The sequence below is a fragment of the Allobosea sp. GW821-FHT10B12 genome (assembly GCF_059415545.1).
Window position 1 is genome coordinate 1 of record NZ_JBWKNL010000014.1, and the last position, 55,830, is coordinate 55,830.

General features: G+C 65.7%; 54 protein-coding genes, 1 tRNA gene and 1 pseudogene (1 of these 56 only partly in view). 50 read left to right on the forward strand and 6 right to left on the reverse strand.

The genetic code is table 11. The features are described 5' to 3' along the window. Window positions 1–108, forward strand: a pseudogene (locus tag AC07O0_RS28225) (amino acid ABC transporter ATP-binding protein); the annotation flags it as partial. Window positions 109–227: 119 nt separating this feature from the next. Beyond that, on the forward strand, window positions 228–494 hold the full coding sequence (locus AC07O0_RS28230; RefSeq protein WP_494627853.1) for a heavy-metal-associated domain-containing protein: 267 nt from the start codon (window positions 228–230) through the stop codon (window positions 492–494). On the opposite strand, the gene AC07O0_RS28235 is transcribed toward AC07O0_RS28230, so the two are convergent. Beyond that, complete coding sequence (locus AC07O0_RS28235; RefSeq protein WP_494628059.1) at window positions 491–679, reverse strand: hypothetical protein; 189 nt, start codon at window positions 677–679, stop codon at window positions 491–493. The two genes, AC07O0_RS28230 and AC07O0_RS28235, sit on opposite strands and share 4 nt — an antisense overlap. On the opposite strand from AC07O0_RS28235, the gene AC07O0_RS28240 reads away from it, so the two are divergent. From AC07O0_RS28240 to AC07O0_RS28280, 9 genes are all read left to right on the forward strand, one after another. Continuing rightward, window positions 626–3,001 (forward strand): heavy metal translocating P-type ATPase, encoded by a 2,376-nt coding sequence (locus tag AC07O0_RS28240; RefSeq protein ID WP_494627855.1) that lies wholly within the window; start codon window positions 626–628, stop codon window positions 2,999–3,001. The genes AC07O0_RS28235 and AC07O0_RS28240 overlap by 54 nt on opposite strands. A gap of 36 nt (window positions 3,002–3,037) precedes the next feature. Next, the gene (locus AC07O0_RS28245; RefSeq protein WP_494627857.1) at window positions 3,038–3,529 is read left to right on the forward strand and encodes a DUF411 domain-containing protein; all 492 of its coding nucleotides are present in this window, start codon (window positions 3,038–3,040) and stop codon (window positions 3,527–3,529) included. 181 nt (window positions 3,530–3,710) lie between these two features. Then, window positions 3,711–4,532 carry a metallophosphoesterase family protein gene (locus AC07O0_RS28250; RefSeq protein WP_494627859.1) on the forward strand — a complete coding sequence of 274 codons (822 nt, stop codon included), beginning with the start codon at window positions 3,711–3,713 and terminating at the stop codon, window positions 4,530–4,532. Between the two features lie 73 nt (window positions 4,533–4,605). Continuing rightward, entirely contained in the window at window positions 4,606–5,793 is a 1,188-nt protein-coding gene (locus tag AC07O0_RS28255) for an ABC transporter ATP-binding protein (protein ID WP_494627861.1), read from the forward strand. A 2-nt stretch (window positions 5,794–5,795) separates the two neighbouring features. Beyond that, window positions 5,796–6,719, forward strand: coding sequence for a carbohydrate ABC transporter permease (locus AC07O0_RS28260; protein WP_494627863.1), 924 nt, complete (start codon window positions 5,796–5,798; stop codon window positions 6,717–6,719). A 110-nt stretch (window positions 6,720–6,829) separates the two neighbouring features. Beyond that, on the forward strand, window positions 6,830–7,594 hold the full coding sequence (locus AC07O0_RS28265; RefSeq protein WP_494628049.1) for a carbohydrate ABC transporter permease: 765 nt from the start codon (window positions 6,830–6,832) through the stop codon (window positions 7,592–7,594). 58 nt (window positions 7,595–7,652) lie between these two features. Then, the gene (locus tag AC07O0_RS28270) at window positions 7,653–8,924 is read left to right on the forward strand and encodes an ABC transporter substrate-binding protein (protein WP_494627865.1); all 1,272 of its coding nucleotides are present in this window, start codon (window positions 7,653–7,655) and stop codon (window positions 8,922–8,924) included. Between the two features lie 82 nt (window positions 8,925–9,006). After that, window positions 9,007–9,846 (forward strand): phosphodiesterase, encoded by an 840-nt coding sequence (locus AC07O0_RS28275; RefSeq protein WP_494627867.1) that lies wholly within the window; start codon window positions 9,007–9,009, stop codon window positions 9,844–9,846. Next, window positions 9,839–10,630 carry an inositol monophosphatase family protein gene (locus tag AC07O0_RS28280; RefSeq protein ID WP_494627869.1) on the forward strand — a complete coding sequence of 264 codons (792 nt, stop codon included), beginning with the start codon at window positions 9,839–9,841 and terminating at the stop codon, window positions 10,628–10,630. The genes AC07O0_RS28275 and AC07O0_RS28280 overlap by 8 nt, the downstream gene beginning before the upstream one ends. Window positions 10,631–10,636: 6 nt before the next feature. Here AC07O0_RS28280 and AC07O0_RS28285 read toward each other — a convergent pair whose 3' ends face one another. Continuing rightward, window positions 10,637–11,578 carry a sugar-binding transcriptional regulator gene (locus tag AC07O0_RS28285; RefSeq protein WP_494627871.1) on the reverse strand — a complete coding sequence of 314 codons (942 nt, stop codon included), beginning with the start codon at window positions 11,576–11,578 and terminating at the stop codon, window positions 10,637–10,639. Window positions 11,579–11,738: 160 nt separating this feature from the next. Between AC07O0_RS28285 and AC07O0_RS28290 the strand changes: the two genes are divergently transcribed. From AC07O0_RS28290 to AC07O0_RS28340, 11 genes are all read left to right on the forward strand, one after another. Continuing rightward, window positions 11,739–12,779: a zinc-dependent alcohol dehydrogenase gene (locus AC07O0_RS28290; protein WP_494627873.1), complete on the forward strand. Its 1,041-nt coding sequence runs from the start codon at window positions 11,739–11,741 to the stop codon at window positions 12,777–12,779. Window positions 12,780–12,873: 94 nt separating this feature from the next. Further along, on the forward strand, window positions 12,874–13,548 hold the full coding sequence (locus AC07O0_RS28295) for an HAD family hydrolase (protein WP_494627875.1): 675 nt from the start codon (window positions 12,874–12,876) through the stop codon (window positions 13,546–13,548). Between the two features lie 4 nt (window positions 13,549–13,552). After that, on the forward strand, window positions 13,553–14,500 hold the full coding sequence (locus AC07O0_RS28300; RefSeq protein ID WP_494627877.1) for a sugar-binding transcriptional regulator: 948 nt from the start codon (window positions 13,553–13,555) through the stop codon (window positions 14,498–14,500). Window positions 14,501–14,661: 161 nt separating this feature from the next. Next, a complete protein-coding gene (locus tag AC07O0_RS28305) occupies window positions 14,662–15,975 on the forward strand; it encodes an extracellular solute-binding protein (RefSeq protein ID WP_494627879.1) in 1,314 nt (437 codons plus the stop codon). Continuing rightward, window positions 15,959–16,963, forward strand: a complete 1,005-nt coding sequence (locus AC07O0_RS28310; protein WP_494627881.1) for an ABC transporter permease subunit — start codon at window positions 15,959–15,961, stop codon at window positions 16,961–16,963. Before AC07O0_RS28305 ends, AC07O0_RS28310 begins: the two co-directional genes overlap by 17 nt. A 9-nt stretch (window positions 16,964–16,972) precedes the next feature. Next, a complete protein-coding gene (locus tag AC07O0_RS28315; protein ID WP_494627883.1) occupies window positions 16,973–17,863 on the forward strand; it encodes an ABC transporter permease subunit in 891 nt (296 codons plus the stop codon). A gap of 32 nt (window positions 17,864–17,895) precedes the next feature. Further along, entirely contained in the window at window positions 17,896–18,636 is a 741-nt protein-coding gene (locus AC07O0_RS28320; protein WP_494627885.1) for a glycerophosphodiester phosphodiesterase family protein, read from the forward strand. Window positions 18,637–18,641: 5 nt separating this feature from the next. Further along, a complete protein-coding gene (locus AC07O0_RS28325; protein WP_494627887.1) occupies window positions 18,642–20,132 on the forward strand; it encodes a mannitol dehydrogenase family protein in 1,491 nt (496 codons plus the stop codon). A 133-nt stretch (window positions 20,133–20,265) separates the two neighbouring features. After that, entirely contained in the window at window positions 20,266–20,667 is a 402-nt protein-coding gene (locus AC07O0_RS28330) for a hypothetical protein (RefSeq protein WP_494627889.1), read from the forward strand. A gap of 171 nt (window positions 20,668–20,838) precedes the next feature. After that, window positions 20,839–21,318: a hypothetical protein gene (locus AC07O0_RS28335; protein ID WP_494627891.1), complete on the forward strand. Its 480-nt coding sequence runs from the start codon at window positions 20,839–20,841 to the stop codon at window positions 21,316–21,318. 68 nt (window positions 21,319–21,386) lie between these two features. Further along, the gene (locus AC07O0_RS28340; RefSeq protein ID WP_494627893.1) at window positions 21,387–21,968 is read left to right on the forward strand and encodes a hypothetical protein; all 582 of its coding nucleotides are present in this window, start codon (window positions 21,387–21,389) and stop codon (window positions 21,966–21,968) included. Window positions 21,969–22,092: 124 nt separating this feature from the next. Here AC07O0_RS28340 and AC07O0_RS28345 read toward each other — a convergent pair whose 3' ends face one another. After that, window positions 22,093–22,971: a SphA family protein gene (locus AC07O0_RS28345; protein ID WP_494627895.1), complete on the reverse strand. Its 879-nt coding sequence runs from the start codon at window positions 22,969–22,971 to the stop codon at window positions 22,093–22,095. Between the two features lie 311 nt (window positions 22,972–23,282). Here AC07O0_RS28345 and AC07O0_RS28350 point away from each other — a divergent pair, with 311 nt between their 5' ends. The 22 genes from AC07O0_RS28350 (at window position 23,283) to AC07O0_RS28455 (ending at window position 46,621) form a co-directional block, all read left to right on the forward strand. Then, the gene (locus AC07O0_RS28350) at window positions 23,283–23,528 is read left to right on the forward strand and encodes a hypothetical protein (RefSeq protein WP_494627897.1); all 246 of its coding nucleotides are present in this window, start codon (window positions 23,283–23,285) and stop codon (window positions 23,526–23,528) included. Window positions 23,529–23,649: 121 nt separating this feature from the next. Further along, on the forward strand, window positions 23,650–24,459 hold the full coding sequence (locus AC07O0_RS28355) for a hypothetical protein (RefSeq protein WP_494627899.1): 810 nt from the start codon (window positions 23,650–23,652) through the stop codon (window positions 24,457–24,459). Window positions 24,460–24,597: 138 nt separating this feature from the next. Beyond that, the gene (locus AC07O0_RS28360; RefSeq protein WP_494627901.1) at window positions 24,598–26,217 is read left to right on the forward strand and encodes an arylsulfatase; all 1,620 of its coding nucleotides are present in this window, start codon (window positions 24,598–24,600) and stop codon (window positions 26,215–26,217) included. A 74-nt stretch (window positions 26,218–26,291) separates the two neighbouring features. Continuing rightward, window positions 26,292–26,639, forward strand: coding sequence for an HdeA/HdeB family chaperone (locus AC07O0_RS28365; RefSeq protein ID WP_494628051.1), 348 nt, complete (start codon window positions 26,292–26,294; stop codon window positions 26,637–26,639). Further along, a complete protein-coding gene (locus AC07O0_RS28370; RefSeq protein WP_494627903.1) occupies window positions 26,636–29,200 on the forward strand; it encodes a spermidine synthase in 2,565 nt (854 codons plus the stop codon). Before AC07O0_RS28365 ends, AC07O0_RS28370 begins: the two co-directional genes overlap by 4 nt. Then, complete coding sequence (locus tag AC07O0_RS28375; protein ID WP_494627905.1) at window positions 29,197–29,373, forward strand: hypothetical protein; 177 nt, start codon at window positions 29,197–29,199, stop codon at window positions 29,371–29,373. The genes AC07O0_RS28370 and AC07O0_RS28375 overlap by 4 nt, the downstream gene beginning before the upstream one ends. Window positions 29,374–29,411: 38 nt before the next feature. After that, window positions 29,412–30,416, forward strand: a complete 1,005-nt coding sequence (locus AC07O0_RS28380) for an HAD family hydrolase (protein ID WP_494627907.1) — start codon at window positions 29,412–29,414, stop codon at window positions 30,414–30,416. 31 nt (window positions 30,417–30,447) lie between these two features. Beyond that, window positions 30,448–31,410, forward strand: coding sequence for a formylglycine-generating enzyme family protein (locus tag AC07O0_RS28385; protein ID WP_494627909.1), 963 nt, complete (start codon window positions 30,448–30,450; stop codon window positions 31,408–31,410). A gap of 35 nt (window positions 31,411–31,445) precedes the next feature. Beyond that, window positions 31,446–33,080: an arylsulfatase gene (locus tag AC07O0_RS28390; RefSeq protein WP_494627911.1), complete on the forward strand. Its 1,635-nt coding sequence runs from the start codon at window positions 31,446–31,448 to the stop codon at window positions 33,078–33,080. 90 nt (window positions 33,081–33,170) lie between these two features. After that, a complete protein-coding gene (locus AC07O0_RS28395; protein WP_494627913.1) occupies window positions 33,171–34,154 on the forward strand; it encodes an AAA family ATPase in 984 nt (327 codons plus the stop codon). Between the two features lie 12 nt (window positions 34,155–34,166). After that, window positions 34,167–35,165: a DUF58 domain-containing protein gene (locus AC07O0_RS28400; RefSeq protein WP_494627915.1), complete on the forward strand. Its 999-nt coding sequence runs from the start codon at window positions 34,167–34,169 to the stop codon at window positions 35,163–35,165. Between the two features lie 26 nt (window positions 35,166–35,191). Then, the gene (locus AC07O0_RS28405; RefSeq protein ID WP_494627917.1) at window positions 35,192–35,647 is read left to right on the forward strand and encodes a DUF4381 domain-containing protein; all 456 of its coding nucleotides are present in this window, start codon (window positions 35,192–35,194) and stop codon (window positions 35,645–35,647) included. Between the two features lie 2 nt (window positions 35,648–35,649). Beyond that, entirely contained in the window at window positions 35,650–36,666 is a 1,017-nt protein-coding gene (locus AC07O0_RS28410; protein WP_494627919.1) for a VWA domain-containing protein, read from the forward strand. Beyond that, window positions 36,666–37,574 carry a VWA domain-containing protein gene (locus AC07O0_RS28415; protein WP_494627921.1) on the forward strand — a complete coding sequence of 303 codons (909 nt, stop codon included), beginning with the start codon at window positions 36,666–36,668 and terminating at the stop codon, window positions 37,572–37,574. Before AC07O0_RS28410 ends, AC07O0_RS28415 begins: the two co-directional genes overlap by 1 nt. Further along, window positions 37,571–38,203 (forward strand): tetratricopeptide repeat protein, encoded by a 633-nt coding sequence (locus tag AC07O0_RS28420; protein WP_494627923.1) that lies wholly within the window; start codon window positions 37,571–37,573, stop codon window positions 38,201–38,203. The genes AC07O0_RS28415 and AC07O0_RS28420 overlap by 4 nt, the downstream gene beginning before the upstream one ends. After that, window positions 38,200–39,450 carry a hypothetical protein gene (locus tag AC07O0_RS28425; protein WP_494627925.1) on the forward strand — a complete coding sequence of 417 codons (1,251 nt, stop codon included), beginning with the start codon at window positions 38,200–38,202 and terminating at the stop codon, window positions 39,448–39,450. The genes AC07O0_RS28420 and AC07O0_RS28425 overlap by 4 nt, the downstream gene beginning before the upstream one ends. A 260-nt stretch (window positions 39,451–39,710) precedes the next feature. Next, complete coding sequence (locus AC07O0_RS28430) at window positions 39,711–40,418, forward strand: L,D-transpeptidase (RefSeq protein ID WP_494627927.1); 708 nt, start codon at window positions 39,711–39,713, stop codon at window positions 40,416–40,418. A 458-nt stretch (window positions 40,419–40,876) separates the two neighbouring features. Beyond that, window positions 40,877–42,280, forward strand: coding sequence for a DUF1254 domain-containing protein (locus AC07O0_RS28435; RefSeq protein ID WP_494627929.1), 1,404 nt, complete (start codon window positions 40,877–40,879; stop codon window positions 42,278–42,280). Between the two features lie 41 nt (window positions 42,281–42,321). Next, window positions 42,322–43,839, forward strand: a complete 1,518-nt coding sequence (locus AC07O0_RS28440) for a DUF1254 domain-containing protein (RefSeq protein WP_494627931.1) — start codon at window positions 42,322–42,324, stop codon at window positions 43,837–43,839. A gap of 60 nt (window positions 43,840–43,899) precedes the next feature. Then, window positions 43,900–45,360 (forward strand): DUF1254 domain-containing protein, encoded by a 1,461-nt coding sequence (locus tag AC07O0_RS28445; protein ID WP_494627933.1) that lies wholly within the window; start codon window positions 43,900–43,902, stop codon window positions 45,358–45,360. A 62-nt stretch (window positions 45,361–45,422) separates the two neighbouring features. Then, the gene (locus AC07O0_RS28450; RefSeq protein WP_494627935.1) at window positions 45,423–45,683 is read left to right on the forward strand and encodes a DUF3302 domain-containing protein; all 261 of its coding nucleotides are present in this window, start codon (window positions 45,423–45,425) and stop codon (window positions 45,681–45,683) included. Then, the gene (locus AC07O0_RS28455) at window positions 45,680–46,621 is read left to right on the forward strand and encodes an HlyD family secretion protein (protein WP_494627937.1); all 942 of its coding nucleotides are present in this window, start codon (window positions 45,680–45,682) and stop codon (window positions 46,619–46,621) included. Before AC07O0_RS28450 ends, AC07O0_RS28455 begins: the two co-directional genes overlap by 4 nt. Window positions 46,622–46,976: 355 nt before the next feature. Here the strand turns inward: AC07O0_RS28455 and ald are convergent, their stop codons facing one another. After that, window positions 46,977–48,092: an alanine dehydrogenase gene (gene ald, locus AC07O0_RS28460; protein WP_494627938.1), complete on the reverse strand. Its 1,116-nt coding sequence runs from the start codon at window positions 48,090–48,092 to the stop codon at window positions 46,977–46,979. A 161-nt stretch (window positions 48,093–48,253) separates the two neighbouring features. Here ald and AC07O0_RS28465 point away from each other — a divergent pair, with 161 nt between their 5' ends. The 5 genes from AC07O0_RS28465 to AC07O0_RS28485 all read left to right on the forward strand — a co-directional run bounded on the left by AC07O0_RS28465 (window position 48,254) and on the right by AC07O0_RS28485 (window position 53,698). Continuing rightward, window positions 48,254–48,751 (forward strand): Lrp/AsnC family transcriptional regulator, encoded by a 498-nt coding sequence (locus tag AC07O0_RS28465; protein WP_494627940.1) that lies wholly within the window; start codon window positions 48,254–48,256, stop codon window positions 48,749–48,751. Window positions 48,752–49,267: 516 nt separating this feature from the next. Continuing rightward, a complete protein-coding gene (locus AC07O0_RS28470; protein ID WP_494627942.1) occupies window positions 49,268–49,633 on the forward strand; it encodes a DUF1127 domain-containing protein in 366 nt (121 codons plus the stop codon). A gap of 92 nt (window positions 49,634–49,725) precedes the next feature. Further along, window positions 49,726–50,568: a class I SAM-dependent methyltransferase gene (locus tag AC07O0_RS28475; RefSeq protein ID WP_494627944.1), complete on the forward strand. Its 843-nt coding sequence runs from the start codon at window positions 49,726–49,728 to the stop codon at window positions 50,566–50,568. Window positions 50,569–50,916: 348 nt separating this feature from the next. Further along, window positions 50,917–51,927 (forward strand): ABC transporter substrate-binding protein, encoded by a 1,011-nt coding sequence (locus AC07O0_RS28480; RefSeq protein ID WP_494628053.1) that lies wholly within the window; start codon window positions 50,917–50,919, stop codon window positions 51,925–51,927. A gap of 34 nt (window positions 51,928–51,961) precedes the next feature. Beyond that, window positions 51,962–53,698 carry a cache domain-containing protein gene (locus AC07O0_RS28485; RefSeq protein WP_494627946.1) on the forward strand — a complete coding sequence of 579 codons (1,737 nt, stop codon included), beginning with the start codon at window positions 51,962–51,964 and terminating at the stop codon, window positions 53,696–53,698. 38 nt (window positions 53,699–53,736) lie between these two features. Here the strand turns inward: AC07O0_RS28485 and AC07O0_RS28490 are convergent, their stop codons facing one another. Together AC07O0_RS28490 and AC07O0_RS28495 are read right to left on the reverse strand one after the other, a co-directional pair. After that, window positions 53,737–54,420 (reverse strand): Crp/Fnr family transcriptional regulator, encoded by a 684-nt coding sequence (locus AC07O0_RS28490; protein ID WP_494627948.1) that lies wholly within the window; start codon window positions 54,418–54,420, stop codon window positions 53,737–53,739. A 715-nt stretch (window positions 54,421–55,135) separates the two neighbouring features. Then, a tRNA-Gly gene (locus AC07O0_RS28495) sits at window positions 55,136–55,210 on the reverse strand. A gap of 185 nt (window positions 55,211–55,395) precedes the next feature. Here AC07O0_RS28495 and AC07O0_RS28500 point away from each other — a divergent pair. Continuing rightward, on the forward strand, window positions 55,396–55,830 hold the 5' portion of the coding sequence (locus AC07O0_RS28500; protein ID WP_494627950.1) for a TIGR02117 family protein. The gene runs 276 nt beyond the window's last position; only the first 435 of its 711 coding nucleotides appear in the window; it begins with the start codon at window positions 55,396–55,398; the stop codon falls past the right edge of the window.

The window sequence follows — 55,830 nt, forward strand, 5'->3', positions numbered from 1 at the left end:
ATCTTCATGGACGCCGGCCAGATCGTCGAGATGAACGAGCCCAACGAGTTCTTCAAGAACCCCCAGCACGAGCGCACAAAGCTCTTCCTCTCCCAGATCCTGCACTGATCCGGGGGGCATCGCAGGAGCAGATTCAGCAAGGTCTAAGCCGATCGAAAAGGCGCTTGACCTTGCCATGGTGGGAAGGTGCAGGCTGCAGCAATCGTCACTTGAAGGACATTGCAGCCATGTGCTCCTGCCAGCAGCATTCGACCACGGCCTCGGCCACGACGCAGGCCCCTAGCGGGGCGATCAGCTTTCGCGTCGAGGACATGACCTGCGGCCACTGCGCAGGCACGATCAAGCGGGCGATCGAAGGCCGATTTCCAGGCACCTTCGTGACGGCGGATCCGGGCTCGAAGCTGGTCAGCGTGCGCGGCAGCGCCGATTTTGCGGCGATCAGCTCGGCCGTGACCGCTGCCGGCTATACGCCCGGCGCAGAGCTCGTCGGCTAGTTCCAGTAGTCGGAGCAGGTCTCGCGCGGGCCGTTGCCACTTTCTCGCAGCATGCTCCAGGCGGCGGGCGTGAACGCGCCGGCCGCTATCGCGTTGGCAAATGAGCGGGCGAGATAGCGAGGCCGCATTCCATGACAGAGAATCATCGTCATGCCGGTCATCAGCACCATGGCCATACGCAGCATCATGGCCACCCGGATGCGTCGAGGCCCGTGGTGAAAGACCCCGTTTGCGGCATGGTGGTCGATCCCGCGACTGCGAAACATCGGGCCTCCCATGCGGGACAGGCCTATGTCTTCTGCTCCGCCGGCTGCCACGACAAGTTCGTGGCGAATCCAGCGGCCTATGTCGCGGACGATCCTGCGCGATCCGTTTCGAAGCCCGTCCCCGAGGGCGCGATCTACACCTGCCCGATGCATCCTGAAATCCGCCAGCCGGGGCCGGGCAATTGCCCGATCTGCGGCATGGCGCTGGAGCCCGAGATCGCGAGCGCAGAGCAGGGCCCGAGCGCCGAGCTGATCGACATGACCCACCGGTTCTGGGGCGGGCTCGCCCTCGCCGTGCCGGTCTTCCTGCTCGAGATGGGCGGGCATCTCGTCGACCTGCATATGTGGATCGGCCAGCAGGCCTCGAACTGGGTTCAGCTGGTGCTGGCAACGCCTGTCGTGCTCTGGGCCGGCTGGCCGTTCTTCCAGCGAGCCTGGGCCTCCCTCGTCAATCGCAGCCTGAACATGTTCACGCTGATCGCGATGGGCACGGGCGTCGCCTGGCTCTACAGCGTGATCGCGACAGCCGTGCCCGGCCTGTTCCCGCCGGTGTTCCGCGCCGGCGACGGTTCGGTCGCGGTCTATTTCGAGGCGGCCGCAGTGATCACCGTGCTGGTCCTGCTCGGGCAGGTGCTCGAACTCAGGGCGCGCGAGCAGACCGGCGGCGCGATCCGCGCCTTGCTCGATCTGGTGCCGAAGACGGCCCGGCGGGTGCTGGACGACGGCACCGACGAGGATATCGGTCTCGACGCCGTCCATGTCGGCGATCGCCTGCGCGTCCGGCTCGGCGAGACCGTGCCGGTCGATGGCGAGCTGATCGAAGGGCGCAGTTCGATCGACGAGTCGATGGTCACCGGCGAATCGATGCCCGTGACCAAGGAGGTTGGCGCGGCGGTGATCGGCGGCACGCTCAACCGCACCGGCGGCTTCATCATGCGCGCCGGCAAAGTCGGCAGCGACACCATGCTCGCCCGCATTGTCGGCATGGTCGCCGAGGCGCAACGCTCGCGGGCGCCGATCCAGCGCCTGGCCGACCAGGTCTCCGGCTGGTTCGTTCCGCTGGTGATCGTCATCGCCATCGCTGCCTTCGCCGCCTGGATGGCGTTGGGGCCGGAGCCGCGCTTCGCCCACGGGCTCGTCGCCGCGGTCGCCGTGCTGATCATCGCCTGCCCCTGCGCGCTCGGCCTGGCGACGCCGATGTCGATCATGGTCGGCGTCGGGCGCGGCGCCCATCTCGGCGTGCTGATCAAGAACGCCGAAGCGCTGGAGCGCTTCGAGAAGATCGATACGATCGTCGTCGACAAGACCGGCACGTTGACCGAGGGCAAGCCGAAGCTGACTGCCCTCAAGCCGGTCGACGGCTTCGACGAGGACGAACTGCTGCGGCTCGCAGCCTCATTGGAACGGGCCAGCGAGCATCCCCTTGCCGCCGCGATCGTCGACGGGGCGAAGGAGCGCGGCCTCACCTTGAGCGAGGCGCAGCATTTCGACAGCCCTGTCGGCAAGGGCGTGACCGGCACTGTGGACGGCCGGCGGCTGGTGATCGGCAGTCATCGGATCATGGCCGAAGCCGGTGTCGACCTCGCCGCCCTGGCGAGCGAGGCTGAGGCGCTCAGGGCCGAGGGCGGCACGGTGATCTTCGTCGCCGTCGACGACCGCGTCGCCGGGCTGCTGGCGATCGCCGACCCGGTCAAGCCGACCACGCCGGCGGCGATCGAGGCGCTCAAGGCCGCCGGCATTCGCGTGGTGATGCTGACCGGCGACAACCGGACCACGGCGCAGGCGGTGGCGCGCCAGCTCGGCATCGACGAGGTCGAGGCCGAGGTCCTGCCCGAAGACAAGAGCGCCGTGGTGAACAGGCTGCGCGCGCAAGGCAGGGTGGTCGCTATGGCCGGCGACGGCGTCAACGACGCACCGGCGCTCGCGGCGGCCGATGTCGGCATCGCCATGGGAACGGGCGCTGATGTCGCGATCGAGAGCGCTGGCGTAACCCTGCTCAAGGGCGACCTGCAGGGCATCGTGCGAGCGCTCCAGCTCAGCCGGGCGACGATGCGCAACATCCGGCAGAACCTGTTCTTCGCCTTCATCTACAACGCCGCCGGGGTGCCGGTGGCGGCGGGTGTGCTCTATCCGCTGTTGGGGCTGCTTTTGTCGCCGATCATCGCGGCGGCGGCGATGGCGCTGTCATCGGTCAGCGTGATCGGCAATGCGCTCCGCCTGCGCCGCGTCTCGCTCGATTGAGGCCTGCGGCAACAAATTCAGAACAAGGAGATCGTCATGACGAACCAACTCATTCCATCCCGCCGCGGGCTGCTGATCGGCTCGGCACAGGCGGCGGCCGCGTTCGGACAATGGAGTCCGTTGATGGCTGCGGAGCCGCTGCCCAAGATGATCGTGACGCGGGATCCGAACTGCGGCTGCTGCGGCAACTGGGTCACGCATGTGAAGGCCGCCGGCTTCCCGGTCGAGGTGGTCGAGGTTCCGGATGTCGCGCCGCTCAAGCTGAAGCTCGGCGTCCCCGACGCGCTGGCCTCCTGCCATACTGCCGAGATCAGCGGTTATGTGCTGGAGGGCCATGTCCCGGCCGAGGCGATCAAGCGCCTGCTCGCCGAGCGGCCGAAGGTGACGGGCCTCGCTGTCGCCGGTATGCCCATCGGCTCGCCCGGCATGGAAGTGCCGGGGCAGGCGTCCGACAGCTATGACGTGGTGGTTTTCTCCGCGGGCAGGCAGAACGTCTTCGCGCGCTATCGCGGACTGCAACAAATTTGACCAGCAGCGGAGCTGGCCTGTCACCGTCGGGTCAGGCGGCTCTGCTAACGGCGTCTCGCACTCCGAAAATACATTTGTGTCATAAAACATTCATTTGTATGGTCCACGGCAAAACCGCCGCCCCGCACTGGACGGAGGCGGCCCGCATCCCCTGCGCGGGAGGCGTGCTCGGAGGGACCAAATGCGCCGGATCGTGCAAATCTCGGACACTCATCTCAGTCCGGCCAAGCAGCATTTCGCCTGCAATTGGCAGCCGCTCACGGCCTGGCTGACGACGCAGAAGCCCGATCTCGTCATCCACACCGGCGACGTCACCGTCGATGGCGCCGATGTCGATGAGGATTTCGGTTATTGCAGCGGCCTTCTGACGGCGCTCGGCGTGCCGGTGCTGAGTATTCCCGGCAACCATGACGTCGGCGAAGCCTACCATCCGCATCAGCCGGTCAACGCACCGCGCCTGGCGCGCTGGCGCGAGCATCTTGGGGCGGATTTCTGGAGCCATGACGTCGAGGGCTGGCGGCTGATCGGCCTCAACTCGATGCTGTTCGGCAGCGACGAGGCCGACGAGGCCCGCCAGCTTAGCTGGCTGGAACAGCAGATCGCCAGTGCAGAGGGGCGCCGCCTCGGCTGGTTCCTGCATCGGCCGCTGTTCATCGAGGCACCCGACGAGGGTGACAAGGGCTATTGGAGCGTGCCGCCGAAGCCGCGGGCGCATCTGCTCGATCTCGTCCGCAAGCATGAGGTCGCCTTCGTTGCCAGTGGTCATCTGCACCGCGCTCACGACTTCGAGGTCGACGGCACGCGCTACATCTGGGGCCCGTCATCCGGCTTCGTGGTCGGTCCCGAGCTGCAGCCCGGCATGGCCGGCACGACGACGCTCGGCGCCGTGACCTATGATTTCAACGGCAGGGACTACACCGCCGCGATCCACGAGATCACCGCGCTCAAGACGCTCTGGATCGACGACGTGATCCACGAGGTCTACCCGCCGCGCGCCGCTTGAGGCGGCGCTGGCCGCTCTCCGACGACGTCAAACGCAAGAAGCCCTCAGGGCCCCGCACAGAAAGGCGAGCGACGTGGCAACGGTCACCCTGTCCTCCATCGCCAAGTCCTTTGGTCCGACCCGCGTGCTCGGTGGCGTCGACCTCGACATCGCCGATGGCGAATTCCTCACCCTGGTCGGCCCGTCCGGCTGCGGCAAGTCGACCCTGATCCGCATCATCGCTGGCCTGGAGCATCAGGATGGCGGCGCCGTCGCGATCGGCGGCCAGCCCGTCGATCACCTGCGCCCGCATGAGCGGCGCGTGGCGATGGTGTTCCAGTCCTACGCGCTCTATCCGCATATGAGCGTGCGCCAGAACATCGCGCTGCCGCTGACCATGTCCCGCCTGAAGCTCTGGCAGCGCCTGCCCCTGTTGCGGGCGCTCTCCGGTCAGCGCCGCGCGGTGATGCGCGGCATCGAGACCGATGTCGCGGCAGCCGCTGCGCAGCTCCAGCTCGATCATCTCCTTGATCGCAAGCCGGCTCAATTGTCGGGTGGCCAGCGCCAGCGTGTCGCGCTCGGGCGCGCCATGGTCCGCCATCCCGACGTCTTCCTGATGGACGAGCCGCTCTCCAATCTCGACGCCAAATTGCGCGTGCATATGCGCACCGAGCTCGCCGAGCTGCACAAGCGATTGGGGGCGACCTTCATCTATGTCACGCACGACCAGGTCGAGGCGATGACAATGTCCGATCGCGTCGCGATGATGGATTCCGGCACGATCCTGCAGCTCGGCACGCCCTCCCAGCTCTATGAGAAACCGGCCTCGCTCAAGGTCGCGCAGTTCATCGGCAGCCCGGCGATCAACCTGCTGCCGGCCAGCGTCGGCGCGGGCGGGCGACTCGAGCTCTTCGACCGCCCGATGTCGCTGGCTGTGCAGCAGGTCCAGGGGCAGGCGGTGACGCTCGGCGTGCGCTCGGAAGCGTTGTCGCTCGTGCAGGGCGAGATGGCTGGAGCGGGACGCGCCTGGTTCTCGGCCCGGTTGCGGCGCAAGGAGAATCTCGGCTCCGAATACATCCTGCATTTCGATCTCGCTGGCCGCGACCTGCCGGGTGTGACGATGCGCACCAGCCCGGCCCAGGCCGTCGGCGTCAGCGAGGCCGCCGAGGTCACGCTCGGCTTCGACGAGGCCGTCTGCCATCTCTTCGCCGCCGATGGCGAGCGCATCGAGCCGCGCGGTGCGGGCATTGCGACCGCCTCCATCGTGCCGCTGAGGGCCTGAGCATGACGCTCGCGCTCGACATGCCCGTGCAACTCGTTGCCAGCCGGCGCCGCCGGCTCTGGATCGAGCGCGTCACCGGCCTTGGCTTCGCCATGCCGGCGCTGATCCTGCTGCTGCTGACGATCCTGGCGCCGCTCGCCGTGCTCGTCGTGCTCAGCCTGACCAATTACGAGTTCGGCGGCGTCGACCTCGACTTCGTCGGGCTCGCCAATTTCCAGAAGGCGCTGGCCGACCCGATCATCCGCCGCTCGCTGCTGAACACGCTGATCTATGTCGCGATCATGGTGCCCGGCGGCGTCTTCGGGGCGCTGCTGATCGCCATCCTGATCCATCGGCGGACGCGCTCGCGCTCGCTCTACGAGGTCATCTATTTCCTTCCGGTGACCTCGACGCTGATCGCGATGGCGACGGTCTGGCAGTTCCTGCTGCATCCCTCGCTCGGGCCGATCAACGGCCTGCTGAAATGGCTCGGCTTTGCGCCCATCGCCTTCCTCAGCGAGCCCTCGACGGCGCTGGCGACGCTCGCCGTGATCGGCATCTGGCAGATCCTCGGCTTCAACATGATCCTGTTCCTGGCCGGGCTGACCGCGATCCCGCGCGATCTCTACGAAGCCGCCGACATCGACGGTTGCTCGGGCGGGATCGACCGCTTCCTGACCATCACCTGGCCGCTGCTCGGGCCGACGACGATGTTCGTGGTGATCACGACGATGATCACCGCCTTCAAGATCTTCGACACGGTGGCGGTGATGACGCGCGGCGGGCCGGTCGGCTCGACCGAGGTGCTGCTCTACAACATCTATCTCGAAGGCTTTCAGTATTTCCACACCGGCTATGCCGCGGCGCTGACCTTCATCTTCCTCGCCTTCATCCTCGTCTTCTCGGCCGTGCAGACCTTCGCCCTCGACAAGAAGGTGCACTACTGATGTCGGCCTCCGCACCCTCCGTCGCGACTGTCTCTCCCGCGCATTCGGCCGCGCGCCGCTTCCTCTCGCTCGTCCTGATCCATGGCGTCCTGATCGCCGGTGCGCTGTTCATGCTGGCGCCCTTCATCTGGATGCTGGTCACCTCGATCAAGCCGCCGGCGGAGATCTTCAGCGCCGAGATCGCGCTCTGGCCGAAGCAGTTCTACGGCGTCGAGAACTATCGCTTCGCCATGGAAAAGGCGCCGCTGCTGCGCTTCGCGCTCAACGGCGTCATCCTCTGCGTCGGCATCCTCGTGGTGCAGCTCTTGGTCGCGATCCCTTGCGCCTATGCGCTGGCGAAGCTCGATTTTCCCGGCCGCAACCTGCTCTTCGTGCTGGTGCTGCTCGGGCTGTGCATCCCGGTGCAGGTGCCGGCGATGCCGCTCTATATCGGCCTCGCCCAGCTCGGCCTGCTCAACACCTATTTTGCGATGATGGTGCCGTTCTTCCTCTCGGTCTTCGCCATCTTCCTGTTCCGCCAGTTCTTCCGCAGCTTCCCCGACGACATCATCAACGCTGCCCGGCTCGACGGGATGAGCGAGTTCGAGATCGTCTGGCGCATCGTCACCCCGAGCGCCTGGCCGGCGATCGCCGCCTTCGCGGTGTTCTCGACCGTGGCGCACTGGAACGACCTGTACTGGCCGCTGATCGTCATCTCCGACGCCAAGCTCGCGCCGCCGCCGCTCGGGATGATGTTCTTCGCCGATGCCGAGACCGGCTCGAACTACGGCGCGCTGACCGCCGCGGCGACGATCCTGACCGCGCCGCTTGTCCTCGCCTTCCTGATCGCGCGGCGCAGATTCATCGACGGCATCACAATGACCGGCGTCAAATAAGCCGACCTCGCGAAACGCCTAAGCCTGACAAAACCCTGTTCTCTCAAGGAGATCACCGATGAAAGCTTTCGGTAGAACCCTGGCCGCCGCGGTATTCGCGCTGGCCGCTTCCACGGCGGCGCGCGCCCAGGAGGTCACGCTCGACGTGCTCTACGCCTTCCCGGCCTTCGCCAAGTTCCACGAGCCCATCGCCGCGGAGTTCATGAAGAAGAACCCGAACATCAAGATCAATTTCCGGGCCCCGGCGGCGAGCTATGACGAGGGGCATCAGGCGATGCTGCGCTCCTCGGTCACCAACCAGCTGCCGGACGTCTATTATTCCGGCTTCCATCTGCTGACCGAGCTGGTCGAGACGCTCGACAAGCGCAAGCAGGTGGTCGATCTCGGCGAACTGCTCAAGGCCGAGCCGGAAGCCTGGCGCAAGGCCAACTACTCGGACGCGCTGCTCTCGCTCGGCCAGGCCAATGGCAAGCAGGCGGGCCTCGCCTTCAACGCCTCGACGCCGCTGATGTATTTCAACGCCGAGCTGGTGAAGAAGGCCGGCGGCGATCCCGACAAGATGCCTGACAACTGGGCCGACACGATCGCGCTCGCCAAGAAGATCCGGACCGCCGATGTCGCCGGCCTCGCCTACAACATTCATGACTGGCCGGATGACTGGCTCTGGCGCGGCATCGTCCAGCAGGGCGGCCATACCCTGCTCGACGCCAGCGGCAAGAAGGTCGCCTTCGGCGGCGATGTCGGCCTGAAGGCGCTGGAGACGCTGCGCAGCCTCGTCACCGAAGACGGCATGCCGCTGATCGACTGGGATCAGTCGCGCCAGCAGTTCATCGCCGGCAAGATCGGCATCTTCTTCGACACGCCGGCCCGCCTGCGCCAGGTCACCGACCTCGTCGGCGAGCGCTTCACCATGAAGACCGCGCTCTTCCCGGTCGACGACAAGGCCAAAGGCACGCTGCCGACCGGCGGCAATGCGGCGATCATCACCGCCAAGGACCCGGCCAAGCAGAAGGCTGCCTGGGAGTTCGTGAAGTTCGTGACCGGTCCCGAGGCGCAGAAGATCGTCGTCGAGACCTCCGGCTACATGCCGACCAATCTGCGCGCCGGCGAGGACGCCTTCCTCGGCCCGTTCTACAAGGACAATGCCAATTTCCGCACCATCAACGGCCAGGTGAACCGCGCTTCGCCCTGGCAGGGCTATCCGGGCGGCAACTCGGTCCGCATCTGGCGCCAGCAGCGCGAGGTCATCGCCGGCGTGATGCGCGGCGAGATCCAGCCCAAGGCCGGCCTCGAGCGGATGGTCTCCGAGACCGAAGCACTGATGAAGTGAGCGCTTTGCGCTGACATTGATACCGCCGCCCGGCGTCCGCGCCGGGCGGCTCGTTGTTTTGTAGCCATTGGATAGAAGCACGATGATCATCGCTCAGCTCAGCGATTTCCACGCCAGGCCACATGGCCGCCCGGCCTATGGCATCGTCGACACCAACGCCGCGATCGCGAAGGCGGTCGACGCCGTGCTGGCGCTCGATCCGGCGCCGGACTGCGTGCTGGTCACCGGCGATCTCGCTGATTGCGGCCTCGCCGAGGAGTACGCAATCGTGAGCGCCGCGCTGCGGCGCTTGCCGATGCCGGTCTATGTCCTGCCCGGCAATCACGACCGGCGCGAGACCTTCGCCGAGGCGCTTGGCGCTGACTACGCCTATCTGCCGAAGGCTGGCTTCCTGCACTACACGATCGAGGATTTCCCAGTCCGATTGATCGGCCTCGACACGGTGATTGCCGGCGAGGATGGCGGCGCGATCTGCGCCGAGCGCGAGGCCTGGCTGGCGGAGCGTCTGCGCGAAGGGCAGGGGCGCCCGACGCTGATCTTCATGCATCACCCGCCTTTCGCGGTCGGCGTCGACGGCATGGACGTGATCCCCTGCCGCGTCTCCGAGAGCTTTGCCGGGCTGATTGCCGCTCATCCCGAGATCGAGCGCGTGCTCTGCGGCCATTATCACCGGCCGATCCAGCGGCGCTTTGCCGGCACGATCGGCTATGTCGCGCCCGGCACGGCGCATCAGGTCGCGCTCGACCTGCGGCCCGGCACGGAGAACTGGTTCATCATGGAGCCACCGGCTTTTGCCGTGCATGCTTGGCGCCCGGAGACCGGCATCGTCAGCCATCTCCAGCCGATCGGCGATTACGGCCCGCGCCGGCCCTTCGTGCTCGACCCCGCCTATCCCGGCAAACCGCAGGTCGCTCATGGCTGAGCAGCGTCTTCTCGCTTTGCTCGACCAGTCCGCCGCGATCGCGCGACAAGCGGCCGATCTGCTGGTTCGCATGCAGGACGGCGATCTCTCTGTCGCTCGCAAGGATTTCCGCGATGTGGTGACGGCCGCAGATCTCGCCTCGGAGCGGTTGGTCATCGACGGTTTGCGCCAGCTGACCCCCGAGGCAGCGATCCTCTCGGAGGAGGCTGGTTTCTCCGGCTCGGAGGCGGCGCCGCGATGGATCATCGATCCGCTCGACGGCACGGTGAACTATGCCGGCGGCCTGCCCTGGTTCTCTGTGACGATGGCCTATCAGGAGGAGGGCCGCACGCTGCTCGGCCTGACGCATGCGCCGCTCGCCGGCCTCGTCGCGCAGTATGCCGAAGGCGGTATCGCGACGGTCAATGGCTGCCCTGCTGGCGTCTCGGCGACAGCGAGCCTCGCCGATGCCGTGGTCTCGATCTGCCTGACCTCGCATTATGCGCTGGAGGATCTGGAGCGGACCAACGCCGTCATCAGCCGGCTGTCCGGCTTGTGTCGCGGCGTGAGGGTGCTGGTCTCGGGCGGGCTGGAGATGTCGCTGGTCGCGGCCGGGCGGCTCGACGCCTTCATCGGGCTCAAGGCCGACATCGTCTCGCATGCGGCGGCGATGCCATTGGTGCGCGCGGCCGGCGGCAGAGTGACAACCGTCGCGGGGGTGGATTCGCGCGACGAGGATCTGGAGAAGGTCGTCAGCAACGGCCTGATCCACGGGGAATTGCTCGAGGCGATCCGCGCGGCTTGAGGACCCTCAGCGCAAGGCGAGCACGGCTGCCGCGGCCTGCTCGTCGGTGATCAGCACCGAGGCGAGCTTGCCCTTCAAGGCGGCGGCGATGACGGCAGCCTTGTTGCTGCCGCCCGAGGCCAGGATCGCTGTCGGAAGGCGGGTCAGCGCCTCCAGCGGCAATGCGATGGCGCGGCGGTTGATCGGATGGTCGAGCGGCTTGCCGTCCTTGTCGATGAACTGGCCGAGCAGGTCACCGACCGCGCCCTGCGCCGTCAATTCGGCAATATCGAGATCGCGCGGCAAGCCATAGCGCACCAGCAGCGAGCGCTCGCTCATGTCGCCGGCGCTGAGGATCGAGACGTCGGTGGCCCGGATGCGGGCGAAAGCCGCCTCGAACACGTCCTGCGCCAGGATGGTGTCGCGCGATTGTGGCGTGCCGGCATAGATCGGCGCGGCGAGATAATGGCACTGCGCCTGCCAGAGCCGGGCGAACTGGCTGGCGATCTCGAAGGTGTTGAGCTCGATGCCATAGGTCAATCCGCCCATCATCGAGGTGACGTCGAGCTCGCGGAACTGCCCCGGCCTGACATGCCGGATCGTCTCGCGCAGCGTGCTGCCCCAGCCGACGCCGAAGACGCCCGACTGGCGCTCTTCGACGATCTGCGAGACGAACTCGCCGGCCGCGCGGCCGATCTGGGCCGGCACCTGCGCCGGGTCATCCGGCGTCGGCACCACCACGGCCTCCTGCAGGCCGAATGCGTCGACCAGCGCGCGCTCCAGCCGGACACAGCTTTCCAGGCGCGAATTGATGGTGATGTTGACGAGACCGCTGCCGCGCGCCTCGACCAGGAGCCGGTTGACCCGGAGCCGCGTCATCTTCAGCCGGTCGGCGATCTCCGCCTGGGTCAGCCCTTCCATGTAGTACAGCCAGGCGGCTCTCACCTGGGTCTGGGCGTCTTCCGGCATCGCTGGTCCTTCTGTCGGGCTGCCGAGGGTTATATCGCGCCGGCCGTCCCCTACAACCGGGGGCTGTCTGCATGGCGTTTTCGCCTTGACCAAAACCAATGTAAATACGAAAATACATCTGTTGCAAAGGCGATCAGTCGAGCCGGAGTGCCACCCCGAGATGTCCCATGCCGTGTTCCTGCATGCCGCCGGCGATGCGCGTGTCGCGCCCTTCAATCTGCGCGAGGGAGCGCCCGGCGAAACGCTGATCGACGTCGCCGCAGTCGGGCTCTGCGGCAGCGACCTGCACTATTACAAGGATGGCGGCATCGGTTCGGCGGTGATCGCGGCGCCTTTCGTGCCGGGACATGAGTTCAGCGGCTGGCTGACCGAGGATTTGCCCGAGCTCGGCCTGGCGCGCGGTGCGCTGGTCGCTGTCGATCCCAACCAGGCCTGTGGTCATTGCGAGCATTGCCGCGCCGGGCATCCCAATCTCTGCCCCGAAGTCATCTTCATCGGCGCGCCGCCCAATGACGGCGCGATGACGGACCGGATCTGGGTACCGAAATCGCAGATCGTTCCCGTGCCGCAGGATTTCACGCCGAGCGATGCGGTCATGCTGGAGCCGCTCGGCGTCGCCATCCACGCCGTCGATCTGGCGAAGCCACGCCTGCTCGAGCGCGTCGCGCTGCTCGGCTGCGGGCCGATCGGCCTTTTGATCCTGCAGGTGCTGCGGACGGCCGGTGTCGGCGAGATCCTCGCCTGCGATCCGCAGCCGCATCGGCGGGCGCTCGCGCTGAAGCTCGGCGCCAGCAAGGTCGGTGAGAGCGCAGCCGACATCGCCGCGTGGACTGAAGGCGAGGGGCTCCCGCTCGTGATCGAGGCGACCAATGCGCCGGAAGGGTTTCGCGATGCGGTGCGTGCTGCGCGGATCGGCGGGCGGGTTGTGCTGGTCGGTATCCCCGATGGCGACAGCTATGTGGTGCCGGCGGCGGAGGCGCGCCGGCGCGGGCTGACGATCAAGTTCTCCCGGCGCATGGGCCATGTCTATCCGCGCGCCATCGAGCTGGTTGCGCTCGGCAGGGTCGATGTCGAGGCTGTCGTCAGCCACCGCTTCGCGTTGGCCGAGGGGCCTGACGCTTTCCGCCGCCACGCCGCGAACGAAGCCGGCATGGTGAAGAGCCTGATCTATCCTGGCGGGACCGAGATGCGAGGGCGCTGAGCGCGCTCGCCGCAGTCGGGCCAGCCGGCAGTCGTTTGACAGAGATTGGAGCAGATGCTCTTTATCGGAGCATCTGATCAATCTTTGTTGCTCCATGACGCGCCAATCTTCGCCATTCGACCTCGTCATCCTCGATTGCGACGGCGTGCTCGTCGACAGTGAAACGATCAGTTGCGGGCTCCTGGTCGATCTTCTCTCGCCGTTCGATCCCGGCTACGATCTGCCCTATGTGATGCGCCGCTATCTCGGGCGGCCGGCGAGCGCGGTGATCGAGGACTATGAGCGCATGACCGGCGGGCCCGTTCCCGGCAGCTTCAGGCGGGACTGGCGCGCGCGGTTGTTCAGTGCCTTCGCGAAGGATCTGCAGCCGATCGCCGGCGTGCGCGAGGCGGTCGAGGCCTTCGATGCCGACTATTGTGTCGCCTCGTCCAGCGACGAGGAGCGTATCGAGTTCTGCCTCCGCCGGGTTGGATTCTGGGATCTGTTCGAGGGGCGGATCTTCAGCACGACGCGGGTGAGGCGGGGCAAGCCTGCGCCTGATCTATTCCTGCTGGCGGCGGCCGAGCGTGGGTTCGCGCCGGAGCGCTGCCTCGTCGTCGAGGACAGTGTCAGCGGCGTCAAGGCGGCCAAGGCTGCCGGTATGACGGCATTCGGCCTTGCCGCCGGCAGTCACTTCTCCGTGCTCGACCAGCGCCAGTCGCTGATCGAGGCGGGTGCCGACCGGCTGCTCGGTTCCTGGCGGGAGCTTGCGATGCAGGATGCGGATTGAGCGCATGGCCGACGGAGACAATGCCCGCCTCGACGATGCCGCCCGCGCCGGCTGGCTCTATTATATCGCCGGCCGGACCCAGGAAGACATCGCCCAGATCCTGAACATCTCGCGGCCGGCGGCGCAGCGCCTGGTCTCGCTTTGTCGCAGCGAGGGGCTGATCAGCTTCCGGATGAACCACCCGATCGCCGACTGCATGGATCTCGCGGCCCGTCTGCGCGACTGCTTCGAATTGCAGCATTGCGATATTGCCCCGGCCGACGGTTCGGCCGAAACGGCTGCCTCCGGTGTCGCCTCCCTCGGCGGGCTGTTGATCGAGCGCTGGTTGCGCTCGCGCAAGTCGCTGGTGATGGCGCTCGGCACCGGCCGCTCGATGCGCGCCAGCATCGAGCGCGTCTCGCCGATGTCCTGCCCGCTGCACCGGCTGGTCTCGCTCGTCGGCACGATCTCGCCGGACGGCTCGGCGAGCCGGTTCGACACGCTGGTCAAGCTGGCCGAAATCACCAAGGCGCAGCATTTCCCGATGCCGCTGCCGCTCTATGTCTCCAGCCCGGAAGAGCGGGCGCAATTGATCGAGATCGAGTCGGTCCGGCGGATTCGCGCGATCGCCGGCGAGGCCGATCTCTGGCTGATGGGCATCAGCCAGATCGGCGACGATGCCGTGCTCCACCGCGACGGTTTCATGACCCGCAGCGAATTGCTCGAGCTGGTTCGCGCCGGGGCCGTCGGCGAGGTGACCGGCTGGGCCTTCGATGGCGAGGGCAGGGTGCTCGACCAGGGCCTGAACCGGCGCGTCACCAGCGTGCCGCCTGAGCCGGGCAGCGATCGGCTGCGGATTTGCATCGCCCATGGTGCCGCGAAGGTGACGCCGCTGCGCGCGGCCCTCGCCGGGCGCATCGTCAACGGCCTGATCACCGACGAAGAGACGGCGCGCGCCCTGCTGGGCGACTGAGCGCCGCAAACCCTCCCTGATCTCTTGGAACGCTCGCTGCGCGATGTCTCCGCGTGTCGTCATCGCCCTGTCACGGGCGGTTGACATAGAATACCTGTGTGCGAGCATATGCTTCAATAAAGAGCATATGCTCGCATAACATTTCACGAGGGAGGCTTTTTATGCGACCTTTCCATGGTGCGATAGCGGGCGCGGCCGCCCTGATGCTGGCGGGGCTGTCGCCCGCCCGGGCCGCAACGGAGATCGAGTTCTGGCACGCGATGAGCGGCGCCCTCGGCGAGCGCGTCGACGAGGTCGTCAAGAAGTTCAACGACTCGCAGAAGGATTATGTCGTCAAGGCGATCGCCAAGGGCACCTATGACGAGGTCTTGAACGGCACGATCGCGGCCTACCGGGCCAAGCGGCAGCCGGAGATCGTCCAGTCGAACGAGCGTTCCTTCCTGACCATGGTCAATTCGGGCGCGATCATCCCGACCGCCGAGCTGATGACCGAGCAGGGCTACAAGATCGACTGGTCGAACTTCATCAAGCCGGTGGTTGGCTACTACGCGGTGAACGGCAAGCTGCAGGCGATGCCGTTCAACTCCTCGACGCCGATCCTGTTCTACAACCGCGACCACTTCAAAGCCGCTGGCTTCGACAAGCCCGGCGCGACCTGGCAGGAGCTCGAGCCGCAGCTCGACGCGATCAAGGCCAAGGGCGTGTCGAAATGCGCGATGGTGCTGCCCGGCGACTATGAGTGGAGCTTCCTCGAGAACTACAGCGCGGTGAACGATATCCCGTATGCGACCAGGCGCAACGGCATGGATGGGCTCGACACCTCCTTCGTCTTCAACAAGGGCAAGCTCGTCGGCCAGGTCGAGCGCATGAAGCGCCTGGTCAGCTCGGGCGTGATGCAGATCGCGGGGCAGGGCGTCGTCCCGGTCCAGCTCTTCACCTCCGGCGAGTGCTCGACCATCATCGCCTCGACTGCTGCCCATGCCGCCGTGGTCGCCGCCGCCAAGTTCGACTGGAGCGCGATCGAATTGCCCTATGAGCAGGGCGTGACACCGAGGAACAGCGTCATCGGCGGCGCGGCGCTCTGGACCCTGAAAGGCCACACGCCGGAGAAGTACAAGGCGGTCGCCGCCTTCTACAATTTCCTGGCGCAGACCGACACGCAGGTCTGGTGGCACCAGGCCACGGGCTATGTCCCGGTGACAGTCGCCGCCTATGAGGCCGCCAAGGCGCAGGGCTACTACGACAAGAGCCCGACGCGGGCGATCGCCGTCGTCCAGCTGATGCGTGGCACGCCCAGTGACAACTCGCTCGGCTTCCGGATCGGCAACAGCAACCAGATCAATGTGGCGATCATGGAGGAGGTCTCGGCTGCCTTCCTCGGCCGCAAGCCGGTGCAGCAGGCGCTCGACGACGCGGTGAACCGCGGCAACGAAGCGCTGCGCCGCTACGAGCAGCTCAATGCTGGCAAGAAATAGCGAAGGCCTCGCGCTGCCGGCCAGCGGAGACGCGCGACGTCTCCGCTGGCCGCTGCGGCGGCGATTAGTCGCCCCGATCATGGGCGGCCAGGCGGAAAGCGGGCTGAAGCGCGCGCATTTCACCGGCAGCTGGCTGCCGTTCTGGCTGCTGGCGCCGCAGCTCTTCATCCTCCTGCTGTTCTTCTTCATCCCCTCGGTGCGGGCCTTGCTCCAGGCCTTCCAGCTCACCGACCCGTTCGGCGCGACGACGCAATGGGTTGGCTTCCAGAATTTCGAGCGGCTGTTCCGCAGCGGCGTCTACTGGTCGTCTGCGCAGGTAACGGTGCTCTTCACTCTGGCGCAGAACCTGCTGACCCTGTCGCTCGCGCTCGTGCTCGCCTTCGCGACCAACCACATCGCGCGCGGCCGCGGCGCTTACCGCACCATCCTGCTGCTGCCCTATGCGATCGCGCCGGCGATCGCCGGCATCATGCTGGCCTTCCTGTTCAATCCACGCGTCGGCCCGGTCGCCCAGATTCTGCAGGGGCTGGGCTTCGACTGGGACCCGAACCGCAATTCCGGCCATGCCCTGGCGCTGATCGTCATGGCCGCCTCATGGAAGCATATCTGCTACAACTACATCTTCCTCGTCGCGGCGCTGCTGTCGGTGCCGCAATCGATCCTGGAATCGGCCTATCTCGACGGCGCCGGGCCGATCCAGCGCTTCCTGCGCGTCTCGCTGCCGATGATCTCGCCCACCCTGTTCTTCCTGGTCGTGATCAACTTCGTCTACGGCCTGTTCGAGACCTTTGCGATCGTCGATGCGACCACTCGCGGCGGACCGGCCGGCACCACCTCGATCCTGGTCTACAAGGTCTACCAGGACGGCTTCGTCACGCTCGATCTCGGTTCCTCGGCTGCGCAATCGGTCGTGCTGATGGCACTGGCGCTCGCACTCACCTTCGCGCAGTTCCGCTTCATCGAGCGGCGCGTGAACTACAGCGTCTAGGGAAGGGCGATGAACGAGCGCACCCCCGTTCTCGACATCGTCTGCCACGCCATCCTGGTGCTGGGCGCGGCGATCGTCTGCCTGCCGATCTATTTCGTCTTCGTCACCGGCTCGCAGTCGCAGCAGGAGATCATGCAGGTCCCGCTGTCCTGGCTACCGGGCGACCAGTTCATTGCGAACATGCAGACCGTGCTGAGCAGCGCGAAATTCAGCAAGCTTCTGCTCAATTCCTTCATCGTCGCCTGCGGCATCACGCTCGGCAAGCTCGTGGTCTCGCTGATCGCTGCGTTCGCCGTCACCTATTTCCGCTTCCCGTTCCGGCTGACGGCGTTCTGGCTGATCTTCATGTCGTTGATGCTGCCGATCGAGGTCCGCATCGTGCCGACCTATGAATCGGCCGCCAATGTCGCACTGCCGCTCAACATCCTCGGCGGCTGGCTGGGCTGGCAGGCGCTGGTCGAGCTCGACTGGAACCTGGTCAACACCTATTCCGGCCTGATCCTGCCATTGATCGCCTCGGCGACGGCGACCTTCCTGTTCCGGCAATTCTTCCTGACCGTGCCGGACGAGCTCTGTGAGGCCGCGCGCATCGACGGCGCCAGCCCCTGGCAGTTCTTCCGCTTGATCCTGCTGCCGCTGTCGCGCTCCAACATCGTGGCACTGGCGATCATCCTCTTCCTGATGGGCTGGAACCAGTATCTCTGGCCGTTGTTGCTCACCACCGATCCCGACATGGCGACCGCCGTGATCGGGCTGAAGAAGCTGATGCCGCAGAGCGACTCGCTGCCGACCTGGCATGTGCTGATGAACGCGGCCTTCCTCACCATGCTGCCGCCGACCATCGTGATCCTGCTGCTCCAGCGCTGGTTCGTGAAGGGGCTGGTCGACAGCGGCAAATAGCCAACGCAGTTTTTGACGACGGGACTTCGACCATGCGGATCATCGGGCATCGCGGCGCGCGCAACCTCTGGGCCGAGAACAGCCTCTCCGGCTTCAGGAATACCCGCGACCTCAAGGTCGACGCCGTCGAGCTCGACGTGCATCTCTCCAGCGACGGCGAGATCATGGTGATCCACGATCCGCTGCTCGACCGCACCACCGATCACAAGGGGCCGATCGGCAGGCTCGACCGCGAGGCACTGCGCAAGGTCAAGCTGCGCGACACGCTCGGCGAGACGATCCCGACCCTGTCTGCCGTGCTCGACGTCTTCGGCCCGACCGGGATCGAGCTCGAGATCGAGATGAAGATGGATGCCTTCGGCAGCCCCTATCCCGGCCTGCTCGACAAGGTGGTCGCGCTGGTCGAGGAGCGCGGACTGGCTTCGCGCGTCGTGCTGACCTGCTTCGTGCCGGAGGTGATCGAGGAGATCAAAGCGAAGGCGCCAAAGCTGCGCCGTCTCGCCTCGGTCGACCGGCGCTCCTGCGAGGCATACGGCGGTATCGAGCGGACGCTGAAGCGCTTCACTGATCTCGGTTGCATCATCGCTGTCGAGCAATCGCTGCTGCGCCTCACGCTCGACCAGGCGCTTGGCATCGTCGGGCGCGGGCGTCTCGGCGTCTGGGTGCCGAACACGGTCGGCGACATCGACTTCTGGCTTGGCCAGCCCGTCTCGCAGATCACCAGCGACCGGCCGGACCTCGTCCAGCAGCTGGTCGCTGCCCGAACGAAGTGACGCCGATGGCGGTCAGGCTCTCGCGTGCGACGCTGGCCGCCATCACCGGCCCCGTTGCGGTCCCCAGTTACCAGCCGGGGGAGCTCTCGCCCGGCATCGTCCATATCGGCGTCGGCAATTTCCACCGCGCGCATCAGGCGGTCTATCTCGACGAGCTCTTCGAGCGGGGCCTCGATCGTGACTGGGGGCTGATTGGCGCGGGCGTGCGCGAGAGTGATGCCGAGATGCGCGACGACCTCGCGGCGCAGGATTTCCTGACCACCGTGGTGGCGCAGGACGCTTCGTCCTCGCAGGCGCGCATCATCGCGCCCATGCTCGATTTTCTTGCGCCGGGGAACACCGAAGCGGTTCTGACGAAGCTCATCGATCCACGCATCCGCATCGTCTCGCTGACCGTCACCGAGGGCGGTTACTATATCGATCCGGCGACGCAGGCCTTCGCTGCCGATCATCCCGACATCCTTGCCGATGCTGCCGACCTGCTGCGGCGCCCGAAGACCGCCTTCGGCCTCATTGCGACGGCGCTGCTGCAGCGTCGCGCCGCCGGCATCGCGCCCTTCACGGTGATGTCCTGCGACAACCTTCCGGGCAACGGTCATGTCGCGCAGGCGGCGGTTTCGGGGCTGGTCGAGCTGGTCGATCGCTCCGACGCGGCTTGGATCAGGGAGAACGTCGCATTCCCGAATGGAATGGTCGACCGGATCACGCCGGCGACCTCGCCGGCACAACGCGACAGGCTGCGTGACGAGTTCGGCATCGAGGATCGCCGCCCGGTCTTCTGCGAGGACTTCCGGCAATGGGTGCTGGAAGACCGCTTTCCGGCCGGCAGGCCGAGGCTGGAGGAGGTCGGCGTCCAGTTCGTCGGCGATGTCGCGCCCTTTGAGCTGATGAAGCTGCGTATCCTCAATGGTGGCCATGCGGCGATCGCCTATCCCGCCGGCCTGCTTGACATCACGTTCGTCCACGAGGCGATGCAGGATCCTCTGATCGCCCGTTTCCTGTCGGTCTTGCTCGACGACGAGGTGGCGCCGCTCGTTCCGCCCGTACCTGGCACCGACCTTGGAGAATACAAGCGGACGATCGAACGGCGCTTCGCCAATCCGGCGATCGGCGACACCATTCGCCGACTCTGCTTCGACGGCTCGAACCGCCAGCCGAAGTTCATCCTGCCGACGCTGCGCGATGCGCTTCGAGGCGGGCGCAGGATCGAGGGGCTCGCCCTCGTCTGCGTGCTCTGGTGTCGCTACTGCTATGGCGAGAGCGAAAACGGCCGGCCGATCGCGGAGAATGATCCGATCTGGCCGCGGCTAACGGAACGCGCCCGCATGGCGAAGGCGGAGCCCGCTGCCTGGCTCGAGATGCCGGACATCTACGGCGAGCTGGCGCAGCAGGGGCGCTTCCGGGCTACCTTTTGCGAGGCTCTACAAGCAATCTGGAACGAGGGAACCAGAAGCGTGCTGGAGCGCTACTGCAGATCGAGCGGGCTCCCGGCCTGATTTCGGCTGTAACAGTTACTGCCTCCAAACCGCTTCCGAGCTTCTCCAATCCGTCCGAAGATATTGCTCGTGACGGCGCCCGAGGCAGGGCGATCGGACTGGCAAGCCAGCGGGTAAGGGCATGAAACGAGGCATGAAGCGCCTGGCAGTGGCGCTGTTCGTCACAGCCGCGACGGTCATCGGAAATCCGGCCCTGGCGGTCGAACGCCTGCAAGGCGCTTGGGCGACCAGTGCCGCGAGCTGCGATCAGGTCTTTGCCAAGCGCAATGGCCGGCTGGTCTTCAGCAAGCGCTCGGCCGAGGGCTGGTCGGGCTTCATCGCGAGCGGCAAGCATGTCCGCGGCGCGCATGCCAGCTGCGATGTGATCTCATCGAAGCAGAAGGGCGATGTGCTGACCGTCCTGCTCGGCTGCGAGACCGAAATCCTTTTCGAGACGATGAGCGTCTCGGTCCGCTTCAAGCCCGATGGCGACCTCGTGCGCTTCGATCCGGAGTTTCCGGAAGTCGAGACGAGCTATCACCGCTGCGACAAATGAGATGTCGATTGCCGCACGAGCATGGCGTCGCACTCGCCTTTGCCGCGGTTCGGAAGACTGACCAGCGTAGGAGGAGGTGAGATGATGGCATTCCCGAGCGTGAAAGCAGCCTGTCGCCTGCAGGCAGCACCAACAATTGGTCTTGTCGCGAGGACCTTGGCCGTGGCGCTGATGCTGTCTCCATTCGTGCCGCATGATGCAAACGCGCTCACACTGATCGTGCCGGGCCTCGAAAGCGCCGCGCCGGAGCTCGTCGAGACGGTACAATTCCGCCGGGGCGTCGCCCGAGGCGGCGTCGCGGTTGGCCCGAGAGGCGGCGCGATCGCCGGGCGGGGCTATGCTGCGCGCGGGCCGCGCGGCGCCGTAGCCGGCAGGGGATACGTTGCCCGCGGCCCAAGAGGGAACGTCGTTGCGGGGCGAGGCGCGGTCGTGCGTCCCGGCTATCGGCCGGTGCCAGTGCGGCCCTGGGTTCGCCCGGCCGGCTATTGGTGGCATCCGGGGCTGGCGGTGGCGTCGGGCGCGGCGATCGGCTTCGCGACCGCTGCGGCCGCCACCGCCTACGCCAATTCGCAGCCGCCAGCGCCGGGCTATTGCTGGTTCTACACCAACGCGCAACGCACACAGGGCTTCTGGGACGTCTGCCCGCCCTGAGCATGGTCGCAGTCAGAAGAGGAACCGAGTCGAGCCCATAATCGGCGCCATCCAAATCGGAGGTTTTCATGTCGAAGCATCTTGGCCTGATCGTCGCGCTGTCACTCGCGGCGGGCGTCGCGGGCTGCGCCACCGGCCCCGAGATCACCAGCCAGACCGTCGTCGTCGCCGGCGTCGGGCCGGTCGAGATCGAGCGCCTCAATGTCCGCGTGATCTCGATCGACCGGCCCAATCGTTCGGTCGTCGTCGAGCAGAACCGCAACACCTGGCGCGTCGACGTCCCGCCGGCCTTCGGCAATCTCGAGCGCGTCCGCGAAGGCGACATGGTCGAGATCCGGCGGGTCGAGGGCGTGCTGCTCGATATCGGGCGCAGCAAGCGCGGCGCCCGCCCGGCGATCACCTATACGGAAGCGGCGAGCGAGCCGCAGTTCCAGAACCTGCCGGATCGGTTCGTCGTGCGCTCCATCACGCTGACGGCGCGATTCGAGCGCTTCGATGCGGCCAACAGTGTCGTGAGCTATGTCGGCCCGTTCGGTCCGCGCTCGCTGAAAGTGGCCGATCCGGCCATCAAGGCCGAGCTGCAGCGACTGCGCCGGGGCGATATGGTCGATCTCAGCCTTGCCGAAGCCTTTTACATCAGTCTCAGCTGAGCGCGCCCGGTTTTAAAGGTTGCCATTGTCGCCTCGGCCGCTGTGCCGAGGCGCTGCCGTGCGGCCGGTGCTCCAGGCCGCGTTCGGAGCCTCATCTGGCCATGATGTTGATTGAGCCCGCGCCTCAGGGCTTGAGAACCTTTGACGGCGGCTGCGCGGCGGGAGCTGCGACACCCCCCAACGGGAAGGCGAGGCTGACCAAAGCGATCGTGCCTTGCGGCCGGTTTTCGACGCTGACTTCGCGCAGCACCTTGAGCCGGGCCGCCACCGGCGTCCCGGCGACGCTGAAATTATAGCCGATCGAGCCGCCGACGGCGGTGGTGCGGCCCTTATAGGGGCCGAGCGTTGCACCGCTGCCGCCATCGCCGCTGACCTGCTGGTAATGCGAGGCGATCAGGCCGATCGAGAACTCCTTGCTGAGATACTGGGTGATCGCGAGATCGGCGTGGAAGGCGTTGCCGCTGCGATAATCGGTATCCTTGTTCTTGCCGTTGATCTCGAAGCCGACGGTGGCGGAGATGTCGAGGCCGATCTTCGGGTCTAGCCAGGTGGCGGCGGCGAAGATGTCGCCGATCCAGCGGTTGAATGCCAGATTGGAGAGCTCGCCGTCCTGGTAGGCGCCGGCGGGGATGCTGAGCGAGCCACCGACCTGCCAGTGGAAATTGCCGGCATGCCAGCCGATGAAGCTGGAGAGGATCGGATCGCCGAGGTTGAAGGTGGCATCGTGGGCGCTGACCCCGATAGCGCGGCCAAGACGCGGCGCGGCGACCACCGCGCCGGCGCTGATCCGCGGCGTGCCGAAGGGAACGGAAACGGCGAAGGCGAGATTGCCCCCGAAGATCTCGAGCGGCGTGACCCAGGTCGGGGTCATGAAATTGGCGCGGGCCTCGACCTTGACGTTGGCGAGCACGGCGCCGCCGAGCTGCGTCTGCGTCCGGGCGGAAAGGCGGCCGGAGTAAGAGTAGAAGTCATTCTCGAAATAGAAGCCGGGCGGTGGCAGCATACCTGCTCCCGGCCCGCGAAGTCCCGGGAGATAGAGGCTCGCGCCGCCTTCGGTCGCGGCAAGCTGCGTATGGACCAGGTTCGCGCAGAGAAAGGTCGTTGCGCCAACGAGAGCGGTTCGGAATCGCTTCATGATCTGCGCCCCCTGTCACGAGAACGGAGCGTCCGACGATTCAGCCGGGAGCGTCAACCCGAGGAGGTAAACGCGAGCGTGGGCGGTGCGATAAATCCTGAAACTGTTACGACTGCATCCGCGGTGGCGTTGCGTGAGTATATGCTTTCGGCACGCCTCACGGTGCGACGGACACCCGCATGGAACAGGCGCAAAAACGAGGGCTCGCCCGCCTGATGCTCCGCTGGCCGGACCGGCGGGCTATCCTGCGCGAGAAATGCGGCCACGATCCCCGCCTGGTGGAATTGTGCGAGGCTTACGAGGCCGCCTGCGAGGCGGCCGCCTACTGGGCGAAATCGCCGGCGGCCGTCGGCCGGGAACGCGCCGAGGAATACAACACGCTCGCATCGGCGACAGAGCAAGACATCCTCGAAAGAATTTCCTAACCTAGTCGCTCTCGGCGACGACCGAGCGCGGGCGCGCGCCTTGTCAATCTATCTATGGTTGCGCCATTGTTACGTCGATCGGCGAGAGATGTTTTTCTGTCCAGGCTTTGGAGGCGGGGCAATGGACGAAAAGATGTCGGCGCAAGGCGAAGAGCCTCCGCCTGATGAAGTACTGTCAGCTCTCCAAGCGTTAGTTGGCACTGAATCGCTCAGGATATCCGAACGTAATAGGCGATTCCTCAGTTTTGTCGTGACGCAGACGATCGAAGGACGGTCCGACCGAATCAAAGCGTATTCGATCGGCGTCGACGTCTTCGGGCGGGACGACAGCTTCGACCCGACGATCGATCCGATCGTGCGCATCGAGGCGACGCGCCTGCGCTCGGCCTTGACCACTTATTATGATGGCGCCGGGCTCGAGGACCGCGTCAGGATCACAATACCGCGCGGGAGCTATGTACCGACATTCGCGTGGTCGCCCGGCTTGCCGCATGCGACGGGCGAGAGCGAAACCGGAGCCGCGATTGCGCCGGAAGGAACAGCCGCAGCTGTGGTCATCCACGACCACTCCGACCGGGCCGATCCCGAGACCGAGTTGCGCGGCGAGCTCTTCACGGATGCACTGCTCCCACTGCTGCGCGGGGCGCGCTTCAAGACGCTCGTCGTTCCCTCTGTGGAACGTAGTGCAGCCTCCGGCGCCATCCACGATCTCTTCGCGCATCCCGGCGAGACCTATTCGCTGGATATCGCGGTGCGCCCCTTGGTGGAACGCCGCCGCTACTCCTGGCGCTTCAGCGATCTGCGCAACGGTGAAGTCCTGGCGTCGGGCTTCCGTGACTTCCTCGCGAAGGCGACGCCGTGCTTCGAGCTGATCGACGAGCTCGCCGATAACGCAGTGAAATCGATTTCAGCGGTGGTCGCGGCCCGCTGAGGCTGCGACAGGTCGGGTGATACAGTTACAGCCTTAAGCGCCCCGTACGCGCGTGCGACCGTTCGGTGTCGCGCGCTCAGGCTTGCGTTCTTGCAGACGTGCAGTGCCCGGCGACGGATCCGCAATCGGGAGTGTCTCATGGGAAGCCAAGTATCGGGACGCCATAAATTCCTCGCCGCGGTGGGCCTCGTGGTCGGGCTCGGACTGTCGGCGATGCCGGCGCAGGCGCAACCCGCGCCGAGCCAGCCCGCCTCGGCCCGGCCGAACATCCTCATCATCTTCGGCGACGACGTAGGCCAGTCCAACATCAGCGCCTATACGCACGGTCTGGTCGGCTACAAGACGCCGAACATCGACCGCCTCGCCAAGGAAGGTATGCTGTTCACCGACTATTATGCCGAGAACAGCTGCACGGCAGGCCGGTCGACCTTCATCACCGGCCAGTCCTGCCTGCGCACCGGCCTATGCAAGGTCGGCATTCCCGGAGCAACCGTCGGACTGCAGAAGGGTGACATCACCATCGCCCAGGCCTTGAAGCCACTGGGCTACGCCACCGGCCAGTTCGGCAAGAACCATCTCGGCGATCGCGACGAATACCTTCCGACCGCGCATGGTTTCGACGAATTCTTCGGCAATCTCTATCATCTCAACGCGGAGGAAGAGCCGGAGCGGCCCTACTGGCCGAAGGATGACACGGCCTTCGTCAAGGCGATGTCACCGCGCGGCGTGCTCAAGACCTCGGCGGACGGCAAGATCGAGGACACTGGTCCTCTGACCCGCAAGCGCATGGAAACGGTCGACGATGAGACCACGGGCGCCGCGATCGACTTCATGCAGCGCCAGGCACGGGCCAACAAGCCGTTCTACACCTGGATGAACTTCACCCGCATGCACGTCTTCACGCATGTGCGGCCGGAGTACCGCGGCAAGAGCGGCATGCCGGGCAACGAATATGGCGACGGCATGTGGGAGATGGACCAGAACGTCGGCAAGCTCCTGAAGACGCTCGATGATCTCGGCATCGCCAACAACACGATCGTCGTCTTCACCACCGACAATGGCCCCAACGCCTTTACCTGGCCGGACGCGGCGACGACGCCCTTCCGCTCGGAGAAAGACACGAATTGGGAAGGCGCCTTCCGCGTGCCGGCGATGATCCGCTGGCCAGGCCAGGTCAAGGCCGGCGAGATCAACAACGGCATCGTCTCTGGCCTCGACTGGTTCCCGACCCTGCTCGCTGCCGCCGGCGACAAGGATGTGAAGGAACGACTCCTCAAGGGCTGGCAGCCGCAGGGCAGCACAGTCAGCTTCCGCAACCATCTCGACGGCTACAACCAGCTCGATTTCCTCACGGGCAAGGCCGGCAAGAGCGCACGCAACGAGTTCTATTATTTCAATGACGACGGGGCTCTCGTCGCGATGCGTTATGGCGACTGGAAGATGGTCTTCGAGAAGCAGGAAAAGGCTGGCCAGATGGATGTCTGGGCGAACCCCTTCACCCCCCTGCGCCTGCCCAAGATGTTCAACCTGCGGATGGACCCTTACGAGCACGCCGAGATCTCCGGCAGTGGCTACGATCAGTGGCGGACGGAGAACGCCTACATGGTTGGCGTGGCGCAGATGAGGGCGGGAGGGTTCCTCGAGACCTTCGCCGAATATCCGCCGAGCCAGCGGCCGGCGACCTTCAGCATCGAAGGCATTCGCAAGGCGGTCGACCGGAAGATCGATGAGTCCTTCAAGAAGCGCGGTCTGGAGTGATCGCTTCGCCGGCCGCCTCACCGGGGCGGCCGGTACGTTTCCCTGCCTAACCCAATGAGGCTCTTCTCATGACCATGACCCGTCTTCTCGCGTCTACCGCTGGCGCAGCAGCGCTGGCTGCGACGATGTCCTTTTCCGCCAACGCCGCAACCGAGCTTTCCGCCTATGCGGACGCCGAGGGTTTCATCAACGTGCAGGAACTGACCTGCGCCCAACTCGCAAACACCTATCAGGAAGACGCCGATATGCTGGCCGCATGGTATAGCGGCTGGTATAACGGCCTCGCCAAGAAGCATTATGCGCACCTCACGCGTGCGAAGGCCGGCGAGCACCAGCTCATCGTCTACTGCAAGGCCAATCCCGACAAGAAGATCATCCACGCGCTCGACGTCCTCCTCAAGGACGAGAAGACCAAGAAATGACCTTGGCACGCATCGAGCGGGCCCCGGTGCCACCGCGCTCCGGCCGGAGAACCCAGCGTTCCCCGGCCGGAACCTCGCAATCGCGCGCGGGCGGCAACGCCGCTCCGGCGTTCCTGCTGTTGCTCTCGGGCACCGCGGCGCTGATCTGCCAGGTGCTCTGGATCAAGCAGCTTTCGCTGGTGGTCGGCATCGATGTCTATGCCGTCACCACCGGCGTCAGTGCCTTCTTTGCCGGCCTAGCCGTCGGCGGCCTGCTCTTCGGCCGCATCGCCGACCGCATCGCCCGGCCGTTGCGCCTTTATGCGGCGCTCGAAGCTGGCGTCGCTGTTCTCGCCGTCCTGACGACGCTTTGCCTGTCGCAGGCCGCTCCGCTTTTCGCCCGTCTCGAAGCGACCAACCCGTTGCTCGGCTGGGCGATGGTCTTCCTGCTCGTCGGCCTTCCCGCGGTGCTGATGGGTGGCACTTTACCCGCGCTGACGCGCTTCGCGGCCAGCCAGCGCGAGGATGTCGGCCGCGTCGGCGGGGGCCTGTACGCCGCCAATACGGCTGGCGCCATCGCCGGCGCCCTGCTGGCCTCGTTCGTCGTCATCCCGGCTGCGGGCATTCGCGGATCGGCCCTGGTCGCGGCTGCGATCTGCCTGATCGCGGCTCTTCTGGCGCTCGCCTCGAGCAGGAGCGCTGCGGTTTCTGTTTCCGCATTGCCGGAGGCCACGGAAAACCGCTTCTCAGCCTCCGCGCTGCTTGCGATCGGTCTCTATGCGATCGCGGGCGGAATCGCGCTCGGCTACGAGGTGGTCTGGTCGCAGGCCATCGTGCCGTTCATGAGCACGCGCAGCTTCGCCTTCTCCGTCCTACTGGCGACCTATTTGACCGGCCTTGCGCTGGGCGCCGCCATCTACGCCCGCTGGGCCGATCGCATCAGGCATCCGTGGAGCGTTTTCGGGCTGCTCATCGCCGGAGCCGGCCTTTCGGCTGCATTCGCGATCGCCGTGCTCGGCCCCTGGCTGATCCAGTTGCAAAGCGTGATCGAAGCGATTGTCGTGCGGCTGACCGGAGATGCGTTCGCGGGCATGTCCGCCCGCTTCGCCATTGCCGCCATCTGCCTGGTCCTTCCGGCTACGCTGTTCCTCGGCGCGGCATTCCCCGCGGCGCTGCGACTGATCGTCGATCCCCACCGGGTTGGCCGTGGCGTCGGCACGATCGTCGCGCTCAACACGCTCGGCGGCATTCTCGGCACCGTCCTGACCGGATTCGTCCTCGTGCCAATGCTCGGCCTCGTGCGCACGCTCGCCATCCTTGCCGTCGCGGCTGGAGTGCTCGGCGCCGTCGCCGCCCTACGCGAGCGGCGCGACTCCTCGAAGGTCTGGATCGCCGCGCTGGCGGTCAGCGCAGCGACTTGCCTGATGGCGATCCTTCTCCCCAGCGATCGGCTCGCCACTCTGCTGCCGGGCGCACGCGGGGCAAGTCTAGTCTCCTATGAGGAAGGCCTGGGCGGTACGGTCGCGGTTGTCGAGCGCGGTTCGGGCCCCAACCGTTTCCGTCGCCTCTACATCCAGGGCGTCTCGAACTCTGGCGACGCCATGCCATCGCTGCGGTATATGCGTCTGCAGGCGCTGCTGCCTTTGATCATCCACAATCGCGAACCGAAATCGGCGCTGGTGATCGGCTTCGGCACCGGCATCACTGCCGGCGCTCTTCTCACCTATCCCGGCCTCGAACGGCGCGTCGTCGCCGAGCTGCTGCCGAGCGTCGTGCGCGCGGCCTCCGCTTTCGAAGGCAATTTCGGCGCGACGCGCGATCCACGCCTCGACATCCGGCTGCGCGACGGACGCCGCGAGCTCCTGCGCAATCCTGACCGCTACGATCTGATTACGCTGGAACCGCCTCCGCCCTCGGCCGCGGGTGTGACGAACCTCTATTCTACCGACTTTTATGCGCTCGCAGGCTCGCGCCTCGTCGAGGGCGGCCTCGTCGCACAATGGCTGCCGCTGCCGACCCAGAACGACGAGGACACCCGTTCCCTGGTCCGCAGCTTCCTCGGCGTTTTCCCGCATGCGACGCTCTGGACCAGCGAGCTTCACGAGATGCTGCTGATCGGCTCGCAAGAGCCCGTCACGCTCGACCTACCCCGGATTACGGCCCGGCTCGTGCAGCCGGAGGTGGCGAAGGCCCTGGCAGACGTCGGCATCGCCTCTCCCGCTGCCTTGCTGGCGACCTACGTGATCGATCGCGCGGGACTGGAACGCTACGCCGGCGCCGCCCGGCCCGTGACCGATGACGATCCCAGGATCGAGTATGCCGGCTGGGTCCGCCGCCAGGAGTTGACCACGACCTTGCCGGCTCTGATGGACATGCAGCGCGCTCCCGCCGTTGCTGGAGCCGACGACGCCTTCAGGACGGCGCTCGCAGCCGAAACCGACACCCTTCTCACCTTCTACGATGCCGGCCTCGCCGCCTATTCGGGGGACAGGGCACGCTGGGCGCGGCAGATGCGGCAGGTCACGCAGGCCGCGCCAGACAACGCATATTTTCGCTGGTTCAGCGGAGGGGGACGGGAATGAGCCGTTTCGACGATGCCCAAGATCAGAGGGCTCCGCTTGGCGGCCGCAACGGCAAGCTCTCCAATTGCCTGCCGACCATGCCGGGTCGGAACTACACCGTGTGGCCGTATCGCCCGCGTGCCGAGATCCAGAACGGCAAGTGGAGCTTCCCGCAGCCGCAGCCAGCGTCGTGAGGGCTGCTGGCGCCAACCTGATTTCGGGGGAGGGGTAGATGTTGAGCCGGCGTATAGCAGTCGCAGCGCTCCTGGTTGTCCTGTCTGGCTGGAGCCTCGGCGCTCTGGCGCAAAGTGACCCATTGCCGTCCTGGAACGAGGGCAAGGCCAAGCAGGCGATCCTCGATTTCGTTCGCAAGGTCACGCAGGAGGGCGCGCCCGACTTCGTCAAGCCGGCCGAGCGCATCGCCACCTTCGACAATGACGGCACACTCTGGGCCGAGCAGCCGGTCTATTTCCAGGTCCAGTTCGCCTTCGACGAGATCAGGCGGCTGGCCGGGGAGAAGCCCGAGCTCAAGGGCAAGGAGCCTTATCGCTCCGTTCTCGCCCGCGATCTCAAGGCTCTGACCGCCGATCATGGCAAGGGCCTGCTGCAGGCCATGGCGACGACACATACCGGCATGACCACCGACGCCTTCGCCAAGCTCGTCGGCAACTGGCTGGAGACGGCTCGGCACCCGACCAAGCAGCGGCGTTATGACGAGATGGTCTATCAGCCGCAGCTCGACTTGCTGCGCTATCTCCGCGCCAACGGCTTCAAGACTTTCATCGTCTCGGGCGGCGGCGTCGAGTTCATGCGGGTCTTCGCTGAGAAGGCCTATGGCATCCCGCCGGAGCAGGTCGTGGGGTCCTCGGGGGTCGTCAGCTATCGCCTCGACGCGAATGGTAAGCCGGAGCTGTTCAAGCAGGCGAAGAACGAGTTCATCGACGACGGGCCGGGCAAGCCGGTCGGCATCAACCGCTTCATCGGCCGGCGCCCGATCCTCGCCTTCGGCAATTCCGACGGCGACCTGCAGATGCTGCAGTACACGGCGGCCGGCGACGGACCGAGGCTGGCGCTCATCATCCATCACACCGATGCCGAGCGTGAATGGGCCTATGACCGGAAGAGCAAGATCGGCACGCTCGACAAGGCGCTCGACGAGGGCAAGGCCAAGGGCTGGACCATCGTCGATATGAAGGCCGACTGGAAGACCGTCTTCCCGGATCTGCCGGGGCCATGACGGCCGGCAAGCGACCACAGGGGCGCGAACCATGAGGAATGCGGCAGTCGAGGAGATGCGCCCGATCACGGATGGCATGGTGCGGATCGAGGGCGGGACCTTCCGCATGGGCTCCGACAAGCACTATCCGGAGGAGGCGCCGAGCCATCGCGTCAGCGTCGACGGCTTCTGGATCGACGAGACGCCGGTGACCAACCGCCAGTTCCGCGCCTTCGTCGAGGCGACGGGTCACGTCACCTTCGCCGAGATCGATCCGGACCCGAAGGACTATCCCGGCGCTCTGCCGCACATGCTGCGGGCCGGGTCGCTGATGTTCAACCCGCCGACGCATCCGGTCGACCTGCGCCTCTGGGGAGAATGGTGGACGTTCAAATTCGGGGCGACCTGGCGCAAGCCCTATGGCTCCGGCTCCTCGATCAAGAGCCTGGACGACCACCCGGTCGTCCACGTCGCCTATCGCGATGCGCAGGCCTATGCGGCCTGGGCGGGGAAGGCGCTGCCGACCGAGGCGGAATGGGAGTTCGCAGCTTGGGGCGGACGCGAGGGCGCCGAATTCGCCTGGGGCGACGAGCTCACGCCGGAAGGCCGGCACATGGCCAATATCTGGCAGGGCAATTTTCCCAACGAGAACACCAAGGAGGATGGCTGGGCCCGGACCTCGCCGGTCCGCAGCTATCCCGCGAACGGCTACGGGCTCTACGACATGATCGGCAACGTCTGGGAATGGACGGCCGATTTCTGGTCGGTCCGCCACCAGGCCGATGCGCCGAAAGCCTGCTGCGTGCCGCAGAACCCGCGGGGCGGGCCCGAGGCCGACAGCTACGACCCACGCCAACCGGCGATCCGTATCCCCCGCAAGGTCCTGAAAGGCGGCTCGCATCTGTGCGCGCCGAGCTATTGCCGGCGCTACCGCCCGGCCGCCCGCCACGCCGAGCCCGTGGACACCTCGACGAGCCATGTCGGCTTCCGGTGTGTGGTCAGGCCGGAGCCCTGACCGACCAAGTCCAGCATGCAGAAGGAGGATGTTCGATGACCGCAGATCCGAACCAAGCCTGCCAGCCTGCGCCTGCGAAAGACGATACCGCCGTGAACCGGCGCAAGATCCTGCTCGGCGGCACGACGCTGGCCGCCGCCTCGGCGCTCGGCGCGGCGACGCCGGTGCAGATCGCACAGGCGCAGCAACAGCCGGCTGCGGCATCCGGCAAGCCGCCGAACATCCTCGTCATCTGGGGCGATGACATCGGCACCTGGAACATCAGCCACAATAATCGCGGCATGATGGGCTACCAGACGCCCAATATCGATCGCATCGCCCGTGAAGGCGTCAGCTTCACCGACTATTACGGGCAGCAGAGCTGCACCGCCGGGCGCGCCGCCTTCATGGGCGGCAATGTGCCGGTGCGCACCGGCATGACCAAGGTCGGGCTGCCGGGCGCGAAGGAAGGCTGGCAAGCGGGCGACCCGACGATCGCCGCCGTGCTCAAGGACAAGGGCTACGCCACCGGCCAGTTCGGCAAGAACCATTTCGGCGATCGCGACGAGCACCTGCCGGTCCGTCATGGCTTCGATGAGTTCCTCGGCAATCTCTACCATCTCAATGCGGAGGAGGAGCCGGAGAACCCTGACTATCCGAAGAACCCGGAATTCCGCAGGCGCTTCGGCCCGCGCGGCGTGATCAAGGCGAGCGCGGACGGCAAGATCGAGGATACCGGGCCGCTGACCAAAAAGCGGATGGAGACGATCGACGAGGAAACCTCCGCCGCCGCCATCGATTTCATCGATCGACAGGTCAAGGCGAACAAGCCGTTCTTCTGCTGGTGGAACGCGACGCGCATGCATTTCCGCACACACATCAAGGAGGCCAGCCGCGGCAAGTCGGGCCAGGACGACTACAGCGACGGCATGGTCGAGCATGACGCCATGGTCGGCACGCTATTGAAGAAGATCGACGATCTCGGCATCGCCAACGACACCATCGTCTTCTATTCCACCGACAACGGCCCGCACTACAACACTTGGCCGGATGCCGGCACCACGCCGTTCCGGAGCGAGAAAAACTCGAACTGGGAAGGCGCCTACCGCGTCCCTGCCTTCATTCGCTGGCCCGGCAAGTTTCCGGCCGGGACCACGCTGAACGGCATCGTCGCGCATGAGGACTGGATGATGACCTTCGCGGCCGCCGCCGGCATGCCGGACGCGAAGGAGCGCCTGATGAAGGGCGACAATTTCGCCGGCCGCCGCTACCGGTCCCATCCCGACGGCTACAACCTGCTCGACTATCTCAGCGGGAAGACGAAGGAGTCGCCGCGCAAGGAATTCTGGTACGTCAACGATGACGGCCAGGTCGTGGCGGCGCGCTACGAGGACTGGAAGGTCGTGTTCCTGGAGAACCGCGGCGAGGCCTTCGGTGTCTGGCGCGAGCCCTTCACCGAACTGCGCGTGCCCTTGCTGTTCCATCTTCGCCGCGACCCGTTCGAGAAGGCCCAGCACAACGCCAATGTCTACAATGACTGGTTCCTGAGCCGCGTCTTCGTGATCGTTCCGATCCAGGGGCTCGCCGCGCAGTTCCTGCAGTCGATGAAAGACTATCCGCCGAGCCAGTCACCCGGCTCGTTCAATCTCACCAAGATCGAAGAGCAACTGCGAGCGAACATCGTTCGCTGATCTGAACCAGGGCGGCCCCATGCATGAGCAGCATGGGGCCGTTTTCCGGCGGCGGCGGTGGCGCACTTGGATCGGTCAAGGGGCAGCGAGATGGATCGAACGGGTTCCACAGCACGCGATACCGTCCGGGAGCTTCAGGACCGGATCAACCAGGATATCATCGGGCAGGAAAGGGTGGTCGAGCGCATCGTCATCGCGCTGCTCACCAATGGCAACGTCCTGCTGGAGGGCCTGCCCGGCCTCGCCAAGACCCGGGCGATCAAGAGCCTGTCGAAGAACCTCGAATCGGAATTCAGCCGCATCCAGTTCACGCCTGACCTGCTGCCCTCCGACGTGACCGGCGGTGAGATCCTGCGCCAGGATGGCAGCTTCGAGTTCCGCAAGGGGCCAATCTTCGGCAACCTCATCCTCGCCGACGAGATCAACCGCGCCCCGCCCAAGGTGCAGTCAGCCCTGCTCGAGGCGATGGAGGAGCGCCACGTTACGGTGGCCGGCAAGAGTTACGACCTGCCGCCGCTGTTCATGGTGCTGGCGACGCAGAACCCGATCGAGCAGGAAGGCACTTATCCGCTGCCGGAAGCGCAGATGGACCGCTTCCTCATGCATGTCCGGATCGACTATCCCTCCGACGCCGACGAGGTGAAGGTGATGCGGCTGGTGCGCTCCGAGAATGTGGCGGCGTCAGCCGGCGCGGCGTCTCCTCCAGCCAAGATCCCGCAGGAGACGATCCTGCAGGCCAGGGCCGAGATCGACCGGATCACGACGAAGGAGGTCGTCGAGACCTATATGGTCGCACTCATCGCCGCGACGCGGCGGCCGGCCGAATTCGGGGACAAGCTCAAGAGCTGGATCGCAGTCGGGGCGAGCCCGCGCGGCTCGCTCGCGCTCGACAAATGCTCGCGGACCCATGCCTGGCTGCAGGGGCGCGACTACGTCACGCCCGAGGACGTCCAGGCCGTGATGCACGACTGCCTCAGGCATCGCGTCGCACTCGCCTATGAAGCGGGCGCAGACGGCGTGAATGCGGATGCGGTGCTCGACGAGGTGATGAAGCAGGTCGCCGTCGCGATCTAGCGGAGAGGCACCATGGCGCTGACGCGGGAGCGGGCAGGGGCGGGCGGACGTAAGACGGCGGGCGAGGCGCGCGCCTTCGTGACCCTCGACGAGCTGCTTCGTCTCAAGCATCGCGCCCATGGCTTCAGCTTCAAGCCGCATCAGCCAGTGCATAGCCTGCTCGCGGGCCGCCATGCCTCGCGGCTGCGCGGGCGTGGGCTGAACTTCGAGGAGTTGCGGCACTATTTCGAGGGCGACGACACCCGCACCATCGACTGGCTCGCGACGGCGCGGCTCGGCAGCCCGCATGTCCGGGTCTATTCGGAGGAGCGCGACCGGCCGGTCCTGCTCCTGGTCGATCAGCGCAGCACCATGTTCTTCGGCAGCCGGCGGATGATGAAATCGGTCGCCGCCGCCGAGGCCGCAGCGCTCGCGGCCTGGCGGGTGACCTCGCTTGGCGATCGTGTCGGCGCGGTCGTCTTCGGCGACGACGGCATCGCCACGATCAGCCCACGGGGCCGCGACCATGGTGTGGTGCGCGTCCTCTCGGAGGTCGTGCGTCAGAACACTGCGTTGAAACCTCCCTCATCGGCCGGGCTTGGAGCTGCTCGGCTCAACGAGGCGCTCGCCGCGGCGGCCCGGATGATCGCCCATGACGGGTTGATCTGCCTGATCTCCGACGTTGCTGGCGAGGACGACGAGACTCAGCACCTGGTGACGCGCCTGTGCGCTCATAACGACGTTCTGGCGGCCTTCATCCACGACCCGCTCGAGCAGGAGCTGCCGAATGTCGGCCAGGCGATCTTCAGCTCCGGATCGGCGCAGATCGAGATCGATCCGTCGGCAACGCTCCGCCAGCGGTTCAGCGAGGAGCGGACGCGATGGCGCGCGCGTCTTGCGTCCCTGTCGCGCAGCCGGGCCATCCCCGTGCTGCCGATCTCCACGGACCGCGATGTCGCCGCGCAATTGCGCGAGTTGATCGGCCGGCGCCAGGCGCAGAGGCTGGCAGGCTTGGGCGGGAATGCGCCATGAGCAGTGATCCCGGCGACCTCGCCAACATGGCCGATCTGGCTTTGCCGGAGCCGGTCTCGTTCTGGCCGCCCGCCGCCGGTATCTGCGTCCTCGGCGGGATGGTGGTGGCGATGCTGGCCGTGGCTGGCTGGCGCGCGCTGCGGCGCTACCGGGCCGACGCCTATCTGCGGCGCGCAGCTGCCGAGATCGACGCCTTGGCGCGACGTGATGGTGAGATCGCCGAAGCGCTCTCGAGCATCCTGAAACGCGCGGCGATCGTCGGTCATGGCCGCGACGAAGTGGCGTCGCTGACCGGTTCGGCCTGGATCGGCTTCATCACGCGAACCACGCCGGCCGGTGTGCAGACGACCGATCTCACGACAAGCCTGGCAAGCCTGTTTGCTCCCCAAGCAGCCGAGCTCACGATCGGTACGACTGCGCTTGTCGTACAGGCCAAGGTCTGGCTCCGCGGACAACGCGGCCGGGCGGCAAAGGAGGCGTGACCATGCTCGCCTTCGCCTACCCGTGGACCATGCTGCTCATTCCGCTGCCACTGCTCGTCTGGTTCGGATTGCCGGCGCATACCGAGCGGCGCGTCGGTCTCACCGTGCCCTTCTTCGACAGGCTGGTCCGGCTCAGCGGCCAGCAGCCTTTCTCAGGCGGCGTCGTGGCGCGGCGCAGCATCGGCAATCTCGTCGTGCTGGTGCTGGTCTGGCTGCTCGTCCTGGCGGCGCTCGCCCGGCCGCAATGGATCGAGCCGCCGCTGCATCGCGACCTGCCGACGCGCGACCTGCTCCTGCTGGTCGATCTCTCCGGTTCGATGGACACCAAGGATTTCGTCGATGCGTCCGGCAAGACCGTCGACCGGCTGACGGCGGTGAAACAGGTGCTCGACGACTTCCTGTCGCGCCGCAAGGGCGACCGGGTCGGGGTCGTCGTCTTCGGCGACGCGCCGTTCGCGCTCGTGCCTTTCACCACCGATCTCGATCTCTGCCGCGCCATGCTGCAGGACACCGCTGTCGGCATGGCCGGGCCGCGCACGGCCTTCGGCGATGCGATCGGCCTCGGCATCGGCCTGTTCGCGCGCAGCACGGTGAAGGCGAAGACGATCATCGCGCTGACCGACGGCAACGACACACTGAGCAAGGTGCCCCCGGCCGAGGCCGCCCGCGTCGCCAAGGACAAGGGCATCGTGATTCATACCGTTGCGGTCGGCGATCCGCAGGCGGCCGGCGAGGACAAGCTCGACGAAGCCGCGCTGAAGGAGGTCGCCGCGACGACCGGCGGCGGCTTCTTCCGGGCTTTGGACCGGGCCCAGCTCGCACAGATCTATCAGCGCCTCGACGAGATCGAGACGCGCCGCATCGACAGCGTCAGCTTTCGGCCGCGCCGCGACGTTTATTGGATGCCGCTGGCCGCGGTTCTCGGCCTGACCTTGCTGGCGCAGGCGTTCGGCGTCGCCCGCCGGTATCGCCGCATGGTGCCTGCCGGATCGGCCGGAGTGGCGGAGGCGCGGTCGTGATGGACGCACTCGCCGCCTTCCATTTCGAACGGCCGATCTGGCTGCTGGCGTTGTTTCCGGCCGCTGCCCTCTGGTTCCTCGCGCGGCGAAGCTCTGATTCCACCCAGCGCTGGCGCCGCGTCATCGATCCGGCGCTGCTGCCCTACCTCCTGACCGGGAACGAGCAACGCGCGCGCATTGTCCCGGCCGATTGGCTGTTCGCCGGCTCCGCCGTCGCAGCCATCGCGGTCGCGGGCCCGGCCTGGCAGCGCGAGCCGTCGCCTTTTGCGGATGCCAAGCCCCCGGTCGCAGTCGTGCTCAAGGTCACGCCCTCCATGCTGACGCAGGACCTTGCGCCAACGCGGCTCGACCGTGCCCGGCAGAAGCTCGCCGATGTCCTGGCCGCCCGCGAAGGCGCCTCGACGGCGCTGATCGCCTATGCCGGTTCTGCCCATCTGGTGCTGCCGCCGACGCCGGACAGGGCCGTCGTGCTCGACCTCGCCAAGGCGCTGTCGCCGCAGATCATGCCGAAGCCGGGCGAGGATCTCGCCGGCGCGCTGGCTCTGGCGCGGCGTGCGCTGGCAGGCACGGGGCAAGGCGGATCGATCCTGCTGCTGGCCGATGCGGCTCCGCCGGATACGGTTGCGCAGCAGGCTGGCGCGCCGATGCTGACGATCCTCGCACTGCACGGCCCCGGCGCCGCGGCGACCGGGCTCGCCGAGACGGCAAAAGCGCTCGGCGGCGCGGCGGTTACCACAGCACCCGACCAGACCGATGTCGCGGCGGTCGTTCGTCGCCTCGACCGCGGCGACAGTGCAGCTGGCGTCGCCGGCGAGGGCGAGCATTGGCGCGAGGCGGGCTATTGGCTGGTGCCGATGCTGGCCCTTCTGGTCCTGCTCTGGTTCCGGCGCGGCTGGGGGCTGGCATGATCCGCTCCCGCCATCTTTCGCCTTATGCGGCCATTGCCTGCCTCGCGGCTCTGGCGTTGCTGGTGGCGTGGTATCAACTCGGCCTCCGCGATCTCTGGCTGATGCCGGACCAGCGCGGCCGCCTGCTGATGAACGGGAATCGTCCGGCCGATGCTGCGAAGGCCTTTCGCGATCCGCTCTGGCGTGGTGTCGCGCTGTTCCGGGCGGGGGAGTTCAAGGAGGCTGCCCAGTCCTTTGCCGCCCGCGACACGGCCGAAGGCGCCTTCGACCAGGGCAACGCGCTGGTGATGCTCGGCCAGTATGATGACGCGTTGAAGCGCTACGATCGGGCGCTGGCCCTGCACCCTGCTTGGCAGGCCGCACTGACCAACCGCGAGATCGCCCGTATCCGCGGCGAGCGGAAGAAGACGCAAGGTGGCGAGACCGGCAACACCGACACCAAGGCCGACGAGATCGTCTTCGACAAGACAAAGAAGGGCGGCGAGGATTCGACGGTCGAGGGCGAGAAGCCAATGTCCGACGAGGCGGTGCGCGCCCTTTGGCTGAAGCGCGTGCAGACGAAGCCGGCGGATTTCCTGCGGGCGAAATTCGCCTACCAGCTTCAGGCCCAGCCGGGAGCGGCGCCATGAAGGCCCTCGCCCTGCTTCTGCTGCTCGCCGTCCCGATCGTCGCGCTCGCACAGGCACCGGCCGAGCCACCGGTCATACGCACGAGCCTCGACCCCACGGACGGGATCGTGATCGGCCAGCCGGTCCGGCTCAATGTCGCGGTGCTGTTCCCCAGTGAGATGCCGCATCCTCCGCTCGTCAGCGTGCCGGAAGCCGCCGGAGCCCAGATCCTGCGCTTCGAGACGCAGGCGACCACTATCCGCGACCGGATCGATGGCCGGGACTATGTCGGCCAGAGTTTCGAGTTCATCGTCTTCCCGCGGCGCGGCGGCGACATTGCAATGCCGGCGCCGGCCATCACATTGCTCACACGCGAGGGCGATCCGGTGGGCTCGGCGGCCGGGCAAGCGACGCATTTCAGCGTTAGCGTGCCAGCTGGCATCGACCCGTCCGGTCCGGTGCTCGTCGCCGACAGCGTCAGCGCGAACGAGAGCTGGTCGCCGCAGCCGGATGGGCGCCAGTTTCGTATCGGAGATGCGGTGGTCCGGACGATCCGGCGCCAGGCGGCGGGCGTTCCTGCGCTTGGCATGGCCGAGTTCCGCTTCGACGCGCCGGACGGGGTGCGGACTTACGTCGATCCGCCGGAGATCGAGGACCGCAGCAATCGCGGCAGCGTCGAAGGCCACCGCACTGACAAGGTCACCTATGTCTTCGAGAAACCGGGCATTTTCGAGCTGCCGGCGCTCGCGCAGCCATGGTGGAGCATGGCCGACAGGCAGGCCAGAACCGAAACGCTGCCGGGGTTGACGGTGACGATCGCAGCCACAGCGCAGCCGGCGCGGTCGGAACAGTCCGGCAGTTCGGCCCTCTGGTATCTGGGCTCGGGAGCGGCTGCTCTGGCCGCGATCACGCTGCTCGCATTCGCCCTGGGCGCAGCCTGGCGGCAAGCGACTGTCCGGTTCGGTGCGGCGGAGTGGCCTGCGCGCTTGCAGTTGTGGCGAGCTGCGCGGAGCGGCGAGCCTGCGGCGAGCTATCGCGCCCTTGCAATCTGGCGTGGCCGGCTGCTGGCTGCCGATCGGAAAGCGTTGCGTGACGACCGGCGTGTGGCGCCGCATCTGGCGCAGCTCGAACATGCAGTGTTCGGCGGCGGTCACTGGACCAGGCGGAACGGAAGAGAGCTTGCGCGCGCTGTTTCGGCGTGGCCCCGCGCCGGCCGCCCCCGCCAAGGCGCGCGCAATCCCTTGCCCCCGCTCAACCCATCGGCGTGAACAAGCGCATTACAGCGCGTGAGAACGAGCGGCAAAGCGCGCTGGCTGGCTGATGCCGTGATCTGCCTTTTTGTCGAGCTCAGCGCGAAGCGAGACCGCGTGGACTTTGCCGGCTCTGGTGCGCGGTAAGCACTGCGCAGCGAAAGCCCGAGCTTGCCAGCCGGGCCATGTGCCTGCAATCTCCGCCCGGCCAAGAGGTTCAGCAAGTGTATGCCGGAGTAGTCTCTCGTCGGGCAGCAGGACAAGGGAAGTCCAGGAACATGATCATCGACGATAGCAATGCCGATGCCCGCAAGGAGCACGAGATCGCCCTGCTCGGGCGCCAGGCGGGGCTCCTCAGCCGCCGCTCGTTCCTGGCCGGCTCGGCCGCCGGTCTCGGCGCGCTCGCGCTCGGCGGTTGCACGACCGACGGCATGAGCCTCGCCGAGGCGCAGAAGCTCTACGGCCCGGTGCCGGAGGAGAAGTTCCCGATCCCGGCGATCGACGTCACCCATGTCGACCCGAAATATTTCCGCCGAACGATCGCCTACGACACCAAGGAAGCGCCTGGCACGATCATCGTCGACCCCGGCAACTACTATGTCTATCGCGTCGAGGGCGATGGGGCGGCGACCCGCTATGGCGCCAATGTCGGCCGCGACGGCTTCCGCTGGAACGGTGACGCCTATGTCGGGCGCAAGTCCGAATGGGCGACCTGGACGCCGCCCAAGGAGATGATCAAGCGCCAGCCCGAAGCGGCCAAATACGCCCGCGGCATGCCCGGCGGCCTCGACAATCCGCTCGGCGCGCGCACGCTGCATCTCTATCAGAACGGCGCCTACACGCTCTACACGATCTACGCCTCGCTCGACGCGGAATCGATCGGGAATGGCATCACCAGTGGCTGCATCGGCCTGCTCACGCAGGACATGATCCACCTGTACAACAACACGCCGGTGAAGACGAAGGTCGTCGTGCTGGCGGCCTGAGGCGACGGCATCAGCCCCGGCCCAGGCGCTGCCGGCTCAGGCAGTGCCTAAGCGCGTCCCGCACTGGCAATCTGGCGCCTTCGAGGCGGGCCGCGTTCTGCGAGCACCAAGCACCCACCGATAACCTCGCCGATCCGGAGAAGTACTTTTTGGCGAGCGGCAAGACAGGCCCCGTCGGAGTGCGACGGGGCCTGTGCGCACCGTTTCGCCATGGTCACGCGCCGGCCGATCTCAGCCAGGGGAGGGCCGCCCGCTGCTGTCGCTCAGCCCGTCGGCCTGACGCGGCTTATCGCACCGGGCGAGAGCGAATGCGACAGCCGCTGTTCCGCACCGTAACCGTTACAGCCTTAAGCGCTGGGGCGGCGCATGCGAGCCTTTCCGTCAGGGCATAACCCGAAAAGCGCAAAGCCGGCCTCCGGCAGATGCAGCTCCGTTCGGACCATTGGCGGGAGTTCATGATGAGAGCGGTTCTCGCCGTTGCTTTCGCGCTGCTTGTCGCAACCGCGCAGGCGCAGAGCCCGGCGCCCGGCGATCTCGAACGCCGGCTGGTCGAGCGGCGCGCGGTCGAGGCCGTTATCTGGGCGATGCCGGCGGTCAATACCGACCTGATGCAGCAGGAAATGCTCTCCAAGACCAGCGCCAAGGTCAACGAGATCATCTACTGGTCGCGGCCAGTGAACTGGAAGAACCAGACGCTCACGCCCAATCCCGACTCGATCTACTTCATGTCGTTCTGGAACGTGAAGGACGGGCCGGTCGTGATCGAGATCCCGCCGGCGCAAGGCGGCTCGATCGCAGGCAATATCGTCACGATCTGGCAGATGCCGCTGGAAGATGCCGGCCCCCAGGGCGCGGACCAGGGCAAGGGCGGCAAATACGCGGTCCTGCCGCCGGGCTGGAAGGGCAAGCTTCCCGCCGGATATTACCCTCTCCAATCCGACACCTATAGCGGCTTTGCGCTGCTGCGTTCGAACCTGCCGAGCCATTCGGATGCGGACGTCGCCAAGTCGGTGGCCTACGGCAAGCGCATCAAGGTCTACTCGCTGGCACAGGCGGCCAAGCCGCCGCCGACGCGGTTCACCGACGCCTATGACGTCATGTTCGACTCGACCATCAAATACGATGCGAGCTTCTTCCGGAATCTCGATCGCGTCGTCCAGAACGAGCCCTGGTTGCCGCGCGACCGCGCGATGATCGATCAGCTCAGGACGCTCGGCATCGAGAAGGGTAAGCCCTTCAACCCGGACCGGGCGAAGCAGGATGCGTTCGACGCGGCGGCGCAGGAGGCGCACGCCCTGTTGTCGGCTCGCTACGATGCGGGTTTTGCGGTGATCAACGAGGGCATTCGCTGGTTCCCGGCGGCGATGGCGGAGGTCGTACGGGCGGTCTCGACCGGCTATGCCAATGTCGACGAGTATCCGGTCGATGCGCGTGGCGTGACCTATACGCTCGGCTTCACCGGTATCAAGCGGATCGGCACCGCGCAGTTCTATCTGATGGCCAGCAAGGACAAAGCTGGCAACGCCTTCGACGGCTCTGCAACCTACAAGCTGACCGTTCCGGCCGACGCGCCCGTTCGGCAATACTGGTCGGCCACGGCTTATGACCGCGAGACGCACGCGCTGATCAAGAACCAGGATCGCGCCAGCCTCGCCTCGATCACGCCCGGCATCCAGAAGAACGGCGACGGCAGCGTCGACGTCTATTTCGGGCCGAAAGCCCCCGCCGGGAAGGAGGCCAACTGGGTCCCGACCGACCCGAACCGCAAATTCGAACTGCTCTTCCGCCTCTACCAGCCGACCAAGGCACTGTTCGACAAGAGCTGGAAGCTTCCGGACGTCGAGAAGCTGGCGACGCCGTGACTGTATCGGACAACGACACCGCAACATCGGGGATTGAGATGATGTCGAGGGTTGGAGTTTTGAGAGCGGCCGCCGCCACGACCTTGATGCTGGCGCTCGCTACATCGACCGTCGCGCAAGCGCCGCCGAAATACGCCGCAAAAGTCCCGTCTGACATCATCACTCCGAATACGATCGAAACGCGCATCGGCACCTTGCGCTTCTTCGATGGCCTGCCGGACGCGGAAACCGTCAAGAAGGCTTACGATCAGATCGATTTCTCGCGGGGCATGGAGGCCTTTCTTTCGGGCATCCCGGCGGCGTCACTGCATGCGATGTGCAAAGGACTGAACGAGGCCGGCGTCGCCAACAACAAGGCGATTGGCATCACCGAAGACCTGATGGATGCGCGCTCGCTCTTCCTCACGCCGAATTCAACGACGGTCTACAATTTCCTCTGCGTCGATCTGAAGGACGGCCCGGTCGTCGTCGAAATCCCGCCGAACGCGCTTGGCCCGGTCGACGACGCCTATTTTCGCTTCGTTACCGATGTCGGGCTGACCGGCCCGGACCGGGGCAAGGGCGGCAAGTACCTGTTCGTGCCGCCGGACTACAAGGGCGAGCTGCCAGCGAGCGGCTACTACGTCACGCGGACGCCGACCTATATCAACTGGCTGCTTTGCCGGGTCTTCGTCGAGAACAACGACGTGCCGGCAGCGGTGAAGCTCGTCAAGGAGCACGCCCGCGTCTATCCGTTCGCCGCCGCCGCCAATCCGCCACCGACCGCTTTCGTCAACCTGTCGGGCAAGCAGTTCAACACGATCCACTCCAACGACTTCAAGTTCTACGAGGAGATCAACGAGGTCATCCAGCATGAGCCGGGCGACGCGTTCGATCCGGAGATCGTCGGATTATTCGCCGGGATCGGCATCAAGAAAGGCAAGCCTTTCGCGCCCGATGCGCGGATGAAGGCCATCCTCACCGATGCGGTCGCGGTCGGTAACGCGGCTGCCCGCGCGATCCTGTTCGCCTCGCGCGACCCGCGCGTGAACTACTATCCGGATCGCCAATGGGGCAACGGCTTCATCGGCAACAGCTACCAGTTCCTCGATAATGGCGAGCGGATGCTCGATGCGCGCACGCTGTTCCACTACGCCGCGACCGGCATCACGCCGGCGATGGCGGCGGCCAAGCCCGGTAGCGGCTCGGCCTATGCGTTCACGAGTCGTGACGCGAAGGGCCAATTCCTCGACGGCGGCAAGACCTACAAGATCACGATGCCGGGCCCGGTGCCGGCCGGCCAGTTCTGGTCGTTCACCGTCTATGACGCGCAGACGCGCTCGATGCTGGAGACGGACCAGAAGCTCGCGGGCATCGACAGCAACGAGAAGAGCATGAAGGCGAGTGCCGACGGCTCCTACGCCGTCTGGTTCGGGCCGAAGCCGCCGGCAGGGCAGGACAGCAACTGGGTTCAGACCCGGCCCGGCAAGAGCTGGCAGGCGATCCTGCGCCTCTATGCACCGCTGCAGCCCTGGTTCGACCAGAGCTGGAAGCCGGGTGATTTCGAGCTGGTGCCGTAACCAACCGGAACAGCAGCGCATTGATATCCAACGAATCCTTTCGGACGACGGAGACGGCTTATGAACCGGGTGCTCGCGATTTCCATCTTCGGCCTTGCGGCGACGCTCGCCTGCTGGCCCGCCGGCGCCCAGACGGCCGCGCCGACGCCTTACCAGTTCGAGCGCGGCTATCCGATCGGCGACACCGCCCAGCGCGCCCGCGACGATGCCGACCTCCAGCGCGCGATCACCGCCTATCGCTTCTGGTATCCGACCGTCTCGAACGAAGGCATCTTCAATGGCAACCGCGCCGTCGGCATCGAGGACGGCAAGGCCTGGGGCATCGCCGCCGCCGGCCCGAGACAGGTCGGCTTCACCCTCAATTCGGACACTCCCTACGGCTCCGGCGTGCTCGATCTGAGCAAGGGGCCGATGGTGATCGAACTGCCGCCCGGAGCCTTCATCGGCCTGGTCGACGATCATCACCAAGGCTGGGTGCTCGACATGGGCCTGCCAGGCCCCGACGCGGGCAAGGGCGGCAAGCATCTCATCCTGCCGCCGGGCTATAAGGGCAAAATTCCGTCGGGGTATTTCACCGGCCAGTCCAAATCGATGAAGAACCTGTTCGCGCTGCGGGCACTACCGATCGGCGGTGACGTGCCAAAGGCTGTGGCGGCGTTGAAGGCGGTCAAGATCTATCCGCTCGCCGAAGCGGCAAGGCCTCAGCCGCTCAAGGTGGTCGATACCTCACAGATGAAGATGGACAGCTCCTCTCTGAGCTGGGAGGACAACATCCAGTTCTGGCAGCAGCTCGCGAAGATCATCGAGGCCGAGCCGCTGGTTCCCGGCTTCCTGCCGATGTACGGGCTGCTCGCCGAGCTCGGGATCGAGAAGGGCAAGCCGTTCAAGCCGGATGCGCGCATGAGCGGCATCCTTGAGCGCGCCGCCAAAGCCGGCCGCGACCAGATGCTGGTCTCCGCCTTCGCCAGCAACCGGCCGGACCGGATCAACTGGCCCGACCGCAAATGGGAATGGGTCGGCCTCGTGCCGGGCAGCGCCCAGTTCGAGACGCGGGCCGGGCTCGACCTCGAAGCGCGCGACCGCTGGTTCGCCCAGGCGATCGTGACCTCGCCAGCGATGTTCAGGCGCAATGCCGGCGCCGGCTCGCTCTACTGGCTGAGTTCGATGGACGCCTCGGGCGCCTATCTCGACGGCGGCAAGAGCTACAAGCTCACGATCCCGCAGCCGGTGCCGGGCAAGCTGTTCTGGTCGGTGACCGTTTACGATTCCGCCACGCGCTCGCAGGTCCAGACCGACCAGGACAAGGCGGCGCTGCGCTCGTTGTTCGAGCTGAAAGACGTCAAAGGCTCGGCGCCGCTCGATCTCTATTTCGGACCGAGTGCGCCCGCCGGCCAGGAGGGCCGTTGGATCAAGACGGCGTCGGGCCGTGGCTGGTTCGCCTATATCCGCATCTACGGCCCCGAAGCGGCGGCCTTCGACAAGAGCTGGAAGCCCGGCGATTTCGAAGAGGTGAAAAACTGAGCGCTTCCGCAATCCCTCGGTGAGCAGCGCTGCGCCGGCTAGGGCGCGGTGAGGAGAAAACCATGTCCGGTCTCGACATCTTCGCCTGGATCGTTCTCATCGTGCTCGTCGCCAGCACGGTCTTCGTCATCGTCTTCATGGCGATGTGGCCGGGCATGGTGGCAAAGCGCCGCAACCACCCCTGGGCCGAGGCGGTCAGCATCGGCGGCTGGGTGACGCTCTTCCTCGGCTTCGTGCTTTGGCCGGTCGTCCTGATCTGGGCCTATGTCGACGTGCCGGCCAACCCGGCCCGCGGCGCCGGCAATGCGGAGCCGGCACGATGATCGTCGTCCTGCTCAACTGCTATCTGGCGCTGCTCTTCGTCCTGGTGAAGCTCAGGATCGTGCCGTTCAACCTGTTCTGGAAGATCTCGCCGATCTTCGTCCTCCTGCTCCTCCTGATCGGGCTGTTCATTCCGATGAACTGGGGCGCGCCGCAGGGGCCGGCTCTTGTCGTGCGCAACTCGGTCGCGATCGTGCCAGATGTCGCTGGCGAGGTGATCGACGTCCCGGTCACCGCCAACACGCCGCTCAAGGCCGGTGACGTACTGTTCAGGATCGATCCGGTGCCGTTCCAGTCGCAGGTCGATGCGCTGGCGGCGCAGCTCAAGTTCCAGGAGACGCGCCTCGCCGAGATGACCCAACTCCAGTCGCGCGGCACGGGCAGGGCTTTCGATGTCGAGCAGCGCGAGGCCGAGGTGGAGCAGCTCAAGGCCCAGCTCGTCGGCGCGAAATGGAACCTGGAGAAGACGACGGTGCGCGCGCCGGCCGACGGCTACGTCACCAATCTCGCGCTGCGCAAGGGAGCGCGGGTGACCAACCTGCCGCTGGCGCCGGTGATGGCCTTCATCGACACCGCGGACACGATCCTTGGCGTCGAGATCAACCAGATCGATGCCCGTTATGTCACGGCCGGCCAGCCGGTCGAGCTCACCTTCAAATGGGCACCGGGGACGGTGCAGACGGGCAAGGTCGAGAGCATCCTGCAGGCCGTCGCCACAGGCCAGGTCCAGACCTCCGGCGCAGCGGTCATGCCGAAATCAGTGCAGGCGGCCCCTTTCGTGGTCCGGGTGAAGCTCGACGATCAAGCCTTTGCCGTGAGATTGCCGGCCGGCAGCGCCGGCGATGCGGCGATCTTCACCGATCGCGTCAAGGCAGCACATGTCATCCGCAAGGTGCTGCTGCGCCAGATCGCGATCACCAACTACGTCAATCCGTTCTGATTTGGCCGGGACGAGGTCGCCGTCGCGCATACCCGCGTCATCGACGCGAAAGGTCTGACACCGTCAGCCGCGGCATCGCCTTGCCAGGTATCGCTCACGGGATGTGCCCAGGCCCAAAAAAGCAAAAAAAAGCGCCGGAAGATCCGATGCTTGCATGCTTCTCAAGCCTGAGAAGTGTCTGGAGTGGGCGAAGGGATTCGACCCCTCGAGCCAACTGAAGGTGATTACTTTAAGGGTGGCGATGTTCGCCTGCCTTCCAGTGGGTTTGGAAGGAGTGCTTCAGCACTTGTGGAGGTAGGGGCAGGATCGCAGTGCGCGCCCGCCCCTGTCATCCTTTGAAGCTAGCGCTCGATGATCAGGCGGCAATCGCCTTTTGAACCGGCACGTGAGGCTTGTTGAGGCTCTCGGCGACCTGGGGATTTGTGATCCGGCCTCGATGGACATTCAGGCCGGCGGCGAGGTGCGGGTCTTCTTCGATCGCCTTCAGGCCACGTGCCGCCAATGCCAGGCCGAACGGCAGCGTGGCGTTGTTCAAGGCATAGCTCGATGTGAGCGGCACAGCTCCGGGCATGTTGGCGACGCAATAATGAATGACCCCTTCAATCTCGAAGGTGGGCGAAGCGTGCGTCGTCGGTCGGGAGGTTTCGAAACAGCCGCCCTGATCGATCGCAACATCGACGAGCACCGCTCCGCGTTTCATCCTTGAAAGCTGTTCGCGGGAAACCAGACGGGGGGCTGCTGCCCCCGGAATGAGGACGGCCCCGATCACCACGTCGGCCGCGAGCACCTCTTCTTCGATGGCCTGCTGGGTGGAAAAGCGCGTTCTTGCGCGACCACTGAAATGCTCGTCCAATTGCCTGAGGCGGGGGAGGGACCGATCGAGAATGACAATGTCAGCTCCAAGCCCAGCGGCCATCCGGGCGGCGTGTGTCCCAACCACCCCACCGCCAATGATGGCAACGCGCGCGGGCGCTACGCCCGGCACGCCCCCGATCAGCATGCCTCGGCCACCCGCGTGCCGCTGCAGGCAAGAGCCCGCTGCTTCGATCGAAAGTCGGCCGGCAACTTCGCTCATGGGAGCGAGCAGAGGCAGGCCGCCAAAGCGATCCGTCACCGTTTCGTAGGCGACCGCGGTTACGCCCGAATTCAGCAGGCCGGCCGTCTGCTCCGGATCCGGAGCCAAGTGCAGGTATGTGAAGAGAATTTGGCCTTCGCGAAGCTGGGTCCATTCCGATGGCTGAGGTTCTTTGACCTTTACGATCATCTCGGCCTTGGCGAAAATCTCGGCCGCGGTTGCCGCGATGCGTGCGCCGGCGGCTTCGTAAGCCTGGTCCGAGGCGGAGATGCCAGCACCGGCATTCGTCTCGACAAGCACCTCGTGCCCCGCAGACACATATTCCCGCGCGGCTTCCGGCGTCAGGCCGACCCGGTATTCATGAACCTTGATTTCCTTGGGAACGCCTACGCGCATTTGATCCTCCCGAGTTTGGAGCGGCGATCGTAGCGCATGAGCTCAAGCGAATTCCGACGAATTGCGGTGGAGATGCCGCCAATTTCATCGGATTCAAGCGGTTATTGCGGATATGATGCTAGTATCGCGCGCAGGATCAGCCGTAGTCGCAGGAACACACCATGACTCTGGATCAACTGTCGCGTGTCCTTTTGTCCGAGCTCGTAGAAGATGGCCGCGCCAGCCATATCAAGCTCGCCGAACGCATCGGATTGTCCGCCACAGCCGTGGCCCGACGACAACGCGCCTTGGAGGAGGAGGGCGTGATCGTCGGCTATCACGCACGATTGAGCCAGAAGGTGCTTGGTCTTGGGGTAACCGTGATCGTCAGATTGGCTCTGAACAGCCAGAGTGAAGACGCCCTTTCCGCATTCGAAAAGGCCGTAGCCAAATGCCCGTCGGTTCTGAGGTGCTTCTTGATGTCGGGGGAGGACGATTATCTGCTCACGGTCGTCGCCCGAGACGTCGAGGACTTCGAGCATGTTCACAAGACGCAGTTGTCCCGATTGCCGCACGTTGCACGGATCCAATCGAGCTTTGCGCTCCGTCAGATCATAGAGCGGCCTGTTCTGCCTCCGTTTCGGTCAGGAGAGGGGCGCCCTGGCCAAGCGGACCGATAGCGAAGGACGCCCCCGGCAGATGACGTGATCTGCCAACAGTTCTCAAGCGCGCTGGGCTGGATCTCCAGAAGCCTGGGTCTGCCGCCAACCGCGAAGCCCGAGCCAGTGATGAGCCCATCCTTTCAATGGAGCGTCGCACGGCCGGCTCGAAAACCCGCGCTGCATGCCGCTCGAAAGCGGACGGCATGAACGGTCTCGCCTCTATCGATCGTTCAGCTGTAATCGATTGCCGCCGTGCTTGCTGTCGACGACTCGCGGAGCGAGACGCAGCGAGCCTTGATGGTGCGAGAAACTCCAGCCCCGACGACTATCCCCGAAGCTAAATTGGCCCAGGGACGGCGATATTCTCGCAGCCGCCAGGAGCTTTCGACAGCCTCCAGCATTCGTATGTCATCGGCCGCGTCGCGACGTTGAATCGCCTATGTGCGGCACCTCACAGACGGGATGCCCCCTGAGCCGCCACAAAGCCGCAGCACCGCCCGAGGAGGCGGTGAACAAAGCAATGGGAGCGGCACCATGTATGCGCTGAAAAGCGATTTTCTCTACGACATCGATGACCTGACCGACACGCTGCAGCCTCGCACCAAGTCGGTGCTCGACCGGCTGGCTGGACGCATGGCGGTCGGGCAAATCCTCGGGGAGCAGTATCTCTATGAGGTCCATGGCCCCTTCGTCCCACCTCATCGCAAGCCTGCCCGGCGCCCTCTGACGACCAGGCTGATCGAGGCGCTGTCGGGACGGCTGCGCAGGATCGCCCTTGGGGCGCAGATACGCCATGCCGCAAACGCGCTGTCGAGCCTCGACGACAGGATGCTGAAGGATATCGGCATCAGCCGCTCGGAGATCGAGTTCAGCGTTCGGTGCGTCGATCCGCGGCCATGATCACTCACTGTACGGCGCGAGGCCCCCCGAAGCGCCATGCCCCACCCGTTCATCCGGGCCTACCGAGCAAACCTCACAGGGAGAAACATCCAATGTCCACCATGCTTCAAGCTGCTGCGCCGCAGAAGATCGACCACGAGGCGATCAAGCTCCGCCAGCACGGCGCCTGGTCGTCCGGCGACTATGCTGTCGTCGGAACCACCCTGCAGATCGTCGGCGAACGCCTGTGCGAGGCGCTCGATCTGCGCAGCGGCCAGGCCGTGCTCGATGTCGCCGCCGGAAACGGCAATGCCAGTCTCGCTGCGGCTCGCCGCTGGTGCGACGTCACCAGCACGGACTATGTCGCAGCCTTGCTCGACCGTGGCCGCGAGCGTGCCACGGCCGAGCGGCTCGACATCTCCTTCCGCGAAGCCGATGCCGAAGCCTTGCCGTTCGCAGACGGCCATTTCGACGCGGTCATGTCGACCTTCGGGGTGATGTTCACACCGGATCAGGAGCGAGCGGCCGGAGAGCTGCTGCGGGTCTGCAGGCATGGCGGCAAGATCGGCCTGGCCAACTGGACGCCGGACGGCTTCATCGGCCATCTCTTCAAGACGATCGGGAAACATGTCGCGCCGGCTCCCGGGCTGCGTTCGCCCGCGCTCTGGGGCACGCAGGAGCGCCTGGCCGAGCTGTTTGGTTCGGCTGGCGCATCGATCCAGGCGACGCGGCGCGACTTCGTCTTCCGCTATCGCTCGCCGGAGCACTGGCTTCAGGTCTTCAGCAGCTACTATGGACCAGTGCTCAAGGTCTTTGGGGCGCTGGACCAGCCTGCCAAGGCGGCGTTGACGCGGGATCTGATGGCGCTGGTCGAGCAGTTCAACCGCTCGGGCGATGCAACCGTGGTGGTGCCGAGCAGCTATCTCGAGGTCGTCGTCACGCGAGGGCTGAACTGAGTTCGATCATGTTTGTCCGCGCCGGCGCTCCATATCGGTCTCCGGCGCGGTCCGCTCGCGTTTAAACTCTTGTGGCCATGCTGATACCTGCGCCGCAACAGGCGTCCAGTCTGTTGCAGCGTTTATCCGTTCACCCCCGCCGCCATACGCCAGCACGTCTCGCGCATTGAACCGGCAAGGCCGCTGACGCTCTGACGAGCCAGGAGCGTCGTAACCCCGTTTAGGTAGGCCGGTGGCGAACCAGTTTCGCGACACGGTTCATCCAGCATGATATGAGGGGGATGGAGCAAGTTGGGCGTTTCCTGACCTGCACCAATGTCGGTCGGAAGGGGAACGGCCGTGCGGTTCATGCCTTGCTCCTTGCGCCAGGCTGTTCCAACGACGCGGCGCGGGACCATCGCGCTGCTCGGCGCGATGGCGGTGTCAACGGTCTCGGCCCGTGCGCAGCAAAAAGCCACGCCGGTCATCGGCTATCTCGGTTCAGAATCCCCCGAACCCTATCGCAGCCGCCTCGCTGCCTTTGCAGAGGGCCTGGCCGAAGCAGGCTATGTCGACGGCCGCAACGTCGCGATCGATTTTCGCTGGGCTGAAGGCCAGTACAGCCGATTGCCGGCGCTCGCGCTGGATCTGGCGGATCGTCAGGTCACCGTCATGGTTGCGCCGGGTGGTGCGGAGGTCGCACTCGCCGCACGATCGGCGACCAAGACGATCCCGATCGTCTTCGAAATGGGCGGCGATCCTGTCGCACTGGGCCTGGTTGCCAGCCTGTCCCGGCCGGGCGGCAATCTCACCGGCGTAAGCAGCCTTAGCGTGGAGGTCTCGCTGAAACGGCTGGAGTTCATGAGCGAGCTGTTTCCGGCCGCCAAGACCTTTGCCGTCGCCGTCAATCCGACGAGCCCGACCTCGGCTTCGCAATCGCGAAACCTGCAGGCGGCCGCAGGCAGTCTCGGACTGGAGCTGCGCCTCCTCAATGCCAGCAGCGAGCCGGAACTGGAGGCCCTGTTCGCGACCGTATCCCAGATGCAGCTGGCCGGGCTGGTCTTCACCTCCGATCCCTATTTCGCCTACCGAAGTCGACGCCTCGCCGAGCTGGCCATCCGTCACAAAGTGCCAGCCATCACCCAGGCGCGGGATTTCCCGAACGCCGGCGGCCTGATGAGCTATGGCGGCGACTTCCGGCAGTCGCACCGCCATACCGGCATCTATGCCGGCCGGATCATCAAGGGTGAGAAGCCCTCCGATCTGCCGGTCCAGCGCGTGACGAAGGTCGAGCTGTTCGTCAATCTGAAGGCGGCTGGGCAGCTCGGATTGACCATGCCACCTTCAATTTTGAGCAGCGCAGACGTGGTGATCGAATAAACTTGGCCGGAAAGCCGGCGCATGAGCTGTCACGGTGACTCAATCGCCATCCGCTCCACGGAGCTCGCTCTTCGCGAAGTATTTCATCGCGCTGTTCGCGGCAGTCGTCGCGCCCCTTCTTGTCGCCGGCGGCAGCGAAGCCTGGTTTGGCCATCGCGACCAGAAGGCCCGGCTGAACGACCTTCTCGAAGCGGAAGCCCGATCCGCCGCTGCCAAAATTCAGGACTTCCTGGACGGGATTCGCGATCAGCTGGCGTGGACGGTTCAGTTGCCATGGTCCGATAGCGCCGACGAAAGGCGCAGGCTCGACGCCTTTCGCCTGTTGCGTCAGGTCCCTGCCGTCGTCAGCCTGACCCTTGTCGACGCAGCCGGACGAGAGCGCGTCTTCGTCTCGCGCATGGGGCTCAACAAGGTCGAGAGCGGCGCCGACCATTCGGTCAACCCGGCGCTCAAGAGCATCCGCCCGGGCGGCGCCTGGTACGGCCCCGTGACCTTCCATGCCGGCTCCGAGCCCTTTTTGACCATCGCAGTCGCCGGCACCCGGTCGGCGGTCGGAGTGGCAGTCGCCGAGGTCAATCTCAAGCTGATCTGGGACGTCATCTCGGCGATCCGGGTCGGACGAACCGGGGCAGCGTTCGTTCTCGACCAACCAGGGCGCCTCGTCGCTCACCCCGATATCAGCCTGGTTCTTCGAGCCGACCAGACCGCAATACGGCCACTCCAGATTCTCAGAGCGCGCATTACGACGCAAAGCGGCCAGGCAACCGAGGGACGCGATATCGGCGGGCATATGGTTCTCGCCGCAATGGCGCCGATACCGAGTGTCGACTGGAGTGTCATCGTCAAGCAGCCGATCGCCGAGGCGTTCGAGCCGATCTACGCGGCCCTCTGGCGTACGGGCGCCTTCCTCGTTGTTGGTTCCGGGCTTGCGGCTGCGCTTGCCTACTGGCTCACACAACGCATGATCGAACCGATCCGAATTCTGGAGGACGGCGTGGCGCGGATCGGCGCCGGGCAATTCGAACACCGGATCGACATCGTCACTGGAGATGAATTCGAGCGGCTGGCGACACGCTTCAACGAAATGGCCGGCGATCTCGCAGTCTCGCAGGAACGCTCGGAACGGATAGGCCGGCTCAAGCGGTTTCTCGCACCACAGGTGGCTGAACTGGTCGACCGCTCTGGCGACGACAGCGTGCTCGAGGGTCGGCGCATCGAGGTGGTTGTCGTTTTCGGCGATTTGCGGGGTTTCACGGCTTTTTCGGCGCGCGCCGAACCCGAAATCGTGATGAGTGTCCTCGGCGAATACTACGATGCGCTGGACAGGGTGGTGATCGATCACGGGGCGACGCTGACGCATTTTTCAGGTGATGGAATGATGGTCCTGATCAACGCCCCGGTGCCCCGTCCGGACCCGGCCTTGTGCGCCGTCAACATGGCGCGGGACATGCAGAAGACCGTTCAGTCCCTCTTGCGCGATCGACAGACGCTGGATCACCGGCTTGGCTTCGGGGTCGGGCTCGCAATGGGGCCGGCGACCGTGGGGCGTATCGGCTCCGAAGGCCGGCTGGAATACACGGCGGTTGGGAGCGTCGTGAACCTCGCAGCGCGTCTGTGCGCGAGCGCGCGCAATGCCGAAATCCTGATCGATATGGTCGCTGCGGATGCTGTCGATGGGCGCGCGCCTCTCGTCGAATTGGATGTCCGCGTTCTGAAGGGCTTCGACCAGCCAGTTCGGGTTTTCGCTGCGGGCGAAGCGGCAGCGGGGTAGGTGCTCAAGTCAAGCTGTCGTGGTGTTTGCCGTCGGCACTAGGCGGCATCGACCTTCGCCAGGCGCCGCAGATCCTCGATATCCTGGATCAGCACTCGTCCTCGCCCCAATGAAATGATGCCGGTGCGCTTCCAGGACTGGAGATGGCGGTTGACCGTTTCGCGCGTCACGCCGGTAAGCGATGCCAATTCCTCCTGAGACGCATGGACATCCGTGCCATAGTCGGCGGCGAGCACCAGAATGCGTCGCGCAAGCCGGATTGCGGAGGGGAGAAATGTCGTCTCCTCTAGTCGCCCGATGACATCGCGTAGCCGGGCGCAGAGGAGGTCGATCAGCTGCAGCGCGATTGGCGGCTCGCGATTGAGCAAGCTCAAGAAGTCGTGCCGCGGCAGGAAAAACAGGTCGGTCTCTTCCATCGCCATTGCGTCAGCAGTGCGGGATTGGCCGTCGAGCAAGGTGATTTCACCGAAAACGTCGCCACCGCCGAGGACGTTCATCGTCATCTGCTGACCGAGATCATCCACCGTTCCGATGCGGATCAGCCCGCGACGAATGGCATAAAGCCCGTCGCCGGGATCGCCTTTGAGGAACAGAATCTCCCGGGCGGCCAGGTGCCGCAGCCTGCAGATGGTTGCGATCTTCTCGAGCGCGGCCTGTTCGAGCCCCGCAAAAAACGGGTTCGCGCCCAGAATGCTCACGATGCGACGAGAGACATCACTCATCGGAGGCCCCCAGAATTTGGACCGAGCGACCGCAGCTTGCGTGATCTGGCGCATGGATCAACGGGCTAGGTCAGCGCAGAAGCCAAGGCGACAGGCCAACATATCCGTTTGCGGCGATGCGCGGCCGATCGCAAACGGAACAGACCATGCCGAATGGCTTGGTCGGTCACAACATGCTCTTGCGGCTATCAACCCTCGAACCGCTGCGTGCAGATACTTGCGTAGAGAAAATGCCCGTTGTCGACGTGCATTCGTGCGGCCTAGAGGCTTCACCTGAAACGAGAGCGGGTGCTGGCCCGACGAGTTCTCTGCATCTGCTGAAAACTAAAACATCGGGACATCCGAGAGAATTTCTACGACCCTGGAAACACCCAGCTTGAGCGTCTGGGCAATTGACGCCTGAATTCGCTCAGGCTTGGGGCGTTCTGATGTGTAGAAGAGATGCCTCGATCATGCCTTGCGGGCAATTGCAGGGCAGGACGAGCACTAGACTGCTGCGGGTCCACGACCGCCCTGAGCAGGATTGCCAGCAGTGGCCACCAGGAGAATTGCTTCGAGCCGCGACCGTCAACGAGACGCCGGATCGTCCTTGTAACCCGCAGGTAACCACGGCTTTTCGGAGCCCTTGGGAAATCGCCCCCAATCGCCCAGGCCAGAAAAGCAAAAAGCGCCGGGAAACCCGACGCTTACGTGCCTCTCAAGCCTTGAGATTGTCTGGAGCGGGCGAAGGGATTCGAACCCTCGACCCCAACCTTGGCAAGGTTGTGCTCTACCCCTGAGCTACACCCGCATCCGAGACAGTCGCGCCGTGTTGGCGGCGCGGCCGGGTTATTGCCCCAAAGCGGCGGGAAGCGCAAGCGCCTTGTTGCAGGATTTTTACAAAGGCCTTCCAGGGCGCCAATTCCGCCCGATGAAATCTGGACTTCCCGCCCTCCCTTTCCGATCTTCCCACTCCGGTGGTTGAGCGGAATCAGCATGGCGGCGAGCGGCAGGAGCGGGCGATTCGGACGCGGGCTCAGCCATGTCGTGCTGAGCCTGATGGCGCTTGCCATCGCCTGCGCGTTGGCGGTCGCCATCGGAGCCCTGCGGTTTGGCTCGGGGGCGGCCATGTCCGGCGAGCGGGCCGTCACGATCTACGTCGCGAGCAATGGCTTCCATAGCGACATCGTGCTGCCGACTGTGAGCGCAGGCCGGGATTGGCGGACGCTGCTCGCGGCCTCGCCGTTGACCGACCCCCATCGCGATGCGCCCTGGATTGCCTTCGGCTGGGGCGCCGAGACGGCCTATACCGAGCTCGGTACGCTGGCCGACCTGTCTTTGGGCCTGATCCTGAAGGCCGCCGCCTTCGATCGCTCGGTCGTCCATGTCCAGCCGGTGGCTGCAGTCCGGACCGGAAGGGATCTGCGCAGT

Excerpts from the sequence above, each read along its gene's own strand:
- AC07O0_RS28230 (WP_494627853.1), top strand. The coding sequence starts at position 228 with ATGTGCTCCTGCCAGCAGCATTCGACCACGGCCTCGGCCACGACGCAG.
- AC07O0_RS28240 (WP_494627855.1), top strand. The coding sequence starts at position 626 with ATGACAGAGAATCATCGTCATGCCGGTCATCAGCACCATGGCCATACG.
- AC07O0_RS28235 (WP_494628059.1), bottom strand. The coding sequence starts at position 679 with ATGCTGCGTATGGCCATGGTGCTGATGACCGGCATGACGATGATTCTC.
- AC07O0_RS28245 (WP_494627857.1), top strand. The coding sequence starts at position 3,038 with ATGACGAACCAACTCATTCCATCCCGCCGCGGGCTGCTGATCGGCTCG.
- AC07O0_RS28250 (WP_494627859.1), top strand. The coding sequence starts at position 3,711 with ATGCGCCGGATCGTGCAAATCTCGGACACTCATCTCAGTCCGGCCAAG.
- AC07O0_RS28260 (WP_494627863.1), top strand. The coding sequence starts at position 5,796 with ATGACGCTCGCGCTCGACATGCCCGTGCAACTCGTTGCCAGCCGGCGC.
- AC07O0_RS28265 (WP_494628049.1), top strand. The coding sequence starts at position 6,830 with ATGCTGGCGCCCTTCATCTGGATGCTGGTCACCTCGATCAAGCCGCCG.
- AC07O0_RS28270 (WP_494627865.1), top strand. The coding sequence starts at position 7,653 with ATGAAAGCTTTCGGTAGAACCCTGGCCGCCGCGGTATTCGCGCTGGCC.
- AC07O0_RS28275 (WP_494627867.1), top strand. The coding sequence starts at position 9,007 with ATGATCATCGCTCAGCTCAGCGATTTCCACGCCAGGCCACATGGCCGC.
- AC07O0_RS28280 (WP_494627869.1), top strand. The coding sequence starts at position 9,839 with ATGGCTGAGCAGCGTCTTCTCGCTTTGCTCGACCAGTCCGCCGCGATC.
- AC07O0_RS28285 (WP_494627871.1), bottom strand. The coding sequence starts at position 11,578 with ATGCCGGAAGACGCCCAGACCCAGGTGAGAGCCGCCTGGCTGTACTAC.
- AC07O0_RS28290 (WP_494627873.1), top strand. The coding sequence starts at position 11,739 with ATGTCCCATGCCGTGTTCCTGCATGCCGCCGGCGATGCGCGTGTCGCG.
- AC07O0_RS28295 (WP_494627875.1), top strand. The coding sequence starts at position 12,874 with ATGACGCGCCAATCTTCGCCATTCGACCTCGTCATCCTCGATTGCGAC.
- AC07O0_RS28300 (WP_494627877.1), top strand. The coding sequence starts at position 13,553 with ATGGCCGACGGAGACAATGCCCGCCTCGACGATGCCGCCCGCGCCGGC.
- AC07O0_RS28305 (WP_494627879.1), top strand. The coding sequence starts at position 14,662 with ATGCGACCTTTCCATGGTGCGATAGCGGGCGCGGCCGCCCTGATGCTG.
- AC07O0_RS28310 (WP_494627881.1), top strand. The coding sequence starts at position 15,959 with ATGCTGGCAAGAAATAGCGAAGGCCTCGCGCTGCCGGCCAGCGGAGAC.
- AC07O0_RS28315 (WP_494627883.1), top strand. The coding sequence starts at position 16,973 with ATGAACGAGCGCACCCCCGTTCTCGACATCGTCTGCCACGCCATCCTG.
- AC07O0_RS28320 (WP_494627885.1), top strand. The coding sequence starts at position 17,896 with ATGCGGATCATCGGGCATCGCGGCGCGCGCAACCTCTGGGCCGAGAAC.
- AC07O0_RS28325 (WP_494627887.1), top strand. The coding sequence starts at position 18,642 with ATGGCGGTCAGGCTCTCGCGTGCGACGCTGGCCGCCATCACCGGCCCC.
- AC07O0_RS28330 (WP_494627889.1), top strand. The coding sequence starts at position 20,266 with ATGAAGCGCCTGGCAGTGGCGCTGTTCGTCACAGCCGCGACGGTCATC.
- AC07O0_RS28335 (WP_494627891.1), top strand. The coding sequence starts at position 20,839 with ATGCTGTCTCCATTCGTGCCGCATGATGCAAACGCGCTCACACTGATC.
- AC07O0_RS28340 (WP_494627893.1), top strand. The coding sequence starts at position 21,387 with ATGTCGAAGCATCTTGGCCTGATCGTCGCGCTGTCACTCGCGGCGGGC.
- AC07O0_RS28345 (WP_494627895.1), bottom strand. The coding sequence starts at position 22,971 with ATGCTGCCACCGCCCGGCTTCTATTTCGAGAATGACTTCTACTCTTAC.
- AC07O0_RS28350 (WP_494627897.1), top strand. The coding sequence starts at position 23,283 with ATGGAACAGGCGCAAAAACGAGGGCTCGCCCGCCTGATGCTCCGCTGG.
- AC07O0_RS28355 (WP_494627899.1), top strand. The coding sequence starts at position 23,650 with ATGGACGAAAAGATGTCGGCGCAAGGCGAAGAGCCTCCGCCTGATGAA.
- AC07O0_RS28360 (WP_494627901.1), top strand. The coding sequence starts at position 24,598 with ATGGGAAGCCAAGTATCGGGACGCCATAAATTCCTCGCCGCGGTGGGC.
- AC07O0_RS28365 (WP_494628051.1), top strand. The coding sequence starts at position 26,292 with ATGACCCGTCTTCTCGCGTCTACCGCTGGCGCAGCAGCGCTGGCTGCG.
- AC07O0_RS28370 (WP_494627903.1), top strand. The coding sequence starts at position 26,636 with ATGACCTTGGCACGCATCGAGCGGGCCCCGGTGCCACCGCGCTCCGGC.
- AC07O0_RS28375 (WP_494627905.1), top strand. The coding sequence starts at position 29,197 with ATGAGCCGTTTCGACGATGCCCAAGATCAGAGGGCTCCGCTTGGCGGC.
- AC07O0_RS28380 (WP_494627907.1), top strand. The coding sequence starts at position 29,412 with ATGTTGAGCCGGCGTATAGCAGTCGCAGCGCTCCTGGTTGTCCTGTCT.
- AC07O0_RS28385 (WP_494627909.1), top strand. The coding sequence starts at position 30,448 with ATGAGGAATGCGGCAGTCGAGGAGATGCGCCCGATCACGGATGGCATG.
- AC07O0_RS28390 (WP_494627911.1), top strand. The coding sequence starts at position 31,446 with ATGACCGCAGATCCGAACCAAGCCTGCCAGCCTGCGCCTGCGAAAGAC.
- AC07O0_RS28395 (WP_494627913.1), top strand. The coding sequence starts at position 33,171 with ATGGATCGAACGGGTTCCACAGCACGCGATACCGTCCGGGAGCTTCAG.
- AC07O0_RS28400 (WP_494627915.1), top strand. The coding sequence starts at position 34,167 with ATGGCGCTGACGCGGGAGCGGGCAGGGGCGGGCGGACGTAAGACGGCG.
- AC07O0_RS28405 (WP_494627917.1), top strand. The coding sequence starts at position 35,192 with ATGGCCGATCTGGCTTTGCCGGAGCCGGTCTCGTTCTGGCCGCCCGCC.
- AC07O0_RS28410 (WP_494627919.1), top strand. The coding sequence starts at position 35,650 with ATGCTCGCCTTCGCCTACCCGTGGACCATGCTGCTCATTCCGCTGCCA.
- AC07O0_RS28415 (WP_494627921.1), top strand. The coding sequence starts at position 36,666 with ATGGACGCACTCGCCGCCTTCCATTTCGAACGGCCGATCTGGCTGCTG.
- AC07O0_RS28420 (WP_494627923.1), top strand. The coding sequence starts at position 37,571 with ATGATCCGCTCCCGCCATCTTTCGCCTTATGCGGCCATTGCCTGCCTC.
- AC07O0_RS28425 (WP_494627925.1), top strand. The coding sequence starts at position 38,200 with ATGAAGGCCCTCGCCCTGCTTCTGCTGCTCGCCGTCCCGATCGTCGCG.
- AC07O0_RS28430 (WP_494627927.1), top strand. The coding sequence starts at position 39,711 with ATGATCATCGACGATAGCAATGCCGATGCCCGCAAGGAGCACGAGATC.
- AC07O0_RS28435 (WP_494627929.1), top strand. The coding sequence starts at position 40,877 with ATGAGAGCGGTTCTCGCCGTTGCTTTCGCGCTGCTTGTCGCAACCGCG.
- AC07O0_RS28440 (WP_494627931.1), top strand. The coding sequence starts at position 42,322 with ATGTCGAGGGTTGGAGTTTTGAGAGCGGCCGCCGCCACGACCTTGATG.
- AC07O0_RS28445 (WP_494627933.1), top strand. The coding sequence starts at position 43,900 with ATGAACCGGGTGCTCGCGATTTCCATCTTCGGCCTTGCGGCGACGCTC.
- AC07O0_RS28450 (WP_494627935.1), top strand. The coding sequence starts at position 45,423 with ATGTCCGGTCTCGACATCTTCGCCTGGATCGTTCTCATCGTGCTCGTC.
- AC07O0_RS28455 (WP_494627937.1), top strand. The coding sequence starts at position 45,680 with ATGATCGTCGTCCTGCTCAACTGCTATCTGGCGCTGCTCTTCGTCCTG.
- ald (WP_494627938.1), bottom strand. The coding sequence starts at position 48,092 with ATGCGCGTAGGCGTTCCCAAGGAAATCAAGGTTCATGAATACCGGGTC.
- AC07O0_RS28465 (WP_494627940.1), top strand. The coding sequence starts at position 48,254 with ATGACTCTGGATCAACTGTCGCGTGTCCTTTTGTCCGAGCTCGTAGAA.
- AC07O0_RS28470 (WP_494627942.1), top strand. The coding sequence starts at position 49,268 with ATGTATGCGCTGAAAAGCGATTTTCTCTACGACATCGATGACCTGACC.
- AC07O0_RS28475 (WP_494627944.1), top strand. The coding sequence starts at position 49,726 with ATGTCCACCATGCTTCAAGCTGCTGCGCCGCAGAAGATCGACCACGAG.
- AC07O0_RS28480 (WP_494628053.1), top strand. The coding sequence starts at position 50,917 with ATGCCTTGCTCCTTGCGCCAGGCTGTTCCAACGACGCGGCGCGGGACC.
- AC07O0_RS28490 (WP_494627948.1), bottom strand. The coding sequence starts at position 54,420 with ATGAGTGATGTCTCTCGTCGCATCGTGAGCATTCTGGGCGCGAACCCG.